Genomic DNA, 57,671 nt, shown 5'->3' with positions numbered 1-57,671 from the left:
TCGTAATCGTGATGTCTAAACCACGGATACGATCAATCTTGTCAAAATCGATTTCAGGGAAAACGATTTGCTCTTTTAAACCCATAGAGTAGTTACCACGACCATCAAATGATTTCGAAGAGAAACCACGGAAGTCACGGATACGAGGGATTGCGATTGAGATCAAACGATCCAAGAATTCGTACATTTGGTCGCCGCGTAAAGTAACTTTACAACCGATCGGCCAACCATCACGGATTTTAAAACCAGCGATTGATTTACGAGCAAGAGTCACAACTGGCTTTTGACCAGCAATGAGTTGCATATCAGCAACAGCGCCATCTAATAATTTCTTATCAGTTGCAGCTGCGCCTACACCCATATTCAGAGTGATTTTTGTGATGCGAGGAATATCCATCACGTTCTTAACGCTAAGTTCTTCTTGTAACTTCGCTTTAAGTTCGTCGTTGTAACGTGCTTTAAGTCTGGCCATTGCCTTTTTCAACCTATTACTTCGCTACCGCCACTGATTCACCATTTGATTTATAAACACGAGTTTTCGCGCCATCAATCACTTGGTAACCAATACGGTCAGCCTTTTGGGTTGTAGCATTAAAAATTGCCACGTTTGAGATATGAAGCGTAGCCTCTTGAGTAACGATACCGCCTTCAGCGCCAGTTACACGGTTTGGCTTTTGGTGCTTCTTCACCAAGTTAAGACCTTCGACCTTAACTCGTTCTTCAGAAACAGACAAAACAACACCTTGTTTGCCTTTTTCTTTACCTGCGATCACAATTACTTGATCGCCTTTTTTAATCTTAGCCATGATTGCCTCTTATAGAACTTCAGGAGCCAATGAAATGATTTTCATGAACTGTTCAGTACGAAGTTCACGAGTCACTGGTCCGAAGATACGAGTCGCAATCGGAGCTTTATTGTTGTTCAAAATAACAGCAGCGTTATCGTCGAAACGAATAACTGAACCGTCTGGACGACGGATACCGAATTTTGTACGAACAACTACAGCATTCATCACGTCACCTTTTTTAACACGTGCGCGTGGAATTGCTTCTTTTACAGTAACTTTAATAATATCGCCAACTGAAGCATAACGACGGTGTGAACCACCAAGTACTTTAATACATTGTACGCGGCGTGCACCACTGTTGTCTGCTACGTCGAGCATACTTTCGGTTTGAATCATTGCCCTACTCCAAAACCGAGCATCACCGGTCACAATTTCGAAAGGCTCAAAGAGTACTCGAAATTGTCCGATGATGCAACAAGAACGTCTAATTACTCAGCAGCAGCTTCAACTACTTCCACTAAAGTCCAAGCTTTAGTTTTAGAAATTGGGCGGCTTTCTTTGATGGTTACCAAGTCGCCAGTTTTAGCAACATTGTTCTCATCATGAGCGTGTAATTTAGTTGAACGGCGGATTGATTTGCCATACAACGGGTGTTGAACGCGGCGTTCAATAAGCACAACAATAGACTTGTCCATTTTGTCGCTTACGACTTTGCCGGTTAACGTGCGGACTGTTTTTTCACTCATTGTCCGTTCCCCTGTTTTTCGGTAAGGAGTGTCTTAATACGAGCAATTGTCTTACGAGCAATTTGCACTTCATGCGATTTGCCTAATTGACCAGTTGCTTTCGCCATACGAAGACGGAATTGGTTAAGCTGTTGCTCATCAAGCAAAGCTTTCAACTCTTCTACCGACTTTTCACGTAGATCTTTAGTTTTCATTACATCACCGTCCGAGTCACGATAGTGGTTTTAAACGGAAGTTTAGCAGCAGCTAAAGCAAAAGCTTCGCGCGCCAACTCATCGCTAACACCTTCAATTTCGTACAGGATCTTACCTGGCTGGATCTGACACACCCAGTATTCCACGCTACCCTTACCTTTACCCATACGTACTTCTAATGGTTTTTCGGTAATTGGTTTGTCTGGGAATACGCGGATGAAGATTTTACCACCACGTTTGATACGACGGCTAATGGTACGACGTGCAGCTTCAATCTGACGCGCAGTCATACGACCACGTTCAGTTGCTTTAATTGCAATCGAACCAAATGATACTGTACTACCACGATGCGCTAGACCAGTGTTACGGCCTTTGTGCACTTTACGGAATTTGGTACGTTTAGGTTGCAACATGGATTATTCTCCCTTGTCAGCAGCACGGTCACCGCGACGACCACGACGCTCTTGACCTTCACCACGACCACGACCGCGTTTAGCTGGACGATCTTCAGCAGGAGCAGGGTTCATGACTTGTTTCATGCCACCTAAAATCTCACCACGGAAAATCCAAACTTTAACACCAATCGTACCGTATGTTGTTTCTGCACGCATAGTAGCATAGTCGATGTCTGCACGAAGTGTATGCAAAGGTACACGACCTTCACGATACCATTCAGTACGAGCAATCTCTGCACCACCTAAACGGCCAGAAACTTCAACTTTGATACCTTTAGCGCCAGCACGCATTGTGTTTTGAACCGCACGTTTCATAGCACGACGGAACATAACACGCTTTTCCAATTGAGAAGCAATTGCTTCAGCAACTAGACGTGCGTCCAAGTCAGGGCGATCAATTTCATTGATGCTAACTTGAGCTGGAACACCCATAATAGTGGTGAGTTCGCGCTGTAATTTCTCGATGTCTTCGCCTTTCTTACCGATAACGATACCAGGACGAGCAGTGCTAATAGTTACTTTAGCAGCGCCTGTAGGACGTTCGATAAGAATATTGCTGATCATCGCGCTCTTAAGTTTTTTAATTAAAAACTCACGAACTTGAAGATCTTTAAGCAAGTATTCAGCGTATTGTTTCGGACTCGCATACCAGTTAGCGTTATGACGTTTCACAACACCTAGGCGGATACCGATTGGATGAACCTTCTGACCCATATCAAACCCCTACCTTAACGGTGATGTGACAAGTACGCTTAGTAATACGATCTGCACGGCCTTTAGCACGTGGCATGATACGTTTAAGGCTAGTGCCTTCATCAACGTAAATCGTAGTTACTTTAAGGTCATCAACATCTAAGCTGTTGTTGTGTTCAGCATTTGCGATTGCAGATTCTAATGCTTTTTTAACGAGCACAGCTGCTTTCTTATTGCTGAAGTTTAAAATATCTATCGCACGCGCAATCGACTTACCACGGATCAAATCAGCAACTAAACGTGCTTTTTGTGCCGAGATAGCGGCACCGCGTAATTTAGCAGTTACTTCCATCATAGCACCTATTAACGTTTAGACTTCTTATCAACACCGTGACCACGATAGGTACGAGTTGGCGCGAATTCACCCAATTTATGACCAACCATGTGTTCAGTAACAATTACTGGAACGTGGTTACGGCCATTGTGAACAGAAATTGTTAAACCAACAAAGTCTGGAAGGATCATTGAACGACGTGACCAAGTTTTGATCGGCTTACGGTTGTTAGCAGCTACAGCAGCTTCAACCTTAGCGAACAAATGCGCGTCGACGAATGGACCTTTTTTTAATGAACGAGGCATTATTCAGATTCCCTTACTTGACGCGACGGTCGCGAATAATCATCTTAGTCGTACGCTTATTGGTACGTGTCTTGTACCCTTTAGCTTTTTGACCCCATGGACTTACAGGTTGAATACCTTTACTACGTCCTTCACCACCACCGTGTGGATGGTCTACTGGGTTCATCGCCATACCACGAACGGTAGGACGAATACCACGCCAGCGCGAAGCACCAGCTTTACCCAATGAACGAAGGTTGCTTTCTTGGTTAGAAACTTCACCAATTACAGCACGACATTCAACATGGACTTTACGCATTTCACCAGAACGTAAACGAACGATAGCGTAAGAACCATCACGACCCAACAACTGAACTGAAGTACCAGCAGAACGTGCTAATTGAGCACCTTTACCGATTTTAAGTTCAAGGTTATGAAGGGTAGAACCGATTGGCATGTTACGAAGTGGTAAACAGTTACCTGGACGAATTGGAGCATCGTTACCAGATTGAACTTTATCACCAGCACGTAGGCCTTTAGGCGCAATGATGTAACGACGTTCACCGTCAGCATATTTCAATAAAGCAATATGAGCTGTACGGTTAGGATCGTATTCGATACGCTCTACAGTCGCAGGAATACTATCTTTGTTACGTTTAAAGTCAACAATACGGTAGTTTTGCTTATGACCACCACCCACGTGACGTGTAGTGATGTGACCATTGTTATTACGACCACCAGTACGTTTTTTAGCTTCTACCAACGGTGCATAAGGAGCGCCTTTGTGAAGATGGTCATGAACCACTTTCTCTACAAAGCGACGTCCTGGAGACGTTGGCTTACATTTTTGAATTGGCATAATTCTCGTCCTTATTCCGCTGCGTTTTCAGCGGTATCGCCCAAGTCAGCCATTTCTACATCTTGGCCAGCTTTCAGGGTGACGTATGCTTTTTTCACATCAGAACGACGTCCTAATGTTTTACCAAAGCGTTTTGTTTTACCTTTAGTGATCGTTGTATTGATTTTTACAACTTCAACACCAAAGAGCTGCTCAACTGCTTTCTTGATTTCAAGTTTGTTTGCATTTAATGCAACTTTGAACACTTGAACACCAGCAGTATCACCTAAAACTTGTGCTTTTTCTGAGAATACTGGTCCTAATAGGACTTGATAGATACGTTCGTTGTTCATCCGAGTTCTACCTCAATTTTCTTAGCAGCAGCTACAGACATTACAACTTTATCAAATGCGATCAAGCTAACAGGATCAATAGCAGTAGCATCAACCACATCAACGTGTGGAAGGTTGCGAGCTGCGAGATACAAGTTCTCATCTACAGCATCTGTAATGATCAATGCGCGAGTTGCATTCAAGTCTGTAAGTTTTGCAAGCAAGTCTTTAGTTTTTGGAGCTGCAACAGCAAACTCTTCAACTAATACAAGACGATCTTGGCGAACAAGTTCAGCTAAGATACATTGCATTGCACCGCGGTACATCTTACGGTTTACTTTTTGAGACCAATCTTGTGGGCGAGCAGCAAAAGTTTTACCACCACCAACCCAGATAGGGCTACGAATAGAACCCGCACGAGCGCGACCAGTACCTTTTTGACGGAATGGCTTTTTACCACCGCCAGAAACATCTGCACGTGATTTGTGAGCACGAGTACCTTGACGACCACCAGCTAAGTAAGCTGTAACAACTTGGTGTACAAGAGCTTCGTTAAATTCACGTCCGAAAGCAACTTCAGACAATTCAACAGCAGAGCCGGAAACAGTTTTTAAATTCACAGTATTTCCCCTCAGGCCTTGATGGTAGGACGTACAACAACGTCACCGCCAGTTGAACCAGGAATAGCACCCTTAACAACTAAAACAGAACGTTCAGCGTCAATAGATACAATTTCAAGACCTTGAACTGTTACGCGTTCGTCACCTAAGTGACCAGCCATTTTCTTGCCTTTGAACACGCGACCAGGAGTCTGGTTTTGACCTGTAGAACCTAATACACGGTGAGATACAGAGTTACCATGAGTAGCATCTTGCGTACGGAAATTCCAACGCTTAACACCACCTTGGAAACCTTTACCTTTTGACTGACCAGTTACGTCAACAATTTGACCAACTGTGAACAGATCAACACCGATAGAAGCACCCACTTCACGGCCTTCAAGCTCAGCTTCAGTAACACGGAACTCTTTAACTAAACGACCAGCAGCAACACCAGCTTTCGCGAAGTGACCTTTCTGAGCGTTAGTTACGCGCGATTCGCGACGTTCACCAGTAGTTACTTGAATTGCTTGATAACCATCAGTTTCAAGTGTTTTGATTTGCGTAATGCGGTTTGGATCGACTTCGATAACTGTAACAGGTACAGATACACCAGCATCCGTAAAGACGCGAGTCATACCACATTTGCGACCGACTAAACCAATAGCCATGTGCATAAACCTCTAAAAAAGCGGCCTAATTAACTTATAAAGTTAATCAACCGAAAGCCTTAACCCAAAGCGATCTGAACATCAACACCAGCAGCAAGATCTAACTTCATCAATGCATCAACAGTTTTATCTGTTGGTTGAACGATGTCGATCAAACGCTTATAAGTGCGGATTTCGTACTGATCACGAGCGTCTTTGTTGACGTGTGGTGAAGTAAGAACGTTGAAGCGTTCGATGCGAGTAGGCATCGGAATTGGACCACACACTTGTGCGCCAGTACGCTTAGCGGTTTCTACGATCTCTTGAGCAGATTGATCAATCAGACGATGATCAAAAGACTTCAAACGGATACGAATTCTCTGGTTAGACATACCAGTAAACTCCAAGCCAAATATATAAAGAATCACCCATGACGCACCTCACCATTGTGGTAAGTGTCAAGGGCAGTGAAAATCACTAAGGTCATGATCGATGCCACGACTGTAATGCGTTAACTACTTTCTTCGTAGTAAACGCCCTCCATTTGAGGGTCGCTCATTATAACGATTGTTTAAGTCTTATGCAATTCTTCTTTTCATTTTTTAAGCAATCAATCCTGCTATGCACTCACGACATAATCGATTGCTTGATTCAGCAAACGATTCCCCTGTTCAAATTTACTTTTCATTGTTCTTTTTAATTCAGATATTGGCTGTACATATTCACCATTAAAAACCGCCATATCCTCTTCATTCTCAATCAAGAGTGCCAAAGTCTGGGGGGTCATTTCTGGATGAAACTGAAATCCCAAAACGTTACGCCCAATCTGATACATTTGATTTCGACAGACGTTATTCTCAGCTAAGCGCACCCCACCCTTTGGGATTTCAAAGGTCTCACTGTGCCATTGCAAAATATTCAGTTGCTCTGGAATCTGAAAATAATCTTCAGGCACATGAGATGCGCGCCCAACATCCATCCAGCCGAGTTCTTGATACGGATTTCGGCTTACAGCTGCACCCAAGGCATTGGCAATTAACTGCCCACCTAAACACAACCCAATTGCAGGTTTTCCTGCAGCCAAATACCGTCTTAACCATCTTTTTTCGAGTTTTAACCAAGGATAATTTGCTTCATCATTCACACTCATGGTGCCCCCCATAACAATCAGGAGATCAACTTCATCGACCCGTGGCAGAGCTTCCAATTCGAGTGGTAAATCGACTGGCAAAGCAAAAAATTCGGTTGCTGTAATCTTGGCTTTATGTGCCTTTAGAAAGTCATAGCAACTGCCAAAACCCTCTCCAGTAATGTGCTGAAAATAATGCACTCTTAAATGCGACTTCATGCGCTAAAACCTATTTATCGTTAGAATGATAATTAGTCTTAGCAAAAATAAAGCCAGTTTTAAGCAATTACTTTAATCTGTACCGATTCTGTACAAAAGCAGCAAAGCACTAGCAGCTTTGTTAATTTTCTCTTAACCTAACTCATTATATTAATTTGATTTTGCACTATGAAAACACACAATAAAGCACAAACCAATCTGATTCATGCACCACGACAAGCCCCTCAATATATTGAAACAGTTCAACCTCCCCTATTTCGTGCATCTACGATTATTTTTAAAAGCACAGCGCACCTTTTTGACCGTCATTGGACCGATGCTTATGATTATAGTTATGGTACACATGGCACACCTACCACATTCACGCTAGGCGACAACATTGCCCAAATTGAAGGCGGACGTTATTGTTTGCTTGCGCCAAGCGGTTTATCTGCGATTAATCTTGTGAATAGTGCCATTTTAGCTTCAGGTGATGAAGTCTGGGTCGCAGACAATATCTATGGACCCAATCTGGAGCATTTAAACAACTTACAAGACCGTTATGGCATCACCGTTAAAATTTATAATCCAATTGATGCCAACAGCTTTCAACCAACCGAAAAAGCCAAATTGATTTGGCTCGAAGCAGCGGGTTCTGTCACTTTAGAATTCCCTGACCTTAAAAATCTGGTCAAAAAAGCACGACAAGCCAATGTACTGACAGCACTAGATAACACATGGGGTGCAGGGCTGGCCTTTAATGCTTTCGATTTCTCTGATGAGCATCTGGCAGTCGACATTACCGTACATGCGCTGACCAAATATCCAAGTGGTGGTGGCGATATCTTAATGGGTTCAGTGGTTACACATGATCAACAACTGCACCATAAGCTGTATCGTATGCACGCAATCCAAGGGATTTCTGTCTCAGGCGATGATACTGCACAAATTCAACGCAGTTTGGCACATATGTCACTGCGCTATGAACAGCAAGCACAAAGTGCGCTCACCCTGTTGGATTGGTTACAACAACAGTCACAATTCAACCAAGTACTTCATCCAAGCCTTGCAGATTCTGCTGGCCATTCATTCTGGGCAGAAATCTGCACCACAGGAAAAAGTGCAGGTTTAGTCAGTGTCATTTTCAAACCTGAATATGATCTTGCAGCAATTCGAAAATTCTGCGATAGCTTAACGCTATTTAAACTCGGATTTAGCTGGGGTGGCCCAGTGAGCTTAGCGATGCTCTATGATTTAAAACACATGCGAACTTTGGAAAATACACATTTACAACAAGGTTTATTGGTTCGCTTCTGTATAGGACTAGAACATCCAGAAGATTTAATTCAAGATATCCAAAACGCATTAAAACAGCTCGAATGATATTGAACAACAGGTGAAGAATGAGTACACCAATCGTTATTGCGAAAAAAACCACAGATACAACACAAGATATTGTTTTACATTCTAAATTTGCAAACCGACATGGTTTGATTGCTGGTGCAACCGGTACGGGTAAAACGGTTACCCTGAAGGTATTAGCCGAGAGTTTTTCTCGGCTTGGTGTGCCGGTATTCCTTGCAGATGCCAAAGGCGATGTCTCTAGTCTCGCCAAACCCGGTGCCAGCAACCCCAAATTTGATGAACGCCTCAAAAGCCTGCAATTAGACGCGATCCCTTTTGCCGCTTCACCGGTTATTTTCTGGGATCTATTTGGTCAGCAAGGCCATCCCATTCGTACCACAATCTCAGAAATCGGCCCTCTGTTACTGGCACAAATGCTGAATCTGAATGATACGCAAGAAGGTGTGCTTTCAGCTGTGTTCCGTGTTGCAGATGACCAAGGTTTACTGCTGATCGATTTTAAAGATCTGAAAGCCATGCTGACCTATGTCAGTGAAAATGCGGCCGAACTAAAAGCTGAATATGGCAACCTTTCTCCAGCAAGTCTTGGGGCAATTCAACGTAATTTACTGGCTTTGGGCGATCAAGGGGGTGAGCAATTCTTTGGTGAGCCGAGCCTGAATATCCTCGATTTTATTCAGACCGACACCAATGGTCATGGCTATATCAACATCTTGGCTGCTGACAAGCTGATGAACACCCCGAAGCTTTATGCAACGTTCCTGCTCTGGATGATGTCGGAACTGTTTGAACAGTTGCCTGAAGTAGGTGATATGGATAAACCGAAGTTGGTATTCTTCTTCGATGAGGCGCATTTACTGTTTGACAATGCCAGCCCTGCTTTACAGCAAAAGATCGAACAAGTAGTACGCTTGATTCGATCTAAGGGTGTCGGAATTTACTTCATCACTCAAAATCCACTGGATTTGCCAGAAAGTGTATTAGGTCAACTCGGTAACCGTGTACAACATGCTTTACGCGCATTTACACCTAAAGATCAAAAGGCAGTTAAAACCGCAGCAGATACCTTCCGCGCCAATCCAGACTTTAAAGTCGACCAAGCCATTACCGAACTTGCGGTCGGTGAAGCCTTGATCAGCTGTCTAGATGAACAAGGGACACCCCAAATCGTGGAACGCGGCTGGGTCATGCCTCCTTACTCCTCCTTTACCCCGATCACTCCCGAAGAACGCCAAGTGATTATTGGGCAAAGTATTGTGGCAGGTGTATACGATCAGGCCGTTGATCGTGACAGTGCCTATGAAATGCTGCAAAAGAAAGTGCTACAACAATCTCAAGAGAAAGAAGCTGATCAGCTTGCAAAACAGCAAGATAAAGAACAGGAAGCACTGGCAAAACAACAGGCCAAAGAACAAGAACGTTTTGCTCGCGAACAGCAAAAAGCTGCAGAAAAGTCACAGCGTGATCGTGAGAAACTCACCCAAGATATCGTAGGCACTTTTGCCAAGAGTGCAGCGCGTAGTCTAGGTGGCTCTACAGGACAGAAAATTGTCCGTGGCTTACTGGGTTCATTATTCGGCAAAAAATAAAACCATATTTACTTGTAAATTAAGGGATAATTTATTATCCCTTAATTTTTTTATGGCTTTTATTTAAATATGCATTGCAAATATACCTTATAAGATGTATTTTAAATACATCTTATAAATGATAGCCAAGAGAGATCAAGCATGACTCCACAGCAAATTGACCTAGTAAAAGCCACTGTTCCTGTATTACGTGAAAATGGCGTTGCACTGACTGGATATTTTTATAACCGTATGTTGGGTAATCATCCGGAATTAAAAGAAACCTTTAACATGGGCCATCAACGTAGTGGTGCGCAGGCCCAAGCGCTAGCGGGCGCAGTTCTGGCTTATGCAGAAAATATCGAAGATCCTTCTGTGCTTTTACCTGTGGTTGAAATGATTGCGCATAAGCATGTCAGTTTAAATATTCAATCACCTGACTACGGCATCGTTGGTGAAAACCTCTTACACTCGATTAGTGAAGTCCTGAACATTTCAATGGAAGACCCATTGATTGGTGCATGGGCTGCCGCCTATGGTCAATTGGCGGACCTATTTATCAGTACTGAAAAAGCTATTTATGATCAACACCAACAAACTCAAGGAAGTTGGCTAGGTTGGCGTAATTTTAAAATTGCCAAGAAGGTTGTAGAAAGTGATGAGATTACCTCGTTCTACCTTGCACCTTTAGATGGTGGCACATTGCCAAAATATGAAGCGGGTCAATATATTTCCGTCCGTGTGTTTGTACCTGAGTTGAATTTAAGACAACCTCGTCAATACACACTTTCGACAAGTCCACAGGCCGATTATTTACGCATCTCGGTTAAACGTGAAGATGAAAAAGGCGAGCTCGCTGGCGGCTGGGTATCTAGTACTTTACATGGTTTAGCTGAAGGTTCAGAAATTGAAGTGTCTGCGCCGACAGGTAATTTCTATCTGATCGATAGCACTAAACGTAATGTATTTATTAGTGGCGGTGTTGGATTAACACCAATGATTGCCATGCTGAATCAGTTAGTGACTTTGGACATGCCACAACCCGTCAACTTTATTCACGCCTGCCGCAGTAGCCAAGTGCATGCAATGAAGAAACATATTCAAAACGTCAAAACTAAATACCCGCGCTTAAGTACATTCACTGCTTATGAGTTTCCACATGCAGATGATATTCTTGGTGAAGATTATGATGCAGCGGGCCGTCTTGATTTGAGTCTTGTAGATACTGCGTTATTACCGAGCAATGCCGATTATTATTTATGTGGTCCAATGCCATTTATGGCAGAACAGCATAAAGCCTTAGTTGCTCGTGGTATTCCTGCTGCAAACATTCACAGTGAAGCCTTTGGCACAGGTGGCGTTAAACTCAGCTAATCCATGCTACATTTTGCATAGGGCTAGTCTATGTTAGACTAGCCCTTTATATTTCTTGCACTAGATTGAGTGAAACCACATGCAACTCAATAAGTTTACTGATTATGCACTCAGAATTCTGATGTATGTCGCTCGTCCGAGTGATGTACCTTATACGATTGCAGATATCGCAGAAGACTTGCATGTATCGCAAAATCACTTGGTTAAAGTCGTTCACTTCATGGGCAAACAACACTGGATTGTAACCATTCGTGGTAAAGGCGGCGGCTTGCGTCTCAACCCAGAAGCCAAGAATCTGAAATTAGGTGCGATTGTTCGAACCTTACAAGGCAATCATCAAATTGTTGAGTGTAATACTCCCCCTTGTGTACTCCGCGCCAACTGTGGACTGAAAGGGATTTTAGACCAAGCTTTAGAATGCTTTTATCAAAGCCTTGATCAATATACGCTAGGTGAAGTGATTCAACACGGCATTCTCCCCTCTTCGACACGCTCAAATATCGACTTTTTAGAACTGATTCAGAAAGCTTAAGCTTTGCAACAGATGAGGATTCGCACGAACGGCTCACATCCTTTATAATGGTCGTTGCTATTCCTATTCAAAAGTAAGCTTCTATGCGTCGCAGTGAAAAATCCAAAGACACCAAAGCCAAACTCGCACCTAAACAAAAAATCAGTTATGAAAAAAAGGCTGACCCTGCATTAACTGAATATGCAGTACAGTCTTTAACTTGGTTACGCCAAGCTGAATTTTTGATGAGTGCGCCAAAACTGGCTTTATGCGTAGAAGATACAGGCTATGAAATTGCATTTGCAGGTCGTTCTAATGCGGGTAAATCAAGTGCAATCAATGCATTAACCAATCAAAAACAACTTGCACGCGCCTCAAAAAGACCGGGCCGTACCCAAATGATCAACTTTTTCAGCTTGGGTAATCCAGATCAACGCTTGGTCGACTTACCTGGTTATGGTTATGCAGCTGTGCCTGAAGCGATGAAAATCGTGTGGCAGAAAGAACTGGAAAATTACCTGATCCATCGCAAAAGCTTACAAGGCTTGGTGTTATTGATGGACATTCGTCATCCTTTACAACACTTTGACTTGATGATGTTGGAATGGGCGCATTCACGTCATTTATTTGTCCATATCCTGCTGACCAAGGCAGATAAGTTGAACCGTGGTCCTGCCAACGAAGTTTTATTCGATGTAAAACAGCAATTGAAGAAAATCAAACTCGATTTCTCGATTCAACTGTTCTCATCACTCAATCGTATTGGCCTAGAAGAACTGGCAACTGTCATGGCAGGCCGTTTGAATTACACCCTTGATCAACCGACGGAATTTGACCTCAGCCAAATCCCCGAAGCCTCAGAAACTGACATTCAAGAATAAAAAGTGCATTTTATGCATCAAGTTGCATAAAATAATTTTTAATTGTCCCGAATTGCTAAACACAAACACTAGGTAGTTTTCATATACTGCTTAGTGTTGGTTCATTGCACTATCGATTAGGACTAAACGATGAAATTACTATCATTTGTGAAGAACAAAGTTCTTGGTTCTTCGATTGACTATAAAATCCTCCCACGCAAAGTAAAATTTGACTGGGAAAATACGCCAGTGGATTGGATTCCAAACCAGCCTTTTGCCAGCTATTTTATTAATGAAATTAACAATATTTTACCTGCTGGTGAGTTTTGGTTTTGCCGTTTATATAACAAAGTCCTTCCAGAAATTACCGATGAAAAATTAAAGCAAGACGTTCAAGCCTTTATTCGTCAGGAAGCAATGCATGCCGTTGCCCATACCTCAGCCAATAAAGAATATTTGACGCAACGTAATATTGATATTCAGCGTAACCTCGACATCATGGATTTTTTATTTACCAAGGTTTTGGCAGACAAACCTTTTGATAAAGAAATTCCGAAAGCACTCGAGCATCAGTGGGATTTATTCCGCTTAGGTGTGATTGCAACTGTTGAGCACATGACCTGTGTACTGGGCAAATATGCACTGTACAACAAGCGTTGGGAAGAACTTGGCGCAGATCCAGAAATGATCGATCTGATTAAATGGCATGGCTCTGAAGAAATTGAACACCGTACCGTTGCATTTGATCTCTATCGTCATTTGGGCGGTGGTTATATCGCACGTTACTACATGAGTGTTGCGGTCATTATCGGTGTACTCGGCCTATGGGTTGATGGCGCTGCGCACATCATGAGCCAAGACCCTCGTTTTGCGGACAAGAAACCAAGCTTATTTAAACCGTGGATCTGGATCGAATGGTCGAAGATCGCATTAAAAGACGCTAAAATCTTGCCAGGTCCTGCATGGTTAGTTGCACAACAGATTGATTACCTGATGCCGTGGTATGACCCTGTCAAAGAAGGCAATACACAAGATGCGGTGAATTATTTAAATAATTCCCCTGCTGCAAAACGCGCCTTACAACCCGCAGCATAAACATGCTTGTATAGAATAAAAAAGCAGGAGTCATCTCCTGCTTTTTTGCGTCCAATACAATCAACTTGATTCAGCTTCAGCCTGTTTTGCGTAGCGATCAACCACCACACTAATCATCATATCGCCCTGTACATTGACCACCGTACGGACGGTATCTAACACACGATCAATCGGTAGTAAAATCGCAATCGCCTCAGCAGGCAAGCCAACGGACTGTAACACCATAATCATGGTCACCATACCCGCACTCGGAATCCCCGGCGCACCCAATGAAGCAATCATGGCAGTTAAACAGACAATAACCTGCTGGGTTAAACTCAAATCCAAACCCATCAGATTTGCAATAAATAAGGCTGCCGCAGCTTCATATAAAGCCGTACCATCCATATTTAGCTGTGTACCTAAAGGAATCACAAAACCTGCAGTTTGCGGTCTCACACCCAAATTTTCTTGTGCACACTTCATACTCAGCGGCATGGTCGCTGAACTTGAACTGGTGGCAAATGCCGTGACCAAGGCCGTTCTCGCCCCTCGAAAGAAGGTGATCGGGTCCATACGCCCAAAAATCCACAACAAAGCAGGTAGCACCACCACGCCATGGAAAATGGTTGTCCCTGTCACCACCGCAGCAAACTCAACCAAACGACTGAGCACCGAGAGATCTTCTGTGGCGATTAACTTAGCCAATAAAGCAAAAATACCAATTGGCGCAAGCTTCATCACCCAGCCCACCAGCATCATCATGATGTCAAAAAATTGCTGGCTGATATTACGAACTAACGCAAAACGCTCCCCACCCTTGACCAAAGCTACGCCAAGAAATAAGGCAAATACCACCACGGCGAGTACATTGCCCTCGCTGAATGCCTTAAATGGATTAATTAAAGTGTTTTGAATAAAAGTGGTGACAAAACTTGATGGGGTTAAGGTATCTGGGGTTTGGTGGTTGTCCATTGCAGCTTGAAACAGCTGGATATCCACCCCTTTGCCCACATCAAACAGATGCGCACAGCTAATCCCCAAAATAAGTGCCAAAGTGGTGGTGGTCAAACAGCTCAGTGCAGTAATTTTCCAAACACGTCCAAACTGCCCGCCTGCCTGTAAGTTGGAAACACCGACCACAATCGAACTAAAAATTAATGGGATCAGTAACATTTTCAACAAACCAATGAAAACACTACTTAGGATGCCTAGCCCGTAAAGACTATATTCAACAAATGCAGTTTGCGGATAGGCAATCAATAGAAAACCAAAGGCCACGCCAAGCACTGCTGCAATTAAAATTTGTGTATTTAAATTCATTGTTTAATGGGTAAACATTTAACTTATCGGTACTATGGCATGCTCATGTTGAAGAATCGAGCAATTTTTTGTCACATCCTTATGATAAAAAAAGCCATCATAATGATGGCTTTAGTACTGCTTTATTTTTACTGGGTTTCGATTTCTCTGAGCCGAATCAAACCTTCTTGCACGGTACTACAGACCAATTGGCCATTTTGCCACATCCGGCCAAAATTTAAGCCGCGTGAACTGGCACTAATCGTTGCTTCCATGTCGTACAGCATCCATTCATCCGCACGTAAGGGACGATGAAAATAAATAGTGTGATCGATACTGGCACATTGTAGATTTGGCGAAATCCATGACAAACCATGTGGACGTAAAGCCGTCGTCATCAAGGTAAAGTCTGAATAGAACGCCACAATCGCCTGATGTAATGAAATCTCATCAATATTTTGCGGGATTTGATCATGCGTACGAATGTAGTGCGCATAAAATGGCGCTTCAGGCTGAGGTTGAAACGGATTAATCAATTGTGTTGGTCTGATTTCCACATGACGTTCGCGCATAAAACTGGCACGTACATTTTCAGGCACAAAATTAATCAGACTTTCTTTCAGCTCGTTCTCAGACTTTAATGTGTCTGGTTCAGGATACTCGGGCTCTTTATGTTGATAGTTCAGACCTGCTTCTGGATTGGCAAAAGAGACCATAGCAGAAAAAATAGTACGACCATGTTGAATCGCACGCACCTGTCGACTGGCGAAGCTCTTGCCATCTCTGAGTGGATCAACTTCATAAATGATCGGTGCATTGACATCACCGCCATATAGGAAATAGGCATGTAAAGAGTGTGCTGGACGATCTGTAGTGTACGATGCCGCTCTCAAGGCTTGTCCAAGAACCTGCCCACCGAATACTCGCTTGCCTACCAAATTGCGGCTATTGCCCCGAAAAATATGCTCTTCAAGCTTTTCCAGAGTCAACAGTTCTACCAATTCTTGAGTTAACGCATTCATGTAATAGCCTTCCAACATCAATGAGGAGAGATCAACCAATCCTTTCAGGGTTGATAATTTTGATTGTGCCACAAATTCAAATGACAATGGTCAGGATAAAATGATTCATCCGTCACGATAATGATGTATTGATTATCTTAATATGTATTTATAGCGGCTAAAAATACGATTTTTAACGATAAAATCTACCAAATACGCTATATTTTGTCAGAAAATAACATACCGTTTCATGTAAGAATATCGCAGAATGTCGTGTTCATCATGACTCGATGTCAGGATTATTATTTAGGAGTTTGTAATGTCCAAGACTGGATTTGGTCAAATGTATCGCCAACTTTCGAGTAAGTTACTTGACCTTGTGGTAACCCCACATGTTCTTGGTGAAGTTCCTACAGAATCCACCACTACAGAGCCAAACACAACCGATTCAAATAAGTTAGTTTGCTATGTTTTACAAAATTATTCGCGTAGTAATGCCTTGGTTGTTGATGGTGAAACCCGCCGTCTCAATTTAAAACCTGCATTAGATCCCTTGAGTTTTGGGAGCTATCAAGAAAAAAATTCAGTCTTGTTTTTACATCATAACGAAAATAATTTTTTTAATACCCAAACATTCCCACCTCGCCTGTTACAACTGGTCGAAGCCTTAGAACAAAATGCAGATACCGATATTCAATTGGTTCCTGTGACTGTACTTTGGGGACGTTCACCCGATAAAGAAGATTCTTGGTTCAAATTATTATTCTCAGACACTTGGGCAACGCCAGGTACAGTTAAACAACTGATGAATATTGGTTTGCATGGTCGCCAGTCTTATTTAGAGTTTCATGAACCGCAATCTTTGCGTGAGTTGGTAGATTATGCCAAGAGCAACCACCCAAATATTTCGCCAGCAACCTATATTGCCAGTTCTTTAGATACCTATTTAGATCAACAACGTGAAGTGGTGCTTGGTCCTGACTTGTCAGACCGTCGCAATGTGATGCAATCAGTGGTTAAGTCCGCTGAGGTACAAGATGCCATTCGTCGTGAAAGCATTCAGCATAAAATCAGTATGCTCGAAGCTGAGCGTCGTGCCATTGGTTATGTCAATGAAATCGTGTCTGACTATTCAGCATCTGCGGTACGTTTTGCCGATATGGCTTTAACCCGTTTATGGACACAGCTTTATGACGGCGTAGAAGTCCATAATTTCAGTACGGTACGTGAACTGGCAAAAGACTATGAAATCGTTTATACCCCGTGCCATCGCAGTCACATTGACTATTTATTATTGTCCTATGTGATTTATAAACGTGGCTTGATGATTCCATATATTGCCGCTGGTGATAACCTTAACCTTCCATTCGTTGGTCAGTTATTACGTGGCGGTGGTGCGTTCTTTATTCGTCGTTCTTTCCGCGGAAATGCACTTTATACTTCGGTATTTAAAGAATATTTGTATAGTATTTTATCGCGCAATACGCCTATCGAATACTTTATTGAAGGTGGGCGTTCACGTACAGGTCGTTTATTACCACCTAAAACCGGTATGTTGGCGATGACCATTCAAGGTCATTTACGCGGTCCAGCAAAACCAATCGTCTTTGTACCCACCTATATTGGTTATGAGCGTTTGATGGAAGGCTCTACCTATGTGGGTGAAATGCAAGGCCAACCCAAAGAAGCGGAATCCATTTTTGGTATCGTAAAAACCTTACGTAAAATTGAACGTATCTTCGGTAAAGTACATGTCAACTTTGGTGAACCTGTATTCCTGAATGATATTTTGAAACAACAGGGCGCTGAAAATATTCAAGCGGATACTGCAAGCACCACAGAAATCTCCAATGTCGTTGCAAGCTCAGCCAATCTAATTTTAGAAAATATCAACCGTGCTGTGGTGATCAACCCAGTGTCATTGCTTTCTTTAATTTTATTGGCGACACCAAAACACACTTTAGATGAAGAAATTTGCGCGAAGCAACTCGACATTTACCGCGATTTGGCAACACAACGACCATATGATGAACGCACACAAGTCACGTCATTGTCAGGCAAAGAGATTATTGCTTATGGCCTTAAGCTCAAGCTCATCAAACGTGTACAACATGTGTTAGGCGATATTATTGCGATTGAAGATAATCAAGCTGTATTACTGACCTATTTCCGCAACAATATTTTGCACGCCTTTGTTTTACCATCGTTAGTGGCTTCTCTGGTCGAGCACAATGGTAAAATTCATAAGAATGATTTAAGCAACGTGATCCGTACTTTGTACCCGTTCTTAAAAGCTGAATTATTTATGAAATGGGAAGCTGCTGAATTGCAAAAGCAGATTGATAATTATATCGATGCTTTGGTTCAAATCGGTTTGATTTTCCAAGATCATGACGGCAATTTATTCAGCCCGACACCAAACAGCGAAGAGCATCAAAAGCTAGTCACTTTAGCGCTGCCAGTAAAGCAGAGTTTAGAACGCTACTACATGACGCTTGCACTGATTACTCAGCGTGGTTCAGGCAATATTTCGACCAAGCAAGTTGAAGAGCTTAGTCACCTGTTAGGTCAACGCTTATCTGTGTTGTATGAGTTCAACTCACCAGAGTTCTTCGATAAAGCGTTATTCCAGAGCTTTATTAAAGTACTGACTCAGCAAAATTATATTCGTAATAATGAGCAAGGTTTCATTGAATATGATGATAACTTTAGTGAAATGGCGGCAGGTGCACAACTGGTCTTAGACGAGACCACGCTCCAAATGTTGCAGCACATCACCACATTTAGCGATGAAGAGTTAGCAGAAGCATTAGAGGCTATGGCGTCTCAACAAGCCAAGCGCCGCTTAAAACGCAAGAAAGCTTAAGTATAAAAAAAGGCAACTTCGGTTGCCTTTTTCTTTCATGGTTATCTGCGGCACTCTAAATATTTTGGATCATCCAAACATCTTAAGCGTTTGATCAACTCAACAAAATAAGCATCATAATAGCCCGAATCGACATAACGATTTCGAATCTTGGCAACCATCGCTTCATAGCCTTGCTTCTCAAAGTTTGATACATCAGCCCAATAATAAGCTGGTAAATGATTTTCCCACTGCATCGCTTGCGCAGCCAAAATATGACTATTACTGACAAACCAAGCTCTAATCTTATGTCCAAAACCTGCAGGATACGCTTGCGGACGAATCACCACATTTAGAGCAAAATAAGCGACAGGAAAATTAACTACTTGAGTCGACTCACCAAACTCTTTTTTTAAGTTATAAGGCAGTACCCCATAAGCAGGTGCAGCCAAAATATCAATTTTCTTCTGCTTGAATGATTCGATCGCATTGGCAAAATCAATATAAATTGGTTTTGCTCCGACGCTTTGCACCAAAGCCTGTTGCGGTGGATTATCTGCGAGTATCCCGATCGTTTTATTCTTTAACTGAGAGACTTTACTGATTTGCTGAGTATTCATAATCATATATGCGGTGCCAATTGGAATCATCCCAACCACTTCATAACTACTACTGATCATTCGTTTTTCGATATTTGAATTATTCAGCAGTTGCAGAAACACCCGAGCAATACGATTATTGGGAATCAGACCAATCCCCCCCGTTGTGCCCATAAAACGGTTATAACGATAGGTATTAAAATTGGATGCCACCAAACCCGAACATTTACGCTGATCAAATGCTTGTATCGCCGCACTTTCATTCTTAAATGTTTGTAGTTTTAACTGAACTTGATTCTGCAATGCATACAGACGAATGTCCTGCAAACGACGACTAATATCACCCTGAGTGCTTAAAGGATCAAACACACACCATGTCTGCTCAACAGCCCAACTCGCTGTCGTGATCAATCCCAGTAAGATCATGCAAATTATTTTTCTCATGTATCACCTTTACGCCTCGCCGCAAACCATGTGCTCAATTCAGGCGGTTCCTTTACGGAATCTGTTCGTATTTTAGATTCAAAATACATACCAACTATTTAAACTTTCTTTACAGTGTAATCTAATTATTTTTCATTACTATGTACCAACAAGGCTGCTGCATAGTCATTAAAGCAAATCAAATGGTCAAATTGAAAGCCAGTGTCATCCAAGCGTGTGGCGTAAATTTGCTTACCTGTGTGTTGCTCTGACAATAGTTTTAAATGCGGTAAATTTAATTGCTGCTGAAACCACAACAGAATTTCATGCATCGGTAAAGGCGTATTATTGGTGATGAGATAACTCTTTTCCACTTTAGATAAATTAACTAATAGTGCCAAAAACTTTGCTAAATCATCAATATGAATACGATTACTAAAATGAATCGCTGGATATGTTGCTGTTTGTTCGGCCAGCTTGGTTAACCGTGCAATCGATGTACCATAAATTCCTGTAGGACGAACAATAATACTCTGCTTTGGATAATGCGCCTGCCAAAGTAACTCCATCTTCCGCAGGATCTGCCCTTGCTCATCAGCAGGCTGTATCGGCGATTCATCATCAATTCGCTCTCCTGCATTTTCACCATAAACACGGGTAGACGAAACTATAATGATGCGTTGTACAGGATGCGCTTTGAGTGCGTGTACAATTGGCTCAACGCTATCCAAATAGGTCTGTTGATATGCCTCAATACCACTTTGTGCAGGTGCAAGTAATACATATACCATCTCAACAGGCGGTAGCACAGTTAAATCAAGTTGCTGGATGTCCTGAATATAATGCGTCGCGTAACAATCTGTTTTTTCACTGCGACTAATTGTGCTAATGTGGTGACCTTGCTCAAATAAGTGTTTAGCGACACGCTGAGATGTTTTACCATAACCAATAAATAAAATATGCATACACACCTTTGAGCAGAGATGACATCAGTTCAGCAATTACAAGGCGTTGGTGCTGCCGCAGCGACCCTATTAGAAAAGCTTCATATTTTTAGCACGGATGATTTGTTATTCCATCTTCCCCGTGACTATGAAGATCGTAGCACTATTATTCCAATGAATCAGCTGATCGTTGGACGAAGTTATTTACTCGAAGGTGAAGTACGGTCTGTGGATTTCCCGCCTGGGAAAAAGAAATCACTTGCTGCCTTAGTGCAAGACGATTTTGGCAAAGTGACTTTGCGCTTTTACCACATTTATAAGGGACTGACTGATCGCATCAAGATGGGGCAACAACTGCGAATTTTTGGTGAAGTTCGAGTGGGTGCACGTGGTTTAGAGCTTTATCATCCTGAAATTCAAGTGATCCAGCAACACACGCCTTTACCCAAGACGCAACTCACTGCGATTTACCCGAGTACCGAGGGTCTGACTCAACCCAAGCTACGTGAATATGTGCGCCAAGCCTTGCAGCATCATAGTGATGACTTACCTGAATTACTGCCTAGCAAGTACAGCAATGGTTATGAGCTTAAACAAGCCTTGCATTACATTCATGAACCACCGATTGATGCCAACATGTTACAGCTCAATCAAGGTTCGCATCCAGCGCAACAACGTCTGATTTTTGAAGAACTGGTCGCACATCAAATTAGTTTACTCACACGTCGTGCTTATATTCGCCAGATTGCTGCGCCACGCTTTAGCAGCAGTAAAGTACTCGCGAAGAAGCTATTGGAAGGCCTACCTTTCCAAATGACCAATGCACAAAAGCGTGTATCCAAAGAAATCTTACAGGATCTTAAACAAGATCAGCCAATGTTGCGCTTGGTACAAGGCGATGTAGGCGCTGGTAAAACCTTAGTGGCCGCAGTTGCGGCTTGTCACGCCTTAGAAGCAGATTGGCAAGTGGCGCTTATGGCACCAACTGAAATTTTAGCTGAACAGCATTATTTAAACTTTAAACGTTGGTTTGAGCCTTTGGGCATTCAAGTTGCATGGCTTTCTGGCAAACAAAAAGGTAAAGCCAGAACTCTAGCGGAACAACAAATCAAAGAAGGTCATGCTCAACTGATCGTAGGTACCCATGCGCTATTTCAAGATACAGTTGGATTTTCTAAACTAGGCTTGGTCATTATTGACGAACAGCACCGTTTCGGGGTTGATCAACGTCTGGCTTTACGCAACAAAGGTGCTGATCAATTTACCCCGCATCAATTGGTGATGACGGCAACCCCTATTCCTCGCACCCTAGCCATGAGTGCCTATGGCGATTTAGATACCTCTATTATTGATGAGTTGCCGCCTGGACGAACGCCAATTCAGACGGTAACGATTCCCTTAGAGCGTCGTGAACAGGTGCTGCAACGTATTGCCAGCAACTGCCGCGAAGGCAAGCAAGCGTATTGGGTGTGTACCTTAGTGGAACAATCTGAAACATTGGATGCGCAAGCCGCGGAAGCAACCTACCAAGAGATTAAAGATCGCTTTCCAGACATCAATATTGGTCTGGTACATGGCAAGATGAAAGCAGATGAGAAACAAGCCGTCATGCAAGCGTTTAAGGACAATCAATCACAGCTTTTGATTGCCACCACGGTGATTGAAGTTGGAGTCGATGTACCGAATGCGTCTATTATGGTGATTGAAAATGCGGAACGTTTAGGATTATCGCAACTGCATCAGCTTCGTGGTCGTGTGGGTCGTGGTGCCACCGCCAGTTTCTGTGCCTTACTCTATAAAACACCTTTATCACAAAATGGTCAGGAACGCCTTTCGATTCTCCGTGAAAGTAATGATGGTTTCATCATTGCAGAAAAAGATTTAGAAATACGTGGCCCCGGTGAATTGTTAGGTACCAAGCAAACGGGGGATATGGGCTTCCGTGTCGCACGTTTAGAACGAGATGATCATTTACTGACACAAGCGCATTACGTCGCTGAGCAAATTTTAAAAGACTATCCACAACATGCGGACGGACTATTAAAACGCTGGCTGCCTGAAGCACCAAGATATGCCTATGTTTAAACGACTTGGCACATCGGCACAGCAGCTATTTGATTATTTTACGCCTTGCAGTCTCTGTGACATCGGCATGAAACGACAGTTTGGCCTTTGTCACAGTTGTTGGCAACAACTGCCGTGGCTGAAACACGGCATCGAACGCAATCAGCAACACGTCTTCGTCGCCTGCCATTATCAATACCCGATTGACCGTATTATTCAACAATTCAAATATGAGCAAAAACTGCATCATCAAAGACTATTAAATGGCTTGTTACTGCAGCTCAAACTTCCTAAAGTGCATGCGATTGTACCTATGCCCATTTCGGTTGATCGTCTAACCGAACGTGGTTTTAATCAGGCCCTGCTTTTGGCCAAATCACTCAGTGCACACTTAAATATTCCTGTGTGGCAACCTGTACAACGCTTGGCACAGCATTCACAAAAAGGCCTGTCACGTTTGGAACGGCTGGAAGATATTGAACAACAATTTGTGGCTGCACCACCCAACCCGATTCGTTACCGCAAAGTGTTAATTGTCGATGATGTACTCACGACCGGCAGTTCAATTACGGCCCTATCCAAAGTCTTGGAGCAACTCGGCTGCCAACAAATCTACAGTGTCTGCGTAGCAGCCGCACAAAGCCCAACAATCAATTCATTCGATTTTGCTGACACCACGGAATCACAATCTCTTTAGTCAACGGAGCTAATAAAGTGGATTGATCATCGAGTTCAATCCATTTCATTTCCGCAATTTCCGCTGCAATTTGTGGCGTCTGTTTTAATTCAACCACATAGACATAACTCACCAAAACATGATCAGGTTCATTCGCGGCAGCAGTCTCAAACTGACCAATGAATCGCGTCAGCTCACATTCACAGCCAATTTCTTCCAAAATTTCACGTTGCATCGTTACTTCAGGTGCTTCGTCAACTTCGAGCTTGCCGCCCACTTGCATAAACACCTGCGTATTTTGCTTGCGCACTAACAGCAATTGGTTTTGTTTATTTAAAATGACGGCAGCTGCCACAGTGATGGTTTTCACGAATTGATCCTCAAGCTTGAATTTCAGCGGTCGACATCCACTTCGGTGTCACTGGTTGATATGCCGAAAATGCGGCCAGAATATCATTAATTTGCTCCGCTACAATTAAGCGATCCACAAAACGTTCCTGACTAAAACCGCGCTCAACCGAAGTCTGAAGCATCTTAATCAAGTCATCATAAAAACCGTCAACATTTAAAAATGCACAAGGTTTTTGATGAATCCCCAGTTGGCTCCAGGTCCATTGTTCAAAAATTTCTTCCAAGGTTCCTGCCCCACCCGGCAATGCCAGAAAAGCCTCAGACAGCTCAGCCATTTTGGTTTTACGTTCATGCATATTATTCACGATATGCAATTCGGTTAAACCTGTGTGAGCCAGCTCTCGATCAACCAAAGCAGTTGGAATGACCCCAATCACTCGCCCACCCGCTTGCAAGGCACTATCCGCCACCACACCCATTAGCCCTGAACGACCACCACCATATATCAAGGTTTTACCCTGTGCTGCAATTGCCTGACCTGTTGCCTGCGCCATTTGCTGATAAATGGGATCATTACCGAGAGAAGAACCACAGAAAACACATATAGAATTCATACAATTAAAACCGTTTTATATAACTGTCATGCTGATAAAGTAGGCTATGTAACAAGATTTTTGAGAAAATAGCGTTTAGGCAAGTGTTTTTCGTTTCATCCTTGTCTAAAATACACGCTGCTTTTCGGTAAAAGGCCGAAAATTTACATCGACTGCGCGAGGAAAAAAGACATGCTTGAAGCCTTTTATGCCACAGAGCGCGGTAGTCTAGAAGATGCAACCATTAACGGAAGTTTTGATCTCCATCCCGAACTGGTTTGGATTGATCTCATCGCCCCATCCCAAGAAGAACAACAATGGGTCTTGGATGCCTATGAGCAAAATTTACCGACCTTAAAATCACTTGAAGACATTTCCTCATCTGCACGATTTTACCGTGATGATGATGGAATTTTGCATATCAGCACCTATTTTTTAACAAAGAATAAAAATTATCAAGTCGATGGCGATGCAGACGACTCTTTACCCATGTTGGCCATGGTACAAACGGTTGCATTTATTTTGCATAAAGATCGCTTATTTACCATGCGTGGTGAAAAGCTGGTCGCATTCCGTGCCTTCCGTGCCCGCGCTCGTCGTAATGACTATGATATGGACTATAAAGATCCAACCTGGATCTTGCTCGGTTTACTTGAAGCGAAACTGGATGAGCTTGCGGATATCCTGGAAGATATCCACAAGGACTTAGAACGATATTCCACAGAAGTTCTGAATAACCATCATCGCGAGAAAATTTTAGATCTAGATGACATGATTACGCGCTTAGCCCAACAAGAAGATATGCTGGGAAAGGCACAACTCTGTTTAATTGATTTACGTCGTGTTTTGACCTTTTTAGCGCGCCCACGCGCATTGGGCAGTCATATTTATGATGCCGACATTCGCGAGTTGAGTGAGGATGTTCGCTCGTTGGTCGAACATGATGCCTTCTTATTCCAAAAAGTACGATTCTTGCTGGATACCACCTCTGGATTTATTAACACCGAACAGAACGATACCATTCGTCGATTCTCGATTTTACCAAGCATGCTTGCGCCACCAATGCTGATTGCCAGTATTTATGGGATGAACACCGATGTGCTGCCTTTTGCTCATGGCAGCTTAAGTTTTTGGATTGTCATTGGTATTTTGATGGCGTTCTTAGTATTGCCAATGTTTTACTTCCGCTGGAAGAAATGGATCTAAACATGAAAGGTTTATTTCTCTTTTTGAATATAATCCTTTCAATATCAAAAGTTTCTGCGTGTGCACCACATTCCCCCAAAGAAGTGTTTATCGCACGTGTCCAATCGATACAAAAATGGCCTTCTGACCACCAAAATCAATTTACATTTCAACATGCTCGCTTTGTATTTCAGCATTTTTTCAGGATGTTGTTTGCACCTAAACCCACACTCTGGCACAGTGATTTTCTAGCCAAAACAATAAAACCGAATGATTTAGTGATTGGTCTTGCTTACCCCATAGATCATACAGCTCCCAACGATTATCGAATCAGCTCTATGGCATTATTACGCTGTGAGAAAAACATCATATCGATAGATCATCCAATTGCCCCCTTGACGGCATGGAATAGAAAAACGAAAAGCTGTAATAATACCCCATCCGCCATCAAATTATTGGATGGTTTTTTAGAGTATGATCAGGGCTATTATTTAGAAAAGTTACATCGAAAATATCCAAGCTGCGAGGCTCTTTTTTCTGCTTTCCCCAAAATATAAGGATAAAAAAAGAGAACTAAAAATAGTTCTCTTTTTTTCACTCTACCAGATCAATCAAATTAATTTCAAATCATCTTGTAAATGGCAGGCTTGGATAATCTTCAGCATTTTTTCAGACACATTTTTAAAATGCAGCCCCTTATTTTCAGGTGTCTGACGCAACCATTGCACCAAGACCGCCAAAGATAAGGTATTACCCTGTTCAAGCTGAGCCAAATCCACAACCAAAGGAAAATCCTTATGTTGTCGAATATGCTTCAAGCCTGCCTGATAAATCTGTTCTGCATTGGCAAAGTTAATCGTTTTTGAAACGACCAACTGCTGATCAATATACTGAATCACCCGTCACCTACTTATTTTTTGCTGGTTGCAGCATCTGCATCAGGTTTAAAGGTTGCAATCGCTTTATTGATGTCGCCACCATTACGCTGAACGGTTGCAGCGAACTGGTTACGGAATTGCAAACCAAGATCAATACCAGACACATTGATATTACGTACTTTCCACTGATCGCCCTTGTCTGTTAACTGGAACGATACAGGGATTTTCTCACCATTATGTAAGAAGTCCAATGTTACCACTGGGTTCTTGCTGTTGGTCGATTTGAAAGGACGCATGGTGTAGCTTTCATTGGTATATTTCGCGAAAGCACCACCGTAGTTTTCAATAATCACGGCACGGAAGTTTTGCTCAAACTGAGCACGTTGTGCAGCAGTGGTGTATTGATTATTCGCATAAGTACCGAGCACAATACGTGTAAATGCTTGCGAATCTACATACGGATCAAGGTTTTGACGAATAATTGTTCTGACTAAAGCAGGATTATTCTGTAATTTAGCGTTATCTGCTTTTAAACGCGTAATTAAGCCATCAGCCACACGTTTAACAAAATCAGGTGGGGTCTCTGTTGGTGCTGCAAATGCCGCACTTGCAAGCATTGTTGATAATACGCTTGCTGTTAGAGTTTGTTTCAATAATGTGTTCACTTCAATCTCCTAACCTGAATTACTCAACAAAAGAAGGTTCTGCTTCAGCCGTAGCTGGTTGAGAAGCAGGACTCTCTGCAGAGGTTGAGCTCGATGTGGCTTTACCCGCACCACCAGTAATAAACTTACTGATTAAATCTTCTAAATCCATTGTACCTTGGGTATTTGAAACGACGTCACCCCGTTTAAGGTAGTTCACACCACCACCTGGAACAACTTTCAAATATTTCTCACCCAAAAGACCATTGGTTGCAACCATTATATAAGCATCTTCATCCAAACTTGTGATGGATGTCATGTTACTGATAAGTTGCTGTTCCATTTCTTTTTGTTTCGCAGCATCGGCCTGTTGATAATCAGAGCTATAGCGCAATTCTTCAAGCGCATTCTTTTGCACTTCTTTGAGTTGCTCAGGACTAAAGCTGGTTAATTTACCATCCAGATCAAATTTAACGGTTGCTAAACGCGTTACAGGATCAAGCGTGATTGATTCGACACGGCCAATGGTCACACCACTCATGGTCACTTTCGCACGCGACTTTAAACCATTTACGTTATCAAACTGCGCTGTCATGCTGTAGCTATCACGTAAATTCGTACCGACTAAACCACTAACTTTCATTGCAAGAAAAAATAGAGCGATACCGAAGATAATGACAAAAATACCTACGGCCAGCTCACTAGTACGTGATTTCATTAAATCCCTCCGAACATGACCGCAGTCAACACGAAATCAAAACCTAATACACAAAGTGAAGAATATACGACCGTTCTAGTCATCGAAGTCGCGATACCTTCTGGCGTCGGATCACAAGCATAACCTTGATATACCGCTACCCATGTACAAATTAAAGCAAATACAATGCTTTTGATAATGGTGCCATTAAAGATATCATGCCAGAATTGCACGCTACTCTGCATACCACTCCAAAATGACCCTTCATCCGCCCCTAAAAAATCAACGCCAACCAATTTGCCGCCAATAATACCAATGGTTGCAAAAATCACAGTGAGCATCGGCAGGCTGACAATACCAGCCCATAAACGCGGGGCCACAATCTGGCGAAGTGGATCAACACCAATCATTTCCATACTGGCAAGTTGTTCACTCTGTTTCATGGAGCCGATTTCAGCAGTTAATGCTGAACCTGCTCGCCCAGCAAATAACAGGGCAGCAACCACAGATGCAAGTTCACGCAACAAGGTGAGTGAAATTGCGGTACCTAGCATTGCCTCACTACCAAAAGTGACCAGAATGCTATACATCTGCAAACCGAGAACAGCACCAATGAACAGACCTGACACAGCAATAATCAGCAGGGACATCACCCCGACACGATACATTTGATACACAAAACGCTGAAATCCGCCTTTCGATGGCATGGCAAATAAAACTTGCAAGAGCATCAATGCCGCAGCACCAATCCCCTTTATCCGCTCAATAACGAGTCTACCTAACCAGGCAATCGCATTCATGGACGAACCTCGTTATCTAAATATGCTTGGTGAGTAAATTGATATTCCACAGGACCTTCAATTGAGCCTGTTAAAAACTGACGTACAAATGGCGATGCATGATTTTTTAATTGTTCAGGTGAACCTTCACCCTGAATTTTGCCTTCAGCCACCACATAAATATAATCAGCAATCGATAAAGTCTCAGCAACATCATGCGAGACGATAATCGTGGTTAAATCTAAAGCATCTCGTAAAGAACGGATTAAACGGGTTAAAACGCCCATTACAATTGGATCTTGGCCTGCAAATGGCTCGTCATACATAATCAGTTCAGGATCTAAGGCAATTGCTCGTGCCAAAGCCACACGACGATTCATCCCGCCTGATAGCTCCGATGGCATTAACTGCTCAGCACCACGCAAGCCCACTGATTCAAGTTTTAAGCCAACTAACTCTGCAATAATATGTTCAGGTAATTTGGTATGTGCACGGATTGGAAAAGCGACATTTTCATACGTCGACATATCAGTAAATAATGCGCCACTCTGGAAGAGCATTCCCATACGCGCACGTGCAGCAAATAATTCTTGACGCGACATTGTCGCAATATTTTTACCGTCGAGCAGCACTTCACCGTGATCAGGCACCAATTGCCCACCGATCAAACGTAATAAAGTCGTCTTACCCGTACCAGACGGTCCCATAATTGCAGTAATTTGACCACGTCGAATTTTAAGACTGATATCGTCATAAATGACGCGTTCTCCTCGATTAAAGCTCAAGTTTTTAACTTCAATTAAGGCTTCTGTATCGAGAGGAGATTTGTTATTCATAATGGCATATTCCTGCACTTTTTATGCACGCATACTATACACTGAAAGATTAAACGCTTGTTTTTATTTTGATAAAGGATGTATCAAGAGTATTTAATTTATGTAGTTATTCTTTGAAACAACTTGGCTGGTCGTTTGATGAGAATTGACATTAAAAGAATCAGAATGGTTGGTATCAAACAGCGCATAAGCGAAAAATAAGCCATTGCATAGCATCAAAATGACAAATAAACACGGCAGCCCTTCACTACACATGAATGACCATATTTGACTCAGAAGACTGTTATTTTGCTTAACGCTATTCATTTCTTATATAAAATTTGAATTAGTACACATTTTTTACATTTTACATGACTAACACAAAATAAAAAAGCCAGTTTTTCAACTGGCTTCTTCTTTTTATCGGTTTTTAACGATTAAAAATCGTTTTTGCGACGACGGTCACCAAAACCACCTTCACGTTGTGGACGATCACCGAAATCACGTTTTGGACGATCTTCACCACCAAAATCACGCTTTGGACGGTCTTCACCACCGAAACTACGCTTTGGACGGTCTTCACCACCGAAACTGCGTTTTGGACGATCTTCACCACCGAAGCTACGTTTTGGACGGTCACCAAAACCACCTTCACGTTGAGCAGGACGATCACCAAAATCACGCTTTGGACGGTCGCCGAAGCTACCTTCACGACGTGGTTTGTAATCTACACGGTTACCACGGTTGTCATCATTCGAGTCAAAACGCGGTTTATCGTTGAAACCACCTTCACGACGTGGACGATCAGAATTGAACTCGCGACGTGGACGGTCTTCACCACCAAAGCTACGCTTTGGACGATCTTCAAAACCACCTTCACGACGTGGACGGTCTGAATTGAATTCGCGACGTGGACGATCTTCACCACCGAAGCTACGTTTTGGACGGTCTTCAAAACCACCTTCGCGACGCGGACGGTCTGAGTTGAACTCACGACGTGGACGATCTTCACCACCAAATGATGGACGTTCGCCACGTGGCTTGTCATCAAAGCTACGACGTGGACGGTCATCACCACCTTCACGGCGTTTGAAGTTGCTTTCGCCTTCAAAACGACGACCACCACCGAAACCGCCACGACCGCCATCACGGCCGCCACGACCACGACCACCGCCATCACGGCCACGACCACCACCATCACGACCTGAACGAGCAGGAGGTGGAGATGGCTCTAAACCTTCGATTTCAGATACATTTAAACGTGCATCTAAATAATCCTCTAAAGCACGGATTTTGCCACGCTCACGGTAAGTCGCTAAAGTAACGGCTTGACCTGTACGACCCGCACGACCTGTACGACCAATACGGTGTACATAGTCTTCATTTTTCATCGGTAAACCGAAGTTGATTACGTGTGAAATTGTTGGTACGTCTAAACCACGCGCTGCAACGTCAGTCGCAACCAAGATTTTTGCACGACCTTCACGAATGCTACGTAAACGACGGTTACGAACGGTTTGTGGCATCGCACCATGCAATGCAACAACTGAATGACCAGCTTCAGCTAATTCTTCAGCAAGCATATCTGTATCTTCTTGCGTGCTTGCGAATACAACAGCCTGATCTACTGATTCGTCAGATAACCAATGCGTAAGTAATTTTTTCTTGTGTTCAAAGCCATCAGTCCAATGCAATGTTTGTGTTACATCAGTATTGGTGCTGTGACCAGTTTCGATTGCAATACGTTGTGGATCATTCATCATGCGTTCAGCAAGACGAATAATACGATCCGCAAATGTTGCAGAGAACATTAATGTTTGTTTACGGTTTGCAGCTAATTCACCAATTGCTTCTAGATCTTCAGAGAAACCTAGATCAAGCATACGGTCAGCTTCATCAACAATTAATGATTCAACTTTATCAAGTTTAATTTGACGACGGTTTACGAGGTCAAGTAAACGACCTGGAGTCGCAACGACAACTTGTGCACCTTTAAGCTGTTGAATTTGCTTACCGAAAGGCATACCGCCCATAATTGCAGCAATACGAACACCTTTCATGTGACGTACAAATGCAATCGCGTCTTGGCTTACTTGTTGAGCCAATTCACGTGTAGGAGAAATAACTAAAATAGTAGGCTGAGTTACCGCTTTCATACGGTCTTTAAAAGAAACAAATGCTTCTTCGCCTGCTAATGCATTTAACGTTGGGAGTAAAAATGCAGCTGTTTTACCTGAACCAGTTTGGCTCGAAACTAATAAATCTTTCCCTTCTAACGCAGCGGGAATCGCTTGTTCTTGCACAGGAGTTGGAGTGGTAAAACCTAAACCTTCAAGCGCTTGTTGTAAGGTTTCGTGTAAAGAAAATTCGGCAAAAGTTTTGCTCATAGAGAGTTTCACCCTAATGGGTGCTCCATTTTAATAAATACAAAAAAATAGACATCGGCAACAAGCGGCAAAGCGACTCAAGCTGAAAAATATATGAAGTTCAGCGGCGATCCGAATAACGACGATGTGGACTAAACGCACGCTTGATTACTGCTTCAACCTGAAGAATCGCTAAGCGATTTGGGCGCAAGATGTGGTCCTCTCTACGGACAGCGTGCGCTAATATGAATAGAACTGAATGTTCAGGTAATGAACTGGAATTTAAGTGCGTGGGCGGATTATAGCAGAAAGTTTAAGAAAGTCACGTTTTTTTAGAAAATACTAAGCTTAGCGCTCACAAATAAACTATACACTTCCACTAAATGCACAATTATTCTTTTTGGTAACAATAGATTACTCCAACTTCGATATGAAAAATAAATTACAAAAGTTTTTAATACCAGTCCTATTGTTCGTCTTATGGTTAATCGGCTGTCTCAATATCGTGTTAAGTGGCAATCGAATTGATGATTACCTTATCAGGCATGACCCTGAGTATATTTTTAAATACCCTTTTGAAGAAGTTATATTTAGCTGTCTAATTTTCTCAGTCTACTTTATTACTCAAGCTCTATCTTTCTTATTAGGCTTTAATCGTAAACAGCCCACGCTATATTTTATAGTGTGCTCTGTAATTGTCACTGGGCAATTCTTTATTGCATATCTGACTTCAATGCATGCTCCGCCATATTGGGCTGCTTATTTAATCAATACAATTTTTTTGTTTTTATTTCAGCTCTTCATTCTTCCAGCTCTACTCCACAAAAAAAAGAGCAGCTAATGCCACTCTTTTTTAAAATCTACAAATTATTTTGCAGCATCGGCCCAAGCAGGAACAACTGTTTGCATCAATGGCTTTAACATCTTAAGTGAACTTGCAATCACCTGACCATTATCAAATGAATCATTGCCACCACGAGCATCAACAACCACACCGCCCGCTTCTTTCACAATCAACTCACCCGCAGCAATATCCCACGGTTTTAAGCCAAGCTCAAAGAAACCATCAAAACGGCCCGCAGCAACATAAGCCAAATCTAACGCAGCTGAACCACCACGACGAATTTGTGCACCTGACTTAGTTACAGCCAATAATGAAGCGAAATGCTGTTCTGCATAAGAAACAATTTCACCATTACGCTTGGCACGGTATGGATGTCCTACTGCAAGGAATGTACTTTCCAAGCTTTCTTTGACATTGACACGGATACGGCGTTGATTCATCACTGCACCACGACCACGGCTTGCAGAGAATAGCTCATCACGTACAGGATCATAGATCACACCGTGTTGAGTTACGCCTTTGTGTTGTACAGCGATAGAAATACAGAAATGTGGCAAACCGTTGATAAAGTTTTGTGTGCCATCTAAAGGATCAATCACCCAGCACCAATCTGCATCGTGACCTTTACCTTCTTGCATACCAAACTCTTCACCAAGGAAGCTATGGTTTTTATAACTTTTGCGGAGGGTATCAATTGTAAGTTGTTCCAAGTAACGATCGACACGCGTTACTGGACCATCAATGCCTTTTTCTTCAACTTGCAAATCGAGTTTATGACGATTCTGATGTGCCTTTAAAAGCTCTTGACCAACTGTTTGAGCCGCACGCGCAGCCATAACCACCATAGGTTCCATTGAACACCCACTACAAATTTGAAGATTTTGACAAAGAATAATGCATAAAAGCGCGTATATTCTAGCAAATATAAGCGCTTTTAGGGGAAAAATGTTGCGAAAAATTATTTTCGCTTTTACATGAGCTTATCGCTTAGAACCAAGCTTGCTCAATTGAGGCTAAAATTCCCTGACTGTCTAAACCACAATCCTGCAACATCTGTTGATGGGTTGCTTGATGTAAGAACGTGTCTGGTAAACCAATATTCAAAATCGGTTTAAGAATCTTCGCATATGCTAAAAACTCATTCACAGCACTACCTGCACCGGCCATAACCGCATGTTCTTCTACGGTTACAAAAAGTTGAGTCCGAGGTGCCAAATCACGAAGCATTTGTTCATCAAGTGGCTTCACAAACCGCATATTGACAACACGTACACCCATCGCGTGTTTGTCCGCCAATTGCTGAGCTGCTTCTACAGATGCTGCAACACGGCTACCAAAAGCAAGTATACTGATCTGCTGCTCGGCATCTACATTGAATTCTGCCACAATTTCAGCTTTACCTATTTCCATAGCTGTCATCTGCTGTTGAATCTCAACACCTGTGCCGACCCCACGTGGATAACGCACTGCTGTTGGCCCTTTATAAAGATAAGCAGTATGCAGCATTTGACGACATTCATTTTCGTCTTTCGGTGCCATAATCACCATATTGGGTACGGTACGCATATAAGCATAATCATAAGCACCTGCATGGGTTGGGCCATCTTCCCCCACCAAACCTGCACGATCAATACCAAACGTGACATCTAGATTTTGCAAGGCAACATCATGGATCAGCTGATCATAACCACGCTGCAAGAAAGTTGAATAAATCGCAACAACAGGTTTAAGACCTTCACATGCCATACCCGCAGCCAAAGTCACGGCATGCTGTTCTGCAATGGCAACATCAAAGAAACGCTCTGGATATTGCTGTGCGAATTGCACCATCCCAGAACCTTCACACATCGCAGGTGTAATCGCGAGTAAACGATCATCTTGAGCAGCTTCATCACATAACCATTGCCCAAATACATCTGAATACTTAGGTGGTGATTTTTTTACTGGCGCAGATGCTGTCGGTGCAATTTTAGTAATCGCATGATAAGTAATCGGATCTGCTTCGGCAGGCGCAAAACCTTTGCCTTTTTTTGTATAGATATGGACTAAGCGTGGGCCTTTACGTTTTTTGAGTGCATGGAAGACTTGTGCAAGCTGTTCTACATCATGTCCGTCAAATGGACCAAAATAATCAAAACCAATTGCTTTAAATAAATTATCGGCTGCGTCGGTTGCCGATTGGTGTAAACGAGAGTTATAGGTCCACTTTGGATGCGGTTGAACATAGGCTTCGCCTTGTTCATTTACATTTACCAATTGGCCTGTTTCCCAAATTGCCGCCAAATGTTTTGCAAAACCACCCGTACTGCACGAGATCGACATATCATTATCATTTAAGACAACGATTAAATCTGCGTCATGGGCAACCGCATCATTCATTGCTTCAAAAGCCATACCTGCAGTCATTGCACCATCGCCAACGATTGCAACTACATTACACGAATCTTTTTGATAACGGCGAGCCAACGCCATGCCCAAACCTGCTGAAATCGCAGTTGAAGAGTGACCAACACCAAAGGTGTCAAACTCAGACTCATCACGTGCAGGGAAAGCAGCTAAACCATTTTTACTTCGAATCGTGGTAATACGATCACGACGACCTGTCAGAACTTTATGTGGATAAGCTTGATGACCCACATCCCAGACTAAACGGTCATCTGGTGTATTAAAACAATAATGCAGTGCAATTGTTAGTTCGACTACACCTAAATTTGCCCCAAAGTGACCGCCACTTTGTCCTGCTGCATACAAAATATATTGACGTAACTCATCTGCAACTTGTACAAGTTGGCTTTGCTCGAGTTGACGTAATTGTTGCGGATGGTCAATTCCATCTAACAATGGCGTAACAGGGCGTTGAGTTGGAATTTCGGTATACAACATAATGTGGCAAAGCCTTTTTAAGCCTGGCAAGTCCGAAGCTGGGTTTTAAATGGGGGCAATCATACAATTAAATATGATCTACCTTCAATCAGCCACACGTGCGAATGATGTAGTGCTGAACATTCTCATGCAAATTTTAAAGAATGACCGATAGATTATCCTGAATTATGTCACTGTTTATCAACCATTATTGTGTTCTTTGTATGAAAAAGAAAAAGTTATGTGAAAAATCAGAAATTCCAATTCACGCAATCTTCATACATTAGGCTATACTCGAACTGTTTTTATTATCATAGTGAGCTCTCTGTGCCGATTGAATTTATTGCAACATCAAAGCTACCCACCGCTTTTGGTGACTTCAATATTTCCGTGTTTCAAGACCCTGCAACAGGCGAAGAACATGTGGCGCTATCTAAAGGTTTAGAAACGGCTCCAGATAAGCCAGTGCTTGTTCGCATCCATTCTGAATGCTTAACTGGCGATGCTTTCGCGTCACTAAAATGTGATTGCGGACCACAATTACAAGCCACACAAAGCTTGATCAATGATGCAGGTCAAGGCGTGATCCTCTATCTTCGCCAAGAAGGTCGTGGTATCGGTTTAACCAATAAAATTCGTGCTTATGCCTTGCAAGATCAAGGACATGACACCGTTGATGCGAACCTGTTATTGAACTTGCCTGCGGATGCTCGTCGTTATGATATGTGCAGCATCATGCTGGATCATCTTCAAGTCAAAGAAGTAAAACTGGTTACCAATAACCCACTTAAATTAAAAGCATTGACCAATCTCGGTATCAATGTGGTGGAGCGTGTTCCACTAACGGTTGGACGTAATCCGTTCAATGAGCAATATTTAAAAACCAAACGTGAGCGTATGGATCATCTTTATAAAAAAGATGACTTTTAATTCATTTTTCAAAACGTTTAAAAATAAATCAGTTAAAGGGTTATTATTGTAAAAAATAAAAAAACCCTTACTTTTTTTATGGGTTTTGTGTTTTGATATAACTCATCCCTAGATCACTTTCAGAGGATCATCATGCAGCACCCAACTTCAGCTGATATTCAACGTGTTCGCGAATTTTTACTCGACTTACAGGCACGGATTTGTGCAGGACTAGAGCAACAGGAACGTGCAGGCGGTGGTACCGCTGAGTTTATCATTGATGATTGGCAACGAACCGAAGGTGGCGGTGGCCGCTCTCGTGTTTTGCAAAATGGTGAAGTGATTGAAAAAGGTGGGGTCATGTTCTCCCACATCAATATCAGTAAGCTGCCTGCATCTGCAACTGAACGGCATCCACAAATCGCAGGAGCGAAAGCACAAGCATTGGGCGTGTCCTTGGTAATTCACCCGAAAAATCCAAATATCCCAACATCTCATGCCAATGTTCGCTTATTTGTTGCTGAACCTGAAGGCCAAGATCCTGTGTGGTGGTTTGGTGGTGGTTTTGATTTAACTCCATTCTACCCAGATGAACAAGATGTGCTCAATTGGCATCAAAAAGCCTATGACCTATGTCAACCTTTTGGTGAACATGTTTATGCAGAACATAAACAATGGTGTGATGATTATTTCTATCTCAAGCATCGTGATGAACAGCGTGGTGTCGGTGGTTTATTCTTTGATGATTTGAACCAGTGGGATTTCGAAACCTGCTTTAAATACATACAAGCAGTGGGTAATGGTTATTTAGAAGCGATCTTGCCTATTTTTGAAAAGCATCGTGAACAACCTTATACCGAAGCGCAGCGTGAGTTCCAGTTGTATCGTCGTGGTCGCTATGTTGAATATAACTTGGTTTATGACCGTGGTACGTTGTTTGGCTTACAAACTGGTGGGCGTATTGAATCGATCTTGGTGAGCCTACCTAATCTGGCGGGTTGGTCATATCGCCCTGAATGGGATGCGGACTCGGCTGAAAAACGGCTTACCGATTATTATTTAAAACCACGAGATTGGTTGGGTTTACAGAAATAATTAGATCATTCATCCCTAGTTTAGTGGCTAGGGATGATTTTTTAGAAATCTTAGAATAAAAATATTGCGGTATTTTGAATTGGCCGATGAATTAAATCTGACCTAAAATTTTGCATGAGCTCTCGGCTCAAAGGTTGTGGTTCATGCTTTAACGTGAGCAATAATTGTAAAAATTGACCGTGTGTACACACCACTAAATTCTTCACTACATAAGCTTCAGCCAATTGTTTTATTTTTTCATGGAACAGTTGCACGTGAAGATAGAGATCAGCAAAAGATTCTGCATCATCCGCATCACGATATTCATAATCCATCCTTTCCCAATAGGCATTGACCCAGTGCTTGCGATCATCCAGATTGGTATTCGTACACTTACCTTCCGAGAGATAGCCAAACTCATGTAACTGCTCATCCACCTCGGCTGTGATCTGATATTTATGTAAAATCGGTTCTGCTGTTTGATAGGTTCTATGGTATTTAGAAATAATGACATGAGCGATTTCTGGTAATAGTTCACATAGTTGTTTGGCTTGTTCTTTACCATGATCACTTAAACGAATCGATGCATGGGATAAAGCTCGCCCATTAATATTCGCTTCACTTTGTGTATGTCGAATTAAGAAAATACTCATAATGAGGTTAATGTTTAGATAATGGTTTGGAAATATCAGAACATGTTCTGATGAACAAATCACAACATTACCATCTCATAGATGTAAATCAATATTGCAGCATCCCCTTCAACTTTATAAACTTTAAACAACCTCACCATGTTGATCACTCATGACCAAACAATTTGCTGTAATTGGAAATCCGATTGAACAATCCCGTTCACCCGAGCTACACCACGCATTCGCAGCAAAAACTGGGGTCGATCTCAACTATAAAAAAATCCTTGCACCGTTGGATGATTTTGAAAGCACCACAAAAGCTTTCTTTGCACAAAATGGTATCGGTATGAATGTTACGGTACCTTTTAAAGAACAAGCTTTCGCACTCTGTGAACAACTGACTGAACGTGCCAAGATTGCCAAAGCAGTGAATACCTTATGGATGCAAGATGGCAAACTGTATGGTGATAATACTGATGGTCAAGGTTTGGTCGCAGCAATTCAGGCGTTAGGCTGGAGCCTAGAAAATAGCCGCATTTTAATTTTAGGTGCGGGTGGCGCAACGCGTGGTGTAATCTACCCATTGGTACAGGCAGGCGCAAAATGCATTGTCATTGCCAACCGTACCCTCGCCCGTGCTGAGCAACTCGTTGGAGATTTAAAAGATGCTGTGCCTCAAACTGAGCTTAAAGCCATTGGCCTAGAGCAACTCTCAGGTGAATTTGATTTTGTGATTAATGCAACTTCTGCAAGTTTAACGGGCGATGCCTTGCAACTGCCTGAAAACTTAGTATTCCATCATGCTTATGAAATGGCCTATGGCAAACCATCCAGCTTTTTGGATCAGGCCAAACAACGCCAAGTACCTGCTACTGATGGTTTTGGCATGTTGGTTGGGCAAGCGATTGAAGCTTTCTCGATTTGGAATGGTGTTAAACCAGAACTGAAAGATTTTTTATAATCATTTGAAAAATAAAATAGAAAAAACCTGCATTTGCAGGTTTTTTCTTTAGGTTCAGCTGATTATTTAACGGTCAGCATCTTCTGATACACTTCTTTGAAAATCTCATAATCAATAAATTCATTATGTTGAAGCTTTAATGACTGAATTGATTTCTCAGAAAGCTTATTTTTACGTGCATCCACATAGACTTGCCCCAAGATATTTGCCGTTTGTTCAAGCAGGACTTTCTCTTCACTTGAAGCACCATTCTCTTGTTCGAACTGGATTTGGTATTGCTTGGCAAATAACTGTTGCGGTTGCTTATATTGTGCTTTCAGCTTGTTCCACGCTTGACGGTCTTTATCGCCACGCATGGCATCAACCACAAGACGATTCACCGCTTGGCCCAATTTATCATCAAACTGGTCTTCATTTTCAAGATGATGTTTCTTTTGCAAAGCTTCAATCGTTTGTAGGGCTTTACCTTCAGGATTATAAACCTCCTCATCGGCATACCAATATGCATACACACTGGCAATTTCCTGCAACTCTTGACTAGAGTAACGCTGTACGATCTGTGGGGTACTTTCCGTCAATTTAGCAATAAATACCGCCTTATAGGTTTGCTCATAAGCATGCGTTGCATCGAAACGTTGTTCTGCAATCACTTTCAGTTGATCATCTAAAGATAAACGATAAGGCTCTGCTGAACGCTCTTGAATACCTGCTTGCCCTAGTTTCTCTGAGAAACTACTCACCGTCTGTTCGAGCATTGAGCCTTTGCTTGCTTCTGCCCACGTTTTTGCACGTTTTAACTGCGCCTGATCGATAGGCGTTGCTTTGCCATAATTCGAGATCAACATATCCGCTTTGACACTAAAACGGGACTTCAACTCGGATAAGCCATAATTCAAATCATAATCAAGTTTGACCGCGCGCCCTTGTGCATCTAAACCCACATCCATAATAAATGGATTACGCTTATCGACTGGTGGCAAAGCCTTATCAATATCGGCTTGGTGTTTGATCCATAGCGCTTTAAAAGCTTGATCGTCAATAAACTGATTCTGATCGTAGGCAACAAACTCTTTTTCTACGGTTTGTAGCTTTTCAAAATAAGACAGGAAGCCTGCTTCTGCGGGCTTGGTACCAAATACATCAATACCATAAATACTTTGGCAGTACTGTACATCACCATACGTGGTTTTAGAGGTCTGTTGCAATGCAGTACACTGCGTTTCAGTTAAACCACCTTCTTCATCGGCAGTTGCAACAACTCCGCTATCCGCTGTTGCATCTTCCGCAGCTTGTCGTGCTTCTTCAGCAGCATCCTCTGTGGCATCTACAGTCGAAACTTCATCTTCGTCATCATTCGCCACACCAAAATGTTGATTGACAAGGCGATATAGCTGTTGACTGACCACACTGGCATCATCTGCCGAATCTTTTGCATCCAATAAAGAGGCTTTTGATTTGGACTTAGTTTCACTTGCAGCATCCACTTCATTGGCAATCAGCTTTTCTAAGTTCTGCTCTTTAATATTCAGCACACTTTGCACGAAGTATTTTTCATTGACCTTGCTGTATAAATTTGCCTGCAAAATCAGCTCTTCAATTGAGGTTTTTAAACGAATTTTCTCCACCACACCTGCTGCTTGATCTGCGGAAGAAAGCGACAAAGCCTGAATATTATTTTGATCGGCAAGACGATAGTAAATCGCACTCGATGCTTTGACATATTCAGCAAATTTTTTGTAATCCACTTGCTTGAATAGATCCTGATATTTTGAAAAATCTAGATAGGCAAGATTGCTTTGATTTTCTTTATTCACCAAATACGGCATCAAGGCAAAGTAGTTGATATAAAACTTATAATTATTCAGATCAAGCACCATCGGTACTTTGGCTTGAACCAATAAGGTCGGCTTTTCATAGCGTGCCGTTAGGTTAAAAGAACCCAGTTTTTGACGATAATGCACAGAACCATCATACTCAAACTGCATGTCATTAAGGACATTGGCCATGATTTGGGTAAATTTATCAACTTTAGATTGACCATAGGTTTTTTGTTCTTGAGCAAGCGCAACATAGAGTGCTTGTTTTTGCTTACTATTTAAATTGACCTTCTGATCGCGCAAATATTGATCGACCTTTTGCTTCAGCGCAGCATCTAAAGGTGCGTTGTCGACCTTGGCATTTGCTTTATTTTGATTCGTCTCAACATGAATATTAAATTTTCCGCGATAATCATAGCTCGGATATTCATACATCGCATTGAGACTATTGATGGCCTTCTGTTCTAAATTGTTCGAAGCCGAATTGGTTTTAATGACATGTTGAGAACATGCAGAAAGACTAAGACCCATTAAGCATAAAGTTAAATATTTTAGACGCATAGCTTTACCAAACACCTTTATATCATTATATTTTCAAGTATAAAATTGAGTACTTTTCACATTTAACATCAGTTTTGACGCCAATAGAAAAGTGATTTTTTTACAAACTTCTCTTCAAGTAAATTCGCTTTTCTGACATTCTTTTCCCTAGTGATTATCAATGTATTTTTATCACTATTGTGAATAATCAAAGTATCGAAACAGATAATCCAAAATGATTCAAATACAGGATTAAGATTATGCCAGCTTATAAAGCCCCGCTCCGTGATATTCGTTTCTTAATGAACGAAATGTTAGATTATCCAGCACATTACCAAACTTTGACAAGTGGTCAAAATGCGGATGCTGAAACAGTGGATATGATTCTTGAAGGTGCGGCAGATTATTGCGAAAACGTACTTTCTCCACTGAACCAATCAGGTGATGAAGAAGGTTGTACTTTCAACAACGGCGAAGTAACGACGCCTAAAGGCTTTAAAGAAGCTTATGACCAATTCGTAATGGGTGGTTGGCAAGGTCTTTCTTATCCAGAAGAGTTTGGTGGTCAAGGCTTACCAATGTCTTTAAACCTAATCAAATCTGAAATGATGGGGACTGCAAACTGGTCGTTCACCATGTACCCAGGTTTGAGCACAGGTTGTATGAACACGATCATGCAGTTTGGTACAGACGAGCAAAAAAATACTTATATGCCTAAATTGGTTGAAGGTACTTGGTCAGGCACAATGTGCTTAACTGAGCCTCAATGTGGTACAGACTTAGGTCAAGTAAAAACTAAGGCAGAACCTGCTGCTGACGGTACTTATAAAATCTCTGGTACTAAAATCTTCATCTCTGCAGGTGAGCACGATTTAACAGATAACATTATTCACATCGTACTTGCGCGTCTTCCAGATGCACCAGCAGGCACACGTGGTATCTCGTTATTCATCGTACCTAAATTCATCCCGACTGCGGATGGTGGTGTAGGTGAACGTAATACTGTTTCTTGTGGTTCAATCGAACACAAAATGGGGATCAAAGCATCTGCAACCGCAGTACTCAACTTTGACAACGCAACTGGCTACTTGATTGGTGAAGTAAACAAAGGCTTACATGCAATGTTTACTTTCATGAACACAGCACGTATCGGTACTGCAGTTCAGGGTATTGCACATGCTGAACTTTCGTTCCAAGGTGCTTTACCTTATGCGAAAGACCGTATGTCAATGCGTGCCCTTTCTGGCAAGAAAGAGCCTGAGCGTGTTGGTGATGCGATTATCCACCATGCCGATGTTCGTCGTTTACTGTTGACTCAAAAAGCGATTGCCGAAGGTGGTCGTTCAATGATCTATCATGCTGCAAAACTTGCAGACAAAATGACAGATGCATTGGTGAGCGGTGATCAGGCAGCTTATGAAGCATATGATGATAAGCTTGGCTTCTACACTCCGATTCTAAAAGGTTTCTTGACTGAACTCGGCTTAGAGGCAGCAAATAACGGTATGCAAGTTTACGGCGGTCATGGCTATATCCGTGAATGGGGTATGGAACAAATCGCACGTGATGCACGTATCTCAACCTTGTACGAAGGTACAACAGGGATTCAAGCACTTGATTTAATTGGCCGTAAAGTTCTTTTAAGTTCAAAAGGTAAAGTTGTTCGTGACTATACTGCTGAAATCTTGAAATTCTGTGCGACTCACGCGCGTAATAAGTATTTACGTCGTTTTGCATGGGACTTAACTAAGCTTTGTGCACAATGGAACACTTTAACTGTTCGCATCATGCTCGCTGCACGTAAAGACCGTGACATTGTTTCTTCAGCTTCTGTTGATTTCTTGATGTTCTCTGGCTATGTGATGATGGCATATTTCTGGGCACAACAAGCGGTCATCGCATCTGAGAAATTAGAAGCAGGTGACGGAATCGAAACACCTGAATTCTATAAAGCAAAAATCAAAGTTGCAGACTTCTACTTTGACCGTTTATTACCACGTGCTCAAGGTCATGCAGAATCAATGGTGTCAACATCTCGCACCTTGACTTCACTTGCACCAGAACACTTCAGTTTCGATTACTAATCGGAATGACAAAAAAGAGCGCTAAATGCGCTCTTTTTTATGCCGAGGTGATTTTATTCAACCTTCTTAAATACATAAGCTTGTTCAGGAAATGGGTACTCTTTAAAAAACTTACGGTTATGGCCATTATCGCCATTCCAGATTTTATCCAGATTCATCACTAAATCTTTATTTCTATTAATTTTATAATACAAATTCACATCCGCAGCATCACAACGAATCATGATTTCATTGAGTTCTTGATGGACATGCCATTGGACTTGTTTACAGGTCTGCTCAATCTTTGCCGTATTACGTGTCGGGTCTGAACCTAAACGGCTAAAACTGGTATTGGTCCAATAGACTGAACCATCGCCTAATAAATTGAGGATATATTCCGATTCTTTTTCGTTATTCACACAACCAGCAAATGCATCGGTACATGGAATACGCGCATGATAACGCCCGACATAGATCATATCGGCTTCAGAGGGCGGACTTAACTTGAGTTGATGTGTTGCAGGGTGCGGTAATGTCGCTTGCCCTGCCACTTGAGTCAATGACACGCCTTGCGCATCAGATGCAAGCTGTTCTTCTTGCTCATCTGCAAGCACTTCACTCGCTTCACGACTCGGTTGCGTCTGGGGTTGTTGCTTTACTGGTTCTGGATGATGGCTATCGCAAGCACTCAAACCTAAACTCAATAGAACTCCTACACTGACATACTGTAAGAATAACCTGAACTGCATATTCATAAATCTCTAACATCAATATCGTTATCGCGTGGTTTGCACTGACCGATCCCAAACTTGGAAAAATATAGGGATCATTTCAATGTCCGTCTATTCCCCAAATGGGTAATAGCCAATGCGACCGGATTGAAATAGCAAATTGACAAAGCAGTATGCTTTAATTCGGTGCATTTTAGGCGATCATGTTGGTTTTTCCATCAATGATTTACACAACTTAACCAATCTCTCATCTGTTTAAACTTTAAAAAAATCAGTTCGCCCCTATTTCTTAATTAACAGCAAATCAAACTGAAAGAATTTATTTTTTACTGCTGTTTCATCAATTTAAGGAGACTAACTCGATGGCCAACTCTGGTTTATATCGCTCAAACCAACAAAGCATGATCGCTGGTGTAATGGGCGGTATTGCGGAACGATTTGGTTGGAACGCAAACTTATTACGTCTGATCTTTTTCGTGATCTCGATCATGAGTGCTGCCTTTCCGGGTATTTTGGTCTATCTAATTTTGTGGTTGGTTATTCCAAAACAGCAACAAGGCCGTGTTGATCACGTGCAGGGTTATAACCAACCCGTAAAAACGATTTATGAAGACCAAAGCATAAAACGTTAATTCACTGTTACCTTTTTGGTCGCTACGGTTGAAATTACCCCTAATCCAACCGTAGCTTTTTTTTATCTAAATTTAGACCTGTCGATTCAGCTGTTGTTGCAAAGCTGCAATCATATCGGCACGACTAATTATCCCAATCAAACGATGTTCCTCGACCACTGGAATATAGTTAAATGATTTCTCGACAAAGTAAGGCACCAGATCCTGAATCGGTTGTAAGGGACTCACTGTCACAACTTTGTGGCTCATAATTTGTCTGACATAGTGCTGCCATGAATTACGTGGATCTGTTGCACCCTTAAACCACTCCACCACTTCATAGAGTGCCAATGTCCCCACCAAATGATCTTCCGCATTTACCACTGGTAGACTCATTAAATTCACGGCTTTAAACTTATCCAAAGCCTGATGAATATCATCATGCTCATGCAATTTAATCACATCACGACTCATAATATCCTGACAGACAAATGAGTTAATCAAGCGCTCATTTGCATGCGATTGAGCTTCTAAAATGATTTTTTCTAAATCGTACTGACTAATATCCAACAACTCAGTGTGATGCTCTAATGCATATTCAATATCTTTCGGCTGAATCGAGACTTTCTGGGTCGGTGTGGGATCTTTCGAACGCTCATTCACATGTGCAGTAATCGGATAATGACGCCCAATCAAGCGATTAAAAAAGACTGCAAACAGCAGCAATAAAATCGAGTTGAGTAAAACTGGGTATAAAATGAAATGAAAACCTAAACGGTGTACAGCTTCGCCTCCTAAAACAGCCGTAATCGCAACTGCTCCACTCGGTGGATGTAAGGAGTCTGTGGTCATCATTACAAAAATTGCCAATCCCACAGCAACACTAAAAGCACTGGTCAGATCAGGCAGATATTGTGTACAGGCGACGCCAATGAATCCTGCTAGCGTATTCCCCACAATGACATTCCAAGGCTGCGCCAACGGACTGTTTGGCACTGCAAATAGCAACACAGAAGATGCACCCATCGGGGCGATATACCATGCATTCATGCCACCCAAGACATACCAGCTAATCAATGATGAGATTGCCAAACCACATAAAGCCCCGAGACCAGAGAGCATCCTCTCTTTTAAGGGCAAGACCTTATAATTTGGTTTGAGAAAATTTAGCCAGTCTGATTGGGTCAAGCTCACAATGCACCTTGCTGGAATCGTTTTGTTTGCGTTCGATGCAGCAGTATACGCTGACTAAAGCTGAAGGTGTATTTAAATTACAGTTTTAAATCATGATAAAAGCTGTTCAAGCTCAATTTAAATATTCTTTTAGCTGTTCCAATCGCTCTGCATATTTTTGCATCGGGCAGAACTCATACATCGGTGAGCCGATATAAGCACCTGCATTACGGCACTCTTGATCAACAAAGTTTTTCCAGAGCTGTTGTGATTTCATGATGTCGTTATAGCGTTCAGGCTGCTTATATTCCTGACTCTGTTTTTTAATTTGATCCAATAACTGCACAATCTGCTTTGCATATAAAGTTTTGGTTCTAGTGCTACAGATCTCTACCACAGCATTATTGATATTCCCCAGTTTTAGCTGTTGAATGGTGTCATCGACACATTGGCTATAGGGATCTGCCGCTTTATCCTGCGCTTTGGCAAATACACTGGCACTCACACAAACCATTGCAAGCAATACCACTTTGAATATTAATTTCGTCATTGTTTAGCTCTTTTGTTTTCATTATCTTTTAAAATCACCATTAAACATTGCTGCCCAGCTTTTTTGAGAAGCAGGAATCACGACTAAAATTTTTACATTCTCTTTTAGATAAAACAATACGAAAATCGATCGGCACATTGGATATATAAAAGAAGCAGCCAACGCTTAGGCTGCTTCTTCACACACAATGGGATTAAGATGCTTTTGCGACACCCAACCAAGTAAAGGTATTGGGTACATCATTCAGCTGAATGGTTTGTTTGATTTTTAGATTGTTCAAATCCAGCTCTACAATCGTTTTTGCTTGTGTATCATTCATGAAAATCGTATCTGTCTCTGCATTGACTGCTAGACGGCTTTTTGCAAGTTCGGTTGCATTGACGTTGGCAATTGCTTTGATTTGCCCAAGACGTTTCCAGTTTTGACTATCAATCACATGTACAACACCAGCACTATCCAGAATCGCCAAATAACGACCCGATGCATTGACCACCTGTTGCAAGCGTTTAACTGGTGTCGTTCCATCTGCTTCTTTTGCTGCTAAGGACCAATCTAAACTAGTAGCATTCAAGTTCTTCGGATCAACAATAAATAAAGCATGGGTCCCCGTTGCAAAGGCTGCAAACTTGTCTAGCTTTTCATGTGCTGCAATCGTGGTAATTCTCTGGTCAATCAGGACCTTCTTATCAGCAAACTGTGAACCTTTCTGCTCGACCACCAATACGCCATCTTCACAACCGAAAGCCGCATAAGTTTGAATTGAAGCAGCGCCATGTAAACGGTTACATGCATTTTTTAGCGTTTGCTCTTCATGGAAATGATCACCATGCAACTCATAGCTTTTCACCAGACTCAGCGTCTCTGCATCTTTCGGCAGGTAAGTACTTAATACATAGCCCCCACGTGGTTCTGCAACACCATGATGTTTTTTCGGTAGTTTCTGAGTTGAAATTGCTTGTGTTTCAATTGCAAGATCATTAAATACATCAAACTTGGAAACCTCCGAGTCGCTTCCATCATAGAACAATGCCGCCACACCATTAAAACTCCGATAATGTGCTGGTGTGGCGCCTTTCAGCTGAAAGGCCAATAAATTGGGTGCATTACGTTGCAAAGCACCATTTTTATGAAAGATTCCGCCATCCGCAAACTGAACAATTCCTTCGTTGCGACTCAACATCACGGCATAACGCGATTGGGGACTGCTATACATCGCAGAGGGAGCCGAACTCAACGCTGTTGTATGGATTAACTTCTGCTCTTTTAGATCATAAATGGTCAGTAAGGGTCGTACTGCATCTGCGTTGGCAATGATTAAACGACCTTGATCGCTTGGTGCAGGTTGCTCTGGTTTTGGTGTCACAGCAGAAGTTGAACTGGATGAATCCCCTCCACATGCCGACAGCAACACACTACTTAATAATGCACCAAGTACATAATGATGTTTTACACGCTTCACTCTTTTTTCCTTATTGGATGAATAATTTTGAATTATTGTTACGTTATAACATAACAATAACAGATCATTCATCTATTTTTAAGCTTTGTTTGAATGAGCGGTTTTTAAAGATAATCAGAAATGTTGTTAAACATATTTTTCATTCAGATAACGCCAATAACGTTTTGGCAAATATTGCACATGCAATTTGATATTTTGCCGTTCTTTGATATTGATACTATTAAAATAATCTTTCCAAAGTTGGTCGTATAAAACTTCCTGTTCATCCAGCTGCAACTGGAAACTCTGGCTGCTGCCATTTTGGAGATTACGATCGATCTGATTGGCATCCATACCCACCTCATGAACATCGTGCAGATCATAATAGAGTCCATATTTGCGTTGTTCATCATAAATCAGCCAACGCTGATCCTGATAACGGCGTCTAAAATGTGGCTGAATCAAAGGTAGAACATTAAAATCGGGTCGGACCAAACTTAAAAACAGTCCATCTGTGGTTTTCTTAAAACGCACAAAAGCTTCCATCCTATGCTTCTCACGCCCAACTTTTTTAGTCCATTGCGAAATGGCTAACACACTCGGATGTAAATAGTCTTTTTCGACTGAAAACTGCTGCTGAAACACATAAACACAGTAATTGAATAGATGCTGATAGGCTTCAAGCGACTCAGATAACGAAGCAAAGTAAAATTGTCTTAACGCAGATCTAGATAGTTTTTGCTGTAGAGCCGACCAGACCCGTTGTGCATGTTGCTCATGATTGGGAATCTCAACCACAGTCGAAAATAAGCCATGCTGGGCACCTTCAGTTAAACACAGTTGAACTTGGAACTCTTTAAACTGAAAGGCACGAAATACACAATTGAGTAAACCCACCATCGAACCATCAAAATAATAATAAGCAACACCACCACTCAACATGATTAAAATCCCAAACTCAATTGGGGTGAAAGCTGTTTAACGTATTTGGATGAACCTTGGGTTAAAATTTGCTGACGAATAAAACTGGAAGAAAATTCTTTCTGGAAGCGCGGGCTGTCTTCACAGCGAATAAAGAACTTTGCCCGTGAATACGCCACACCGAGCTGTTTTAACAAGTCGATATGAATCTTGCCAAAACGACGGGCTTGCACAATTTTCTTGGTTGATTTCACCCCAATCCCGGGTACACGCAAAATCATGTGGTAGTCGGCACGATTTAAATCCACGGGAAAATGCTCTGGATGACGCAATGCCCAGCTCAGTTTTGGGTCAACGTCTAAATCTAAGTGCGGGAAACGTTCATTGACAATTTCATTGACCTGAAAACCATAGAAACGCATCAACCAATCACTTTGATACAGTCGATTTTCGCGTAATAACGGCGGTGCAGAGCCAACCGCAGGCAAATAATTATTTTCAGTATTAATCGGGACATAACCTGAAAAATAGACCCGCTTGAGTTTAAATTCCTTGTAATGCCGATCTGCCATAAACAACACATCTTGATCAGTTTCCTGATGGGCGCCAACCACCATTTGTGTGGTCTGCCCTGCTGGGACATATTTTGGTACATGCTTGATAATCTGACGTTCATCTTTCAACTGAATCAGCCGATCTCGAACCAATCCTAAATCTTTTTGCACCTCTTGATGTGACTTTTCAGGGGCGAAGGCTTTTAAACCCACCTCGGTTGGCATTTCTAAATTAATACTCATGCGGTCAGCATACAGACCTGCTTCATGAATCAATTCAGGGGAAGCACCGGGAATGGTTTTAAGATGAATATAGCCATTAAAGTTTTCTTCTAGGCGTAGTTTTTTCACCACTTGAAGCATGCGCTCCATGGTGTAATCTGCGGATTTAAAAATACCTGAACTCAGAAACAGCCCTTCAATATAGTTACGTCGATAGAAATTGATGGTCAGGTCAACCACTTCCTGTACTGTAAATGCAGCCCGTTTCACATCATTGGAACGACGTGACACACAATAAGCGCAATCAAAAATACAGACATTACTGAACAGGATTTTCAGCAGAGAAACACAGCGTCCATCTTCGGTATAGCTATGGCAAATCCCTGCCCGACTTGCGTCGCCTAGACCTTTGTCTTTATTTTTACGGTCACTGCCACTGGAAGAACAGGACACATCATATTTGGCAGCGTCCGCTAAAATTTGCAGCTTTTCACGAATGCGATCAGACATTTCAAACGACCTGAAGAAAACAGAGAATATCGTTTTAAAATTAGCATTTCAAAGTTGTGAAATTAAGAGCATGTCAGATGCAATACGTCATGAGGTGACGTGAGGATTTTTCGACTTAAGCTAAATTATTCATCTCAAAACAATGTAATCAATCTATAATATGATCAAGAAAATTCTATCTCGTCCTATAATGAACAATTCTTTATATTTGCTTTCTCTCTTATTTTTAACATTATCATTACCAGCATGTAGCCCAAAGAGTGAACCTGAATTTATTGAAGTAAAAACCTTCAAATCAATTCAAAGTCCCTATTTTATAAAAGAATTTGCTCTACTTAAATATGATAAAACATGCTTTTTAAAGACATCTGCTGTCCTTGAGGATGGAAGCGAAATCAACAAAAGTTGGGGGTTTAGCCAAGGTAACGTATTTTTAGTCGACGACAACACGCCGAAGAGCCCATCTGTTGATACCAATCAAACTCCTTCTGCTGATCAACAAATAGAAGAACACATTAAACAAATGAAAATAAATCAAGAAATAGCCTATATCACGGGCTTACTTTCGACTAAAAGTAGAAATGAATGTGGAATAAAATAACTTTTTTTTATTTCTGATCAGAACTTTTGGGCGAAGTGCTCGAAGCCTTTGCCACTCCTCTACAAAATCCTTATACTTAACCACAATTTTTGTTTGATTCCAGTGGATGCACCATGAGTCGTGCTATATCGCATATTGACACATTTCAGGGCTTGATTCTTGCCCTACAAAACTATTGGGCGGAGCAAGGCTGCGTCGTATTACAACCATATGATATGGAAATGGGCGCAGGTACATTCCACACTGCAACCTTCTTACGTGCATTGGGGCCAGAAACCTGGAACGCGGCTTATGTTCAACCATCACGTCGTCCGAAAGACGGTCGTTATGGGGAAAACCCGAACCGTTTACAACACTACTATCAGTTCCAAGTGGTACTTAAGCCAAACCCGGATAATATCCAGCAGCTTTATCTCGATTCATTAAAAGCAATCGGCATTGATACACTGACACACGACATCCGTTTCGTAGAAGACAACTGGGAATCTCCAACCCTTGGTGCATGGGGCTTAGGTTGGGAAGTTTGGTTGAATGGTATGGAAGTGACTCAGTTCACTTACTTCCAGCAAGTTGGTGGTATTGAATGCTACCCAGTCACAGGTGAAATCACTTATGGCTTAGAACGTCTGGCAATGTACCTGCAAGGTGTAGACTCAGTTTACGATCTGGTTTGGACCAAAGGTCAATTCGGTACAGTAACTTACGGTGATGTATTCCATCAAAACGAAGTTGAGCAATCAACCTATAACTTCGAATACGCGCCAGTCGACAAAATGTTTGAATTGTTCGACTTCTACGAAGCTGAAGCATCTCGCTTAATCGAAGCTGAACTGCCGCTTCCTGCCTACGAACAAGTGATCAAAGCATCGCATTGCTTTAACTTGCTGGATGCACGTGGTGCGATTTCTGTGACTGAACGTCAACGCTATATTTTACGTGTCCGTACCTTGGCGCGTTCAATTGCACAAAGTTATGTGGCAGCCCGTGCCAAACTCGGTTTCCCAATGGCAGAACCGCATTTGCGTGATGAAGTATTGGCTCAACTGAAAGCACAAGTTGAAGCAGAAGCAGCCCAAGCTGAAAAAGCGAAGGAGAATAAATAATGACGAAGCATACAGTTTTATTCGAACTTGGCTGTGAAGAACTTCCACCAAAAAGCTTAAAAACTTTGCGTGACGCACTCAAAGCAGAAACTGAAAAAGGCTTAAAAGAGGCAGGCTTAAACTTCGCTTCTATCGAAGCCTATGCTGCGCCACGTCGTTTAGCATTGAAAATTGTTGATATCGATGCTGCTCAAGCAGACACACAAAAACGTTTTGATGGCCCTGCTGTACAAGCGGCTTACGATGCTGAAGGTAATGCAACTAAGGCACTTGAAGGCTTTATGCGCGGTCAAGGCATTACGGTTGACCAACTTTCAACTTTCCAAGCAGGTAAAGTTGAGAAAGTATGCTTCCTAAAAGATGTCAAAGGTCAAAGCCTTGACGCTTTACTACCACAAATTTTACAGACTGCATTGGATAACTTACCTATCGCAAAACGTATGCGTTCAGCGGCAAGCCGTACTGAATTCGTACGTCCAGTAAAATGGGTGGTATTGCTGAAAGATGATCAAGTAGTTGAAGCAACGATTCAAGATCACAAAGCTGGTAACGTGACTTATGGTCACCGTTTCCATGCGCCTGAAGCCGTGACTTTGGCACATGCAAATGACTATTTAGCGACTTTAGAACAAGCCTATGTGGTTGCAAACTTTGAAAAGCGTCAAGCGACGATTCAAGAGCAAGTGAAAAAGTTAGCTGATGAAGTCAATGCGACTGCGATTGTGCCAGCAGACTTGCTTGATGAAGTAACAAGTCTGGTTGAATGGCCTGTTGCTTTACGTGCGACCTTTGAAGAGCGCTATTTAGCTGTTCCACAAGAAGCCTTGATTACCACCATGCAGGATAATCAGAAGTATTTCTGCTTAATCAATGCCGAAAGTAAATTACAGCCTTACTTCATTACCATTTCAAATATTGAGTCGAAAGATCCAATTCAAATTATTGAAGGGAATGAGAAAGTTGTACGCCCTCGTTTGTCTGATGCGGAATTCTTCTTCTTACAAGACCAAAAGCAACCGCTTGCATCTCGTAAAGAAAAATTAGCCAACATGGTGTTCCAAGCGCAATTGGGTACGCTGTGGGATAAATCAGAACGTATTGCTAAATTGGCTGTGGCCTTGTCTCCAATTACGGGTGCCAATGTTGCTGATGCTGAGAAAGCTGCGTTACTTGCGAAATGTGACTTAACTTCTGAACTGGTGGGTGAATTCCCAGAACTTCAAGGGATTGCAGGTACTTACTATGCACGTCTTGAAGGTGAAAATAATGAAGTTGCCGAAGCTTTAGGCGAGCAGTATTTACCGAAATTTGCTGGTGATGTATTGCCGCAAACCAAGACAGGTACAACCATTGCCCTTGCGGATCGTTTAGATACATTAGTCGGTATCTTCGGTATTGGTCAAGCACCAACAGGTTCGAAAGACCCATTTGCATTACGTCGTTCTGCAATCGGTATCTTACGTTTAATCATCGAAAATGAACTCGATGTGACGATTGAAGAATTGGTGAATTTTGCCTTACAAGGTTATGGCGATGTTGTTAAGGATCATGACAAGACCCGTACCGATGCAGTGGCTTTCCTTGAAGGTCGTTACCGTGCTAAATACGAAGATCAAGGCGTAGCGGTTGATGTGATTCAGGCGGTTCAAGCACTTGCTCCAAAATCTCCACTTGATTTTGATAAGCGTGTGACTGCGGTCAATCATTTCCGTACTTTGCCAGAAGCGGCTGCATTGGCTGCGGCAAACAAACGTGTTGCCAATATTCTTGCCAAAGAAGCAACTCCTGAAGGTGCTGTGGTTGAAGCCAATCTGGTTGAAGCTGCTGAAAAAGCACTTTATGCAGAGTTGTCTGCGCTCACGCCTGTGGTTCAGCCATTGCTTGCTGCGCGTAACTATACAGAAGCATTGTCTAAGCTTGCTGCGCTTCGTGCGCCAATCGATGCCTTCTTTGAAGGTGTAATGGTGATGGCAGATGATGCTGAATTAAAAGCCAATCGTTTACGTTTACTCGCTCAATTACGTGATTTATTCACGGCGATTGCCGATGTAAGTGTATTGCAGGGTTAAATATTTATAATACTTGATCTTTTTAATAAACCCCGCTATAAAATAGTGGGGTTTATTTATTGATATCAAATATGAAGTTTATAAAGCAAATTGAAATTAGAAAGTTTAGGTCTATCAACCACCTCAAAAGTTATAAAGCAAATGATTTAAATATATTTGTAGGGAAAAATGACCAAGGAAAATCTAACATTTTACGAGCTCTGAATCTTTTTTTTAATAATGAAACTGATATAAATAAAAAATTTCGCTTTGAGCAGGATTATTCCTTCAATGCTAGTACAGGTACTGGCTCAAGAAAAGAGATACGAATTGACCTCATAATATCCCTACCTAAAGGTAGATTTAATATTAACTCAGAAATAAAATGGACAAAAAAATGGAAGCAAGATGGATCAATAATTGATGAAAGAACTGTTATTAAAAATGGAAAAAAATTAGAACCCAATACAAATGTCTATAAGTGGTTGAACAAATTACGCTATAGATACGTCCCTGCCATAAAAAGTGAAACATACTTTCACAATCTAATGGAAGATCTACATGATGTTCTCAACTTAAAATTCAATGAGGAAATTAGTAAAAAAGGTACGAGATTTATTAGTGGACTACAAGATATAACTCAAAATATAACAAATGATTTATTTAGTTCTTTAGGCCTGAAAAATACTTTACAAGTTCCATCAGATTTTAAACAGCTTTTTTCAAAACTTGACTTTGGAGTAAATGATGATGGAAACATCTATCATTTAGCACAACGTGGGGATGGCATTAAAGTCAGACACATACCAATAATATTATTTCATATGGCAAAGGAAGAACAAAATCTTTCTATACCAGGCTATGTAAAGCCTGATACTATCTGGGGTTTTGAAGAACCCGAAAATAATTTAGAAATGAAATATTGTTTTGATCTAGCAACTGAATTTTTAAAATATGCTCAGGACTTGCAAATATTTGTAACTACTCACTCCCCTGCCTTTTATGCAATAAAGGAAGAGGAGAAAGTCAAAGTAGGCTTCATTTACAAGGATGAAACAAAATGTACTGTAGTTAAAGATATCATGCATGACGACGAAATTCATGATGAAATGGGGTTACTACCTTTAATAACACCATACATTAAGCAAATTAATGATTATAAAAATGAAAATTTATATTTAAAAAGCCAACTAGATAGTTTAGGGCACAGAATTAAATATGTTGTATTAACAGAAGATCAAGATACAAAATTTCTAGAGTCTTTTTTGGAACTACACGATTACCCAAAAACCATAACAGAAATAATTTCTTATTACACTTCATCTCAGCTCACAACGTCAGCTTTTAGTGTAGCTAAATATATTCATAGCAAAAGACCCGAAGTAAAAATAATTATACATCGTGATCAAGACTACTTAACTAAAGATGAAGTAACTGAGCTAAAAGAAAAAATTCAAAGAAATGGATATAATGCATTCATTACACCACATATCGACATAGAAAGCCTCTTCATAAACATAGATCACATTCATTACTTATATCCAGCTATTACTAAAGAAAATATACATAATTTGATAAATGAAAGTATTCAAGAGACTTATGAAGATTCAAAGAAAAGGTTTTTTAACCATCGGATGGTTTCAGTTAATGTAAAAGATAACCCTTATAAAGATATTCAATCTCTTGAAGAGGAGTTCGCAGAGAACATCCAAACATTATTTTATGGTAAGAAAGTATATGGCTTACTTACCAATAAACTAAACTCATTAGTGAGAGGTAGACCAAATTTGATTCAATCAAGCCCATATCTATTAAGAGATGAAATTTCTAGATTTTTCCAAACCTAATAGTTACCTACTGTATCAATTTCATATCATCTCGACTCTTTTCTTCTATCGAACGATAAGATATAAAATCTCGATTGCGACGCTATCGCTGAAAGGACAGAAAAGATGATGAATAAAGTACAAATATTATGTGTTACGACTGCACTAGTGGCATCGTCTTCTCTATGGGCAGCAGATACAGCCAACAACACGACAACCAATGCATCTAATGCTGTGCCTGAAAAAGCCATGCCCTATGGTGATAACCCAAGCTTAGGTCGTGTCTTGCTGTATAAAACAGGCAAAGGCATGCAGAATCTCGGTGATTCAATCCAAGGCGCATCTGAAAACACATCGCAAAAGATGAGTGAAAAATGGAAAAGCACCAAAGAATACTCATCTGAACAAGCTGAAATCGTGCAAGAGCAAACCAAGAAAGCAACACAATATACCGCTAAGAAATGGCAAGATACCAAAGATGCTGTGGTTGGAACCAATGAAGGTAATGTCCCAATCGAACGAGCTGGACTCAGCCAATCTTCAAATAACTAAATCCAGAACCTCTACGCAGTAGAGGTTTTTTTATGCTGCATCATTCAGCAAAATAGTACTATATCTTGACCCAATCAAAGACCATTTGCTCACATTGCTTTTGTTATAGTGATTTGAAAAATAGGCTTTAAATTTACAGTGTATGCTCAAAACATTCCTTGAACTTCACGATTTTTGCCGACACACTCAAGTGCATAGATTCATAGGACTGGAATTTTGCACATGACGCGACACCCTTTTAAAATTATTTTACTCACCTGCATCAGTGCGATCAGCTTTACTGCCTGCTCTACACTTTCCTCAACGAACACCACGGCCCAATCCTTGCAGCAAGTAAAGAATATTGGTGCATCACCCTCAACTGAAGGTAATCTTGCAAAACTGATCAAGCAGGAAAATCACTGCATGATTGAGTTTACTGGCTATTTCGATGGCGGTCAGGCCGTTGAACATTGGGCCTTTAATCAAAATGGTTTAATTTCAGCAAGCTCAACCACTCAGCACTATAAAGATAAATCGCTTGCTCAACCAACGACAGCAACTGCCTTTGATGTGCAAGATGCGACCGTTCAAGCTAATTTTCAAAAACTACAAAGTAATTTCAGTGCAAATAAGCTGGCGCAATGTCATTAATCCTATAAAAAACTCGTTGCATCTATCTCTAGCTGCAACGAGTCATGGCTTTTTAAACTATTTTTGGATCAATCTTTAAACTATAGAATAACCTTAATTTGGATTTAGCCCACTGGTTGCAGCAAGTAAATCAATACGTGGGAACACTAAACCAGTGCGTGTATCCGTAATTGGCTTACCTGTGACTCTCAAACGATTTACGGTTTGATCGATGGTCTCTGATGGCGTCACGCCATTGGCACGTAGCAACGCAATTGCGCCAGCCACATGCGGTGCAGCTTGTGAAGTTCCACCTTGAGTTTCACCCCCTGCTGTAATCATGGCACCAGGTGCAAGTAAAGT

At 41.7% G+C, this 57,671-nt stretch carries 59 protein-coding genes and 1 pseudogene (2 of these 60 only partly in view); 22 read left to right on the top strand and 38 right to left on the bottom strand.

The window, feature by feature from the left end:
* The 15 genes and pseudogenes from rplE to MMO42_RS06975 form a co-directional block, all read right to left on the bottom strand.
* Nucleotides 1-472, bottom strand: the 5' portion of a protein-coding gene (gene rplE, locus MMO42_RS07045; protein ID WP_004804116.1) for a 50S ribosomal protein L5. It extends 65 nt beyond the left edge of the window; 472 of the gene's 537 nt are visible here — the first part of the coding sequence; it begins with the start codon at nucleotides 470-472; the stop codon falls past the left edge of the window.
* A 16-nt stretch (nucleotides 473-488) separates the two neighbouring features.
* Nucleotides 489-806 carry a 50S ribosomal protein L24 gene (gene rplX / locus MMO42_RS07040; RefSeq protein ID WP_005147125.1) on the bottom strand — a complete coding sequence of 106 codons (318 nt, stop codon included), beginning with the start codon at nucleotides 804-806 and terminating at the stop codon, nucleotides 489-491.
* A gap of 9 nt (nucleotides 807-815) precedes the next feature.
* Nucleotides 816-1,184: a 50S ribosomal protein L14 gene (gene rplN, locus MMO42_RS07035; protein ID WP_004657680.1), complete on the bottom strand. Its 369-nt coding sequence runs from the start codon at nucleotides 1,182-1,184 to the stop codon at nucleotides 816-818.
* Nucleotides 1,185-1,276: 92 nt separating this feature from the next.
* A complete protein-coding gene (gene rpsQ, locus MMO42_RS07030) occupies nucleotides 1,277-1,534 on the bottom strand; it encodes a 30S ribosomal protein S17 (protein ID WP_004641057.1) in 258 nt (85 codons plus the stop codon).
* The gene (gene rpmC, locus MMO42_RS07025; protein ID WP_000849927.1) at nucleotides 1,531-1,728 is read right to left on the bottom strand and encodes a 50S ribosomal protein L29; all 198 of its coding nucleotides are present in this window, start codon (nucleotides 1,726-1,728) and stop codon (nucleotides 1,531-1,533) included. Before rpmC ends, rpsQ begins: the two co-directional genes overlap by 4 nt.
* Complete coding sequence (gene rplP / locus MMO42_RS07020; RefSeq protein WP_004657678.1) at nucleotides 1,728-2,141, bottom strand: 50S ribosomal protein L16; 414 nt, start codon at nucleotides 2,139-2,141, stop codon at nucleotides 1,728-1,730. Before rplP ends, rpmC begins: the two co-directional genes overlap by 1 nt.
* Nucleotides 2,081-2,897, bottom strand: a pseudogene (rpsC, locus tag MMO42_RS07015) (30S ribosomal protein S3). The gene rplP and the pseudogene rpsC overlap by 61 nt, the downstream one beginning before the upstream one ends.
* 1 nt (nucleotide 2,898) lies before the next feature.
* Nucleotides 2,899-3,228, bottom strand: coding sequence for a 50S ribosomal protein L22 (gene rplV / locus MMO42_RS07010; RefSeq protein WP_005147130.1), 330 nt, complete (start codon nucleotides 3,226-3,228; stop codon nucleotides 2,899-2,901).
* Between the two features lie 11 nt (nucleotides 3,229-3,239).
* Nucleotides 3,240-3,515 (bottom strand): 30S ribosomal protein S19, encoded by a 276-nt coding sequence (rpsS, locus tag MMO42_RS07005; RefSeq protein WP_004775885.1) that lies wholly within the window; start codon nucleotides 3,513-3,515, stop codon nucleotides 3,240-3,242.
* Nucleotides 3,516-3,528: 13 nt separating this feature from the next.
* Nucleotides 3,529-4,353, bottom strand: a complete 825-nt coding sequence (gene rplB / locus MMO42_RS07000) for a 50S ribosomal protein L2 (RefSeq protein ID WP_241319853.1) — start codon at nucleotides 4,351-4,353, stop codon at nucleotides 3,529-3,531.
* An 11-nt stretch (nucleotides 4,354-4,364) separates the two neighbouring features.
* A complete protein-coding gene (gene rplW / locus MMO42_RS06995) occupies nucleotides 4,365-4,685 on the bottom strand; it encodes a 50S ribosomal protein L23 (RefSeq protein WP_004641070.1) in 321 nt (106 codons plus the stop codon).
* A complete protein-coding gene (rplD, locus tag MMO42_RS06990) occupies nucleotides 4,682-5,284 on the bottom strand; it encodes a 50S ribosomal protein L4 (protein ID WP_004804113.1) in 603 nt (200 codons plus the stop codon). The genes rplW and rplD overlap by 4 nt, the downstream gene beginning before the upstream one ends.
* Nucleotides 5,285-5,295: 11 nt before the next feature.
* Nucleotides 5,296-5,934 (bottom strand): 50S ribosomal protein L3, encoded by a 639-nt coding sequence (gene rplC / locus MMO42_RS06985; protein ID WP_004775888.1) that lies wholly within the window; start codon nucleotides 5,932-5,934, stop codon nucleotides 5,296-5,298.
* 59 nt (nucleotides 5,935-5,993) lie between these two features.
* Nucleotides 5,994-6,305, bottom strand: coding sequence for a 30S ribosomal protein S10 (rpsJ, locus tag MMO42_RS06980; protein ID WP_000070912.1), 312 nt, complete (start codon nucleotides 6,303-6,305; stop codon nucleotides 5,994-5,996).
* A 227-nt stretch (nucleotides 6,306-6,532) separates the two neighbouring features.
* Nucleotides 6,533-7,261, bottom strand: coding sequence for a type 1 glutamine amidotransferase (locus tag MMO42_RS06975; protein WP_241319852.1), 729 nt, complete (start codon nucleotides 7,259-7,261; stop codon nucleotides 6,533-6,535).
* A gap of 168 nt (nucleotides 7,262-7,429) precedes the next feature.
* On the opposite strand from MMO42_RS06975, the gene MMO42_RS06970 reads away from it, so the two are divergent.
* The 6 genes from MMO42_RS06970 (at nucleotide 7,430) to MMO42_RS06945 (ending at nucleotide 14,013) form a co-directional block, all read left to right on the top strand.
* Complete coding sequence (locus tag MMO42_RS06970; RefSeq protein WP_241319851.1) at nucleotides 7,430-8,623, top strand: PLP-dependent transferase; 1,194 nt, start codon at nucleotides 7,430-7,432, stop codon at nucleotides 8,621-8,623.
* 20 nt (nucleotides 8,624-8,643) lie between these two features.
* Nucleotides 8,644-10,194, top strand: a complete 1,551-nt coding sequence (locus MMO42_RS06965) for a helicase HerA-like domain-containing protein (protein WP_241319850.1) — start codon at nucleotides 8,644-8,646, stop codon at nucleotides 10,192-10,194.
* Between the two features lie 141 nt (nucleotides 10,195-10,335).
* Nucleotides 10,336-11,547 carry an NO-inducible flavohemoprotein gene (gene hmpA / locus MMO42_RS06960; RefSeq protein WP_241319849.1) on the top strand — a complete coding sequence of 404 codons (1,212 nt, stop codon included), beginning with the start codon at nucleotides 10,336-10,338 and terminating at the stop codon, nucleotides 11,545-11,547.
* Between the two features lie 79 nt (nucleotides 11,548-11,626).
* Nucleotides 11,627-12,079: an Rrf2 family transcriptional regulator gene (locus MMO42_RS06955; protein WP_005297167.1), complete on the top strand. Its 453-nt coding sequence runs from the start codon at nucleotides 11,627-11,629 to the stop codon at nucleotides 12,077-12,079.
* An 83-nt stretch (nucleotides 12,080-12,162) separates the two neighbouring features.
* Entirely contained in the window at nucleotides 12,163-12,939 is a 777-nt protein-coding gene (yihA, locus tag MMO42_RS06950) for a ribosome biogenesis GTP-binding protein YihA/YsxC (RefSeq protein ID WP_005297170.1), read from the top strand.
* Between the two features lie 129 nt (nucleotides 12,940-13,068).
* On the top strand, nucleotides 13,069-14,013 hold the full coding sequence (locus MMO42_RS06945; RefSeq protein WP_004804105.1) for a metal-dependent hydrolase: 945 nt from the start codon (nucleotides 13,069-13,071) through the stop codon (nucleotides 14,011-14,013).
* A gap of 60 nt (nucleotides 14,014-14,073) precedes the next feature.
* Here MMO42_RS06945 and MMO42_RS06940 read toward each other — a convergent pair whose 3' ends face one another.
* Both MMO42_RS06940 and MMO42_RS06935 read right to left on the bottom strand, forming a co-directional pair.
* A complete protein-coding gene (locus MMO42_RS06940; protein WP_241319848.1) occupies nucleotides 14,074-15,315 on the bottom strand; it encodes a dicarboxylate/amino acid:cation symporter in 1,242 nt (413 codons plus the stop codon).
* Nucleotides 15,316-15,443: 128 nt separating this feature from the next.
* Entirely contained in the window at nucleotides 15,444-16,316 is an 873-nt protein-coding gene (locus tag MMO42_RS06935) for an acyl-CoA thioesterase II (protein ID WP_241319847.1), read from the bottom strand.
* Nucleotides 16,317-16,614: 298 nt separating this feature from the next.
* Between MMO42_RS06935 and plsB the strand changes: the two genes are divergently transcribed.
* Nucleotides 16,615-19,161: a glycerol-3-phosphate 1-O-acyltransferase PlsB gene (gene plsB, locus MMO42_RS06930; protein ID WP_241319846.1), complete on the top strand. Its 2,547-nt coding sequence runs from the start codon at nucleotides 16,615-16,617 to the stop codon at nucleotides 19,159-19,161.
* A 41-nt stretch (nucleotides 19,162-19,202) separates the two neighbouring features.
* Here the strand turns inward: plsB and MMO42_RS06925 are convergent, their stop codons facing one another.
* On the bottom strand, nucleotides 19,203-20,183 hold the full coding sequence (locus MMO42_RS06925; RefSeq protein ID WP_241319845.1) for a putative solute-binding protein: 981 nt from the start codon (nucleotides 20,181-20,183) through the stop codon (nucleotides 19,203-19,205).
* Nucleotides 20,184-20,308: 125 nt separating this feature from the next.
* On the bottom strand, nucleotides 20,309-21,127 hold the full coding sequence (locus MMO42_RS06920; protein ID WP_241319844.1) for an NAD-dependent epimerase/dehydratase family protein: 819 nt from the start codon (nucleotides 21,125-21,127) through the stop codon (nucleotides 20,309-20,311).
* An 18-nt stretch (nucleotides 21,128-21,145) separates the two neighbouring features.
* Here MMO42_RS06920 and recG point away from each other — a divergent pair, with 18 nt between their 5' ends.
* Entirely contained in the window at nucleotides 21,146-23,191 is a 2,046-nt protein-coding gene (gene recG / locus MMO42_RS06915; RefSeq protein ID WP_241319843.1) for an ATP-dependent DNA helicase RecG, read from the top strand.
* The gene (locus MMO42_RS06910; RefSeq protein WP_241319842.1) at nucleotides 23,184-23,867 is read left to right on the top strand and encodes a phosphoribosyltransferase family protein; all 684 of its coding nucleotides are present in this window, start codon (nucleotides 23,184-23,186) and stop codon (nucleotides 23,865-23,867) included. Before recG ends, MMO42_RS06910 begins: the two co-directional genes overlap by 8 nt.
* Here the strand turns inward: MMO42_RS06910 and MMO42_RS06905 are convergent.
* Together MMO42_RS06905 and MMO42_RS06900 are read right to left on the bottom strand one after the other, a co-directional pair.
* Nucleotides 23,821-24,216: an NUDIX domain-containing protein gene (locus tag MMO42_RS06905; RefSeq protein WP_241319841.1), complete on the bottom strand. Its 396-nt coding sequence runs from the start codon at nucleotides 24,214-24,216 to the stop codon at nucleotides 23,821-23,823. The genes MMO42_RS06910 and MMO42_RS06905 overlap by 47 nt on opposite strands.
* 10 nt (nucleotides 24,217-24,226) lie before the next feature.
* Entirely contained in the window at nucleotides 24,227-24,811 is a 585-nt protein-coding gene (locus tag MMO42_RS06900; protein ID WP_241319840.1) for a TIGR00730 family Rossman fold protein, read from the bottom strand.
* 171 nt (nucleotides 24,812-24,982) lie between these two features.
* On the opposite strand from MMO42_RS06900, the gene MMO42_RS06895 reads away from it, so the two are divergent.
* Both MMO42_RS06895 and MMO42_RS06890 read left to right on the top strand, forming a co-directional pair.
* Nucleotides 24,983-25,996 carry a magnesium and cobalt transport protein CorA gene (locus tag MMO42_RS06895; protein WP_005209109.1) on the top strand — a complete coding sequence of 338 codons (1,014 nt, stop codon included), beginning with the start codon at nucleotides 24,983-24,985 and terminating at the stop codon, nucleotides 25,994-25,996.
* Nucleotides 25,987-26,532 carry a hypothetical protein gene (locus tag MMO42_RS06890; RefSeq protein WP_241319839.1) on the top strand — a complete coding sequence of 182 codons (546 nt, stop codon included), beginning with the start codon at nucleotides 25,987-25,989 and terminating at the stop codon, nucleotides 26,530-26,532. The genes MMO42_RS06895 and MMO42_RS06890 overlap by 10 nt, the downstream gene beginning before the upstream one ends.
* A gap of 54 nt (nucleotides 26,533-26,586) precedes the next feature.
* On the opposite strand, the gene MMO42_RS06885 is transcribed toward MMO42_RS06890, so the two are convergent.
* The 8 genes from MMO42_RS06885 to dxs all read right to left on the bottom strand — a co-directional run bounded on the left by MMO42_RS06885 (nucleotide 26,587) and on the right by dxs (nucleotide 35,881).
* On the bottom strand, nucleotides 26,587-26,874 hold the full coding sequence (locus MMO42_RS06885) for an STAS domain-containing protein (protein ID WP_005297196.1): 288 nt from the start codon (nucleotides 26,872-26,874) through the stop codon (nucleotides 26,587-26,589).
* A gap of 11 nt (nucleotides 26,875-26,885) precedes the next feature.
* Nucleotides 26,886-27,518 (bottom strand): ABC transporter substrate-binding protein, encoded by a 633-nt coding sequence (locus tag MMO42_RS06880; RefSeq protein ID WP_241319838.1) that lies wholly within the window; start codon nucleotides 27,516-27,518, stop codon nucleotides 26,886-26,888.
* Nucleotides 27,519-27,537: 19 nt separating this feature from the next.
* On the bottom strand, nucleotides 27,538-28,215 hold the full coding sequence (locus MMO42_RS06875) for an outer membrane lipid asymmetry maintenance protein MlaD (protein ID WP_241319837.1): 678 nt from the start codon (nucleotides 28,213-28,215) through the stop codon (nucleotides 27,538-27,540).
* Nucleotides 28,215-28,994, bottom strand: coding sequence for a lipid asymmetry maintenance ABC transporter permease subunit MlaE (gene mlaE, locus MMO42_RS06870; protein ID WP_005147184.1), 780 nt, complete (start codon nucleotides 28,992-28,994; stop codon nucleotides 28,215-28,217). The genes MMO42_RS06875 and mlaE overlap by 1 nt, the downstream gene beginning before the upstream one ends.
* The gene (locus MMO42_RS06865; protein ID WP_005297202.1) at nucleotides 28,991-29,809 is read right to left on the bottom strand and encodes an ABC transporter ATP-binding protein; all 819 of its coding nucleotides are present in this window, start codon (nucleotides 29,807-29,809) and stop codon (nucleotides 28,991-28,993) included. Before MMO42_RS06865 ends, mlaE begins: the two co-directional genes overlap by 4 nt.
* Before the next feature lie 416 nt (nucleotides 29,810-30,225).
* A complete protein-coding gene (locus MMO42_RS06860; RefSeq protein ID WP_241319836.1) occupies nucleotides 30,226-32,175 on the bottom strand; it encodes a DEAD/DEAH box helicase in 1,950 nt (649 codons plus the stop codon).
* 846 nt (nucleotides 32,176-33,021) lie between these two features.
* The gene (locus MMO42_RS06855; protein ID WP_241319835.1) at nucleotides 33,022-33,852 is read right to left on the bottom strand and encodes an inositol monophosphatase; all 831 of its coding nucleotides are present in this window, start codon (nucleotides 33,850-33,852) and stop codon (nucleotides 33,022-33,024) included.
* A 133-nt stretch (nucleotides 33,853-33,985) separates the two neighbouring features.
* Nucleotides 33,986-35,881, bottom strand: a complete 1,896-nt coding sequence (gene dxs, locus MMO42_RS06850) for a 1-deoxy-D-xylulose-5-phosphate synthase (protein ID WP_241319834.1) — start codon at nucleotides 35,879-35,881, stop codon at nucleotides 33,986-33,988.
* 306 nt (nucleotides 35,882-36,187) lie between these two features.
* On the opposite strand from dxs, the gene ribA reads away from it, so the two are divergent.
* Both ribA and hemF read left to right on the top strand, forming a co-directional pair.
* Complete coding sequence (ribA, locus tag MMO42_RS06845; protein WP_241319833.1) at nucleotides 36,188-36,790, top strand: GTP cyclohydrolase II; 603 nt, start codon at nucleotides 36,188-36,190, stop codon at nucleotides 36,788-36,790.
* Nucleotides 36,791-36,922: 132 nt separating this feature from the next.
* On the top strand, nucleotides 36,923-37,864 hold the full coding sequence (hemF, locus tag MMO42_RS06840; protein WP_241319832.1) for an oxygen-dependent coproporphyrinogen oxidase: 942 nt from the start codon (nucleotides 36,923-36,925) through the stop codon (nucleotides 37,862-37,864).
* 50 nt (nucleotides 37,865-37,914) lie between these two features.
* On the opposite strand, the gene MMO42_RS06835 is transcribed toward hemF, so the two are convergent.
* Entirely contained in the window at nucleotides 37,915-38,496 is a 582-nt protein-coding gene (locus MMO42_RS06835; protein ID WP_241319831.1) for a histidine phosphatase family protein, read from the bottom strand.
* 151 nt (nucleotides 38,497-38,647) lie between these two features.
* Between MMO42_RS06835 and aroE the strand changes: the two genes are divergently transcribed.
* On the top strand, nucleotides 38,648-39,436 hold the full coding sequence (gene aroE, locus MMO42_RS06830; protein WP_241319830.1) for a shikimate dehydrogenase: 789 nt from the start codon (nucleotides 38,648-38,650) through the stop codon (nucleotides 39,434-39,436).
* A gap of 62 nt (nucleotides 39,437-39,498) precedes the next feature.
* Here aroE and MMO42_RS06825 read toward each other — a convergent pair whose 3' ends face one another.
* Entirely contained in the window at nucleotides 39,499-41,814 is a 2,316-nt protein-coding gene (locus MMO42_RS06825) for a hypothetical protein (RefSeq protein WP_241319829.1), read from the bottom strand.
* Nucleotides 41,815-42,053: 239 nt separating this feature from the next.
* Here MMO42_RS06825 and MMO42_RS06820 point away from each other — a divergent pair, with 239 nt between their 5' ends.
* Nucleotides 42,054-43,877, top strand: coding sequence for an acyl-CoA dehydrogenase C-terminal domain-containing protein (locus MMO42_RS06820; protein ID WP_241319828.1), 1,824 nt, complete (start codon nucleotides 42,054-42,056; stop codon nucleotides 43,875-43,877).
* Nucleotides 43,878-43,930: 53 nt separating this feature from the next.
* On the opposite strand, the gene MMO42_RS06815 is transcribed toward MMO42_RS06820, so the two are convergent.
* Nucleotides 43,931-44,605, bottom strand: coding sequence for a hypothetical protein (locus MMO42_RS06815; protein WP_005297227.1), 675 nt, complete (start codon nucleotides 44,603-44,605; stop codon nucleotides 43,931-43,933).
* 344 nt (nucleotides 44,606-44,949) lie between these two features.
* Between MMO42_RS06815 and MMO42_RS06810 the strand changes: the two genes are divergently transcribed.
* On the top strand, nucleotides 44,950-45,219 hold the full coding sequence (locus tag MMO42_RS06810) for a PspC domain-containing protein (RefSeq protein ID WP_241319827.1): 270 nt from the start codon (nucleotides 44,950-44,952) through the stop codon (nucleotides 45,217-45,219).
* A gap of 72 nt (nucleotides 45,220-45,291) precedes the next feature.
* Here the strand turns inward: MMO42_RS06810 and MMO42_RS06805 are convergent, their stop codons facing one another.
* The 5 genes from MMO42_RS06805 to MMO42_RS06785 form a co-directional block, all read right to left on the bottom strand.
* A complete protein-coding gene (locus tag MMO42_RS06805) occupies nucleotides 45,292-46,392 on the bottom strand; it encodes an HPP family protein (RefSeq protein WP_241319826.1) in 1,101 nt (366 codons plus the stop codon).
* 112 nt (nucleotides 46,393-46,504) lie between these two features.
* Nucleotides 46,505-46,921: a lysozyme inhibitor LprI family protein gene (locus MMO42_RS06800; RefSeq protein WP_241319825.1), complete on the bottom strand. Its 417-nt coding sequence runs from the start codon at nucleotides 46,919-46,921 to the stop codon at nucleotides 46,505-46,507.
* Nucleotides 46,922-47,114: 193 nt separating this feature from the next.
* Nucleotides 47,115-48,380, bottom strand: coding sequence for a hypothetical protein (locus tag MMO42_RS06795; RefSeq protein ID WP_241319824.1), 1,266 nt, complete (start codon nucleotides 48,378-48,380; stop codon nucleotides 47,115-47,117).
* Between the two features lie 126 nt (nucleotides 48,381-48,506).
* Complete coding sequence (locus MMO42_RS06790) at nucleotides 48,507-49,301, bottom strand: TIGR03915 family putative DNA repair protein (RefSeq protein ID WP_241319823.1); 795 nt, start codon at nucleotides 49,299-49,301, stop codon at nucleotides 48,507-48,509.
* A gap of 2 nt (nucleotides 49,302-49,303) precedes the next feature.
* The gene (locus MMO42_RS06785; RefSeq protein ID WP_241319822.1) at nucleotides 49,304-50,566 is read right to left on the bottom strand and encodes a putative DNA modification/repair radical SAM protein; all 1,263 of its coding nucleotides are present in this window, start codon (nucleotides 50,564-50,566) and stop codon (nucleotides 49,304-49,306) included.
* 190 nt (nucleotides 50,567-50,756) lie between these two features.
* Between MMO42_RS06785 and MMO42_RS06780 the strand changes: the two genes are divergently transcribed.
* From MMO42_RS06780 to MMO42_RS06755, 6 genes are all read left to right on the top strand, one after another.
* On the top strand, nucleotides 50,757-51,167 hold the full coding sequence (locus MMO42_RS06780) for a phosphoesterase (protein ID WP_241319821.1): 411 nt from the start codon (nucleotides 50,757-50,759) through the stop codon (nucleotides 51,165-51,167).
* Between the two features lie 113 nt (nucleotides 51,168-51,280).
* Nucleotides 51,281-52,270 carry a glycine--tRNA ligase subunit alpha gene (gene glyQ / locus MMO42_RS06775; RefSeq protein WP_004775941.1) on the top strand — a complete coding sequence of 330 codons (990 nt, stop codon included), beginning with the start codon at nucleotides 51,281-51,283 and terminating at the stop codon, nucleotides 52,268-52,270.
* Nucleotides 52,270-54,339 (top strand): glycine--tRNA ligase subunit beta, encoded by a 2,070-nt coding sequence (gene glyS, locus MMO42_RS06770; protein WP_241319820.1) that lies wholly within the window; start codon nucleotides 52,270-52,272, stop codon nucleotides 54,337-54,339. The genes glyQ and glyS overlap by 1 nt, the downstream gene beginning before the upstream one ends.
* A 71-nt stretch (nucleotides 54,340-54,410) precedes the next feature.
* Nucleotides 54,411-56,165, top strand: a complete 1,755-nt coding sequence (locus tag MMO42_RS06765) for an AAA family ATPase (RefSeq protein WP_241319819.1) — start codon at nucleotides 54,411-54,413, stop codon at nucleotides 56,163-56,165.
* A 105-nt stretch (nucleotides 56,166-56,270) separates the two neighbouring features.
* Nucleotides 56,271-56,696 (top strand): hypothetical protein, encoded by a 426-nt coding sequence (locus MMO42_RS06760; RefSeq protein WP_241319818.1) that lies wholly within the window; start codon nucleotides 56,271-56,273, stop codon nucleotides 56,694-56,696.
* A gap of 222 nt (nucleotides 56,697-56,918) precedes the next feature.
* Nucleotides 56,919-57,329 (top strand): hypothetical protein, encoded by a 411-nt coding sequence (locus MMO42_RS06755; protein ID WP_241319817.1) that lies wholly within the window; start codon nucleotides 56,919-56,921, stop codon nucleotides 57,327-57,329.
* 93 nt (nucleotides 57,330-57,422) lie between these two features.
* Here the strand turns inward: MMO42_RS06755 and MMO42_RS06750 are convergent, their stop codons facing one another.
* Nucleotides 57,423-57,671 carry the end of a S8 family serine peptidase gene (locus MMO42_RS06750; protein WP_241319816.1) on the bottom strand. Its footprint extends 1,107 nt past the window's final position, so 249 of the gene's 1,356 nt are visible here — the last part of the coding sequence; the start codon falls outside the window, past its right edge — the gene reads right to left on this strand; the stop codon is at nucleotides 57,423-57,425.

It is taken from the genome of Acinetobacter sp. ANC 3882, assembly GCF_022549545.1.
GTDB lineage: Bacteria > Pseudomonadota > Gammaproteobacteria > Pseudomonadales > Moraxellaceae > Acinetobacter.
Note: the sequence above shows the minus strand (reverse complement) of the source record. Positions and strands in the feature narration are given on the sequence as shown.

Excerpts from the sequence above, each read along its gene's own strand:
- rplX (WP_005147125.1), bottom strand. The coding sequence starts at position 806 with ATGGCTAAGATTAAAAAAGGCGATCAAGTAATTGTGATCGCAGGTAAA.
- glyQ (WP_004775941.1), top strand. The coding sequence starts at position 51,281 with ATGAGTCGTGCTATATCGCATATTGACACATTTCAGGGCTTGATTCTT.
- rplN (WP_004657680.1), bottom strand. The coding sequence starts at position 1,184 with ATGATTCAAACCGAAAGTATGCTCGACGTAGCAGACAACAGTGGTGCA.
- MMO42_RS06935 (WP_241319847.1), bottom strand. The coding sequence starts at position 16,316 with ATGAATGCGTTAACTCAAGAATTGGTAGAACTGTTGACTCTGGAAAAG.
- MMO42_RS06825 (WP_241319829.1), bottom strand. The coding sequence starts at position 41,814 with ATGCGTCTAAAATATTTAACTTTATGCTTAATGGGTCTTAGTCTTTCT.
- MMO42_RS06970 (WP_241319851.1), top strand. The coding sequence starts at position 7,430 with ATGAAAACACACAATAAAGCACAAACCAATCTGATTCATGCACCACGA.
- MMO42_RS06865 (WP_005297202.1), bottom strand. The coding sequence starts at position 29,809 with ATGAATAACAAATCTCCTCTCGATACAGAAGCCTTAATTGAAGTTAAA.
- MMO42_RS06920 (WP_241319844.1), bottom strand. The coding sequence starts at position 21,127 with ATGCATATTTTATTTATTGGTTATGGTAAAACATCTCAGCGTGTCGCT.
- MMO42_RS06860 (WP_241319836.1), bottom strand. The coding sequence starts at position 32,175 with ATGAGCAAAACTTTTGCCGAATTTTCTTTACACGAAACCTTACAACAA.
- glyS (WP_241319820.1), top strand. The coding sequence starts at position 52,270 with ATGACGAAGCATACAGTTTTATTCGAACTTGGCTGTGAAGAACTTCCA.
- dxs (WP_241319834.1), bottom strand. The coding sequence starts at position 35,881 with ATGTTGTATACCGAAATTCCAACTCAACGCCCTGTTACGCCATTGTTA.
- MMO42_RS06925 (WP_241319845.1), bottom strand. The coding sequence starts at position 20,183 with ATGAGAAAAATAATTTGCATGATCTTACTGGGATTGATCACGACAGCG.
- plsB (WP_241319846.1), top strand. The coding sequence starts at position 16,615 with ATGTCCAAGACTGGATTTGGTCAAATGTATCGCCAACTTTCGAGTAAG.
- MMO42_RS06875 (WP_241319837.1), bottom strand. The coding sequence starts at position 28,215 with ATGAAATCACGTACTAGTGAGCTGGCCGTAGGTATTTTTGTCATTATC.
- rpsS (WP_004775885.1), bottom strand. The coding sequence starts at position 3,515 with ATGCCTCGTTCATTAAAAAAAGGTCCATTCGTCGACGCGCATTTGTTC.
- MMO42_RS06785 (WP_241319822.1), bottom strand. The coding sequence starts at position 50,566 with ATGTCTGATCGCATTCGTGAAAAGCTGCAAATTTTAGCGGACGCTGCC.
- MMO42_RS06890 (WP_241319839.1), top strand. The coding sequence starts at position 25,987 with ATGGATCTAAACATGAAAGGTTTATTTCTCTTTTTGAATATAATCCTT.
- MMO42_RS06945 (WP_004804105.1), top strand. The coding sequence starts at position 13,069 with ATGAAATTACTATCATTTGTGAAGAACAAAGTTCTTGGTTCTTCGATT.
- MMO42_RS06965 (WP_241319850.1), top strand. The coding sequence starts at position 8,644 with ATGAGTACACCAATCGTTATTGCGAAAAAAACCACAGATACAACACAA.
- MMO42_RS06815 (WP_005297227.1), bottom strand. The coding sequence starts at position 44,605 with ATGCAGTTCAGGTTATTCTTACAGTATGTCAGTGTAGGAGTTCTATTG.
- MMO42_RS06855 (WP_241319835.1), bottom strand. The coding sequence starts at position 33,852 with ATGGAACCTATGGTGGTTATGGCTGCGCGTGCGGCTCAAACAGTTGGT.
- hmpA (WP_241319849.1), top strand. The coding sequence starts at position 10,336 with ATGACTCCACAGCAAATTGACCTAGTAAAAGCCACTGTTCCTGTATTA.
- yihA (WP_005297170.1), top strand. The coding sequence starts at position 12,163 with ATGCGTCGCAGTGAAAAATCCAAAGACACCAAAGCCAAACTCGCACCT.
- rplB (WP_241319853.1), bottom strand. The coding sequence starts at position 4,353 with ATGCCAATTCAAAAATGTAAGCCAACGTCTCCAGGACGTCGCTTTGTA.
- MMO42_RS06790 (WP_241319823.1), bottom strand. The coding sequence starts at position 49,301 with ATGTTGAGTGGTGGTGTTGCTTATTATTATTTTGATGGTTCGATGGTG.
- MMO42_RS06780 (WP_241319821.1), top strand. The coding sequence starts at position 50,757 with ATGAACAATTCTTTATATTTGCTTTCTCTCTTATTTTTAACATTATCA.
- MMO42_RS06940 (WP_241319848.1), bottom strand. The coding sequence starts at position 15,315 with ATGAATTTAAATACACAAATTTTAATTGCAGCAGTGCTTGGCGTGGCC.
- rplV (WP_005147130.1), bottom strand. The coding sequence starts at position 3,228 with ATGGAAGTAACTGCTAAATTACGCGGTGCCGCTATCTCGGCACAAAAA.
- MMO42_RS06910 (WP_241319842.1), top strand. The coding sequence starts at position 23,184 with ATGTTTAAACGACTTGGCACATCGGCACAGCAGCTATTTGATTATTTT.
- MMO42_RS06975 (WP_241319852.1), bottom strand. The coding sequence starts at position 7,261 with ATGAAGTCGCATTTAAGAGTGCATTATTTTCAGCACATTACTGGAGAG.
- MMO42_RS06760 (WP_241319818.1), top strand. The coding sequence starts at position 56,271 with ATGATGAATAAAGTACAAATATTATGTGTTACGACTGCACTAGTGGCA.
- rplW (WP_004641070.1), bottom strand. The coding sequence starts at position 4,685 with ATGAACAACGAACGTATCTATCAAGTCCTATTAGGACCAGTATTCTCA.
- MMO42_RS06900 (WP_241319840.1), bottom strand. The coding sequence starts at position 24,811 with ATGAATTCTATATGTGTTTTCTGTGGTTCTTCTCTCGGTAATGATCCC.
- MMO42_RS06800 (WP_241319825.1), bottom strand. The coding sequence starts at position 46,921 with ATGACGAAATTAATATTCAAAGTGGTATTGCTTGCAATGGTTTGTGTG.
- rpmC (WP_000849927.1), bottom strand. The coding sequence starts at position 1,728 with ATGAAAACTAAAGATCTACGTGAAAAGTCGGTAGAAGAGTTGAAAGCT.
- MMO42_RS06755 (WP_241319817.1), top strand. The coding sequence starts at position 56,919 with ATGACGCGACACCCTTTTAAAATTATTTTACTCACCTGCATCAGTGCG.
- rplP (WP_004657678.1), bottom strand. The coding sequence starts at position 2,141 with ATGTTGCAACCTAAACGTACCAAATTCCGTAAAGTGCACAAAGGCCGT.
- rpsJ (WP_000070912.1), bottom strand. The coding sequence starts at position 6,305 with ATGTCTAACCAGAGAATTCGTATCCGTTTGAAGTCTTTTGATCATCGT.
- MMO42_RS06955 (WP_005297167.1), top strand. The coding sequence starts at position 11,627 with ATGCAACTCAATAAGTTTACTGATTATGCACTCAGAATTCTGATGTAT.
- MMO42_RS06895 (WP_005209109.1), top strand. The coding sequence starts at position 24,983 with ATGCTTGAAGCCTTTTATGCCACAGAGCGCGGTAGTCTAGAAGATGCA.
- MMO42_RS06765 (WP_241319819.1), top strand. The coding sequence starts at position 54,411 with ATGAAGTTTATAAAGCAAATTGAAATTAGAAAGTTTAGGTCTATCAAC.
- rpsQ (WP_004641057.1), bottom strand. The coding sequence starts at position 1,534 with ATGAGTGAAAAAACAGTCCGCACGTTAACCGGCAAAGTCGTAAGCGAC.
- aroE (WP_241319830.1), top strand. The coding sequence starts at position 38,648 with ATGACCAAACAATTTGCTGTAATTGGAAATCCGATTGAACAATCCCGT.
- hemF (WP_241319832.1), top strand. The coding sequence starts at position 36,923 with ATGCAGCACCCAACTTCAGCTGATATTCAACGTGTTCGCGAATTTTTA.
- MMO42_RS06810 (WP_241319827.1), top strand. The coding sequence starts at position 44,950 with ATGGCCAACTCTGGTTTATATCGCTCAAACCAACAAAGCATGATCGCT.
- recG (WP_241319843.1), top strand. The coding sequence starts at position 21,146 with ATGACATCAGTTCAGCAATTACAAGGCGTTGGTGCTGCCGCAGCGACC.
- mlaE (WP_005147184.1), bottom strand. The coding sequence starts at position 28,994 with ATGAATGCGATTGCCTGGTTAGGTAGACTCGTTATTGAGCGGATAAAG.
- MMO42_RS06820 (WP_241319828.1), top strand. The coding sequence starts at position 42,054 with ATGCCAGCTTATAAAGCCCCGCTCCGTGATATTCGTTTCTTAATGAAC.
- MMO42_RS06835 (WP_241319831.1), bottom strand. The coding sequence starts at position 38,496 with ATGAGTATTTTCTTAATTCGACATACACAAAGTGAAGCGAATATTAAT.
- rplC (WP_004775888.1), bottom strand. The coding sequence starts at position 5,934 with ATGGCTATTGGTTTAGTCGGTCGCAAATGTGGTATGACTCGCGTCTTT.